The organism is Falsiroseomonas selenitidurans, assembly GCF_012103215.1.
Classification (GTDB): domain Bacteria; phylum Pseudomonadota; class Alphaproteobacteria; order Acetobacterales; family Acetobacteraceae; genus Falsiroseomonas; species Falsiroseomonas selenitidurans.
Map to the genome: position 1 here is coordinate 1 of NZ_JAAVNE010000017.1, position 55,551 is coordinate 55,551.

The 55,551-nt window shown below is 67.3% G+C and carries 53 protein-coding genes, 1 tRNA gene and 1 pseudogene (1 of these 55 only partly in view); 31 read left to right on the top strand and 24 right to left on the bottom strand.

Annotated elements, in window-relative coordinates; all coding sequences use genetic code 11:
* The 3 genes and pseudogenes from HEQ75_RS12000 to HEQ75_RS12010 form a co-directional block, all read right to left on the bottom strand.
* Positions 1 to 368, bottom strand: a pseudogene (locus HEQ75_RS12000) (hypothetical protein); the annotation flags it as partial.
* Between the two features lie 201 nt (positions 369 to 569).
* Positions 570 to 1,187, bottom strand: coding sequence for a nicotinate-nucleotide adenylyltransferase (locus tag HEQ75_RS12005; RefSeq protein WP_209318512.1), 618 nt, complete (start codon positions 1,185 to 1,187; stop codon positions 570 to 572).
* 256 nt (positions 1,188 to 1,443) lie between these two features.
* Positions 1,444 to 2,772 (bottom strand): glutamate-5-semialdehyde dehydrogenase, encoded by a 1,329-nt coding sequence (locus tag HEQ75_RS12010; protein WP_168030764.1) that lies wholly within the window; start codon positions 2,770 to 2,772, stop codon positions 1,444 to 1,446.
* A gap of 241 nt (positions 2,773 to 3,013) precedes the next feature.
* Here HEQ75_RS12010 and HEQ75_RS12015 point away from each other — a divergent pair, with 241 nt between their 5' ends.
* Both HEQ75_RS12015 and HEQ75_RS12020 read left to right on the top strand, forming a co-directional pair.
* The gene (locus HEQ75_RS12015) at positions 3,014 to 3,373 is read left to right on the top strand and encodes a hypothetical protein (protein ID WP_168030766.1); all 360 of its coding nucleotides are present in this window, start codon (positions 3,014 to 3,016) and stop codon (positions 3,371 to 3,373) included.
* Positions 3,374 to 3,458: 85 nt separating this feature from the next.
* On the top strand, positions 3,459 to 3,815 hold the full coding sequence (locus tag HEQ75_RS12020; protein WP_168030768.1) for a hypothetical protein: 357 nt from the start codon (positions 3,459 to 3,461) through the stop codon (positions 3,813 to 3,815).
* Between the two features lie 37 nt (positions 3,816 to 3,852).
* Here HEQ75_RS12020 and HEQ75_RS12025 read toward each other — a convergent pair whose 3' ends face one another.
* From HEQ75_RS12025 to rplU, 6 genes are all read right to left on the bottom strand, one after another.
* A complete protein-coding gene (locus HEQ75_RS12025; RefSeq protein WP_168030770.1) occupies positions 3,853 to 5,358 on the bottom strand; it encodes an ABC transporter substrate-binding protein in 1,506 nt (501 codons plus the stop codon).
* Positions 5,359 to 5,414: 56 nt separating this feature from the next.
* Positions 5,415 to 6,134 carry a hypothetical protein gene (locus HEQ75_RS12030; protein WP_168030772.1) on the bottom strand — a complete coding sequence of 240 codons (720 nt, stop codon included), beginning with the start codon at positions 6,132 to 6,134 and terminating at the stop codon, positions 5,415 to 5,417.
* Between the two features lie 51 nt (positions 6,135 to 6,185).
* On the bottom strand, positions 6,186 to 7,313 hold the full coding sequence (proB, locus tag HEQ75_RS12035) for a glutamate 5-kinase (protein ID WP_168030774.1): 1,128 nt from the start codon (positions 7,311 to 7,313) through the stop codon (positions 6,186 to 6,188).
* A gap of 8 nt (positions 7,314 to 7,321) precedes the next feature.
* Complete coding sequence (gene obgE, locus HEQ75_RS12040; RefSeq protein ID WP_168030776.1) at positions 7,322 to 8,347, bottom strand: GTPase ObgE; 1,026 nt, start codon at positions 8,345 to 8,347, stop codon at positions 7,322 to 7,324.
* Between the two features lie 92 nt (positions 8,348 to 8,439).
* Positions 8,440 to 8,709, bottom strand: a complete 270-nt coding sequence (gene rpmA / locus HEQ75_RS12045) for a 50S ribosomal protein L27 (RefSeq protein ID WP_168030778.1) — start codon at positions 8,707 to 8,709, stop codon at positions 8,440 to 8,442.
* 30 nt (positions 8,710 to 8,739) lie between these two features.
* On the bottom strand, positions 8,740 to 9,057 hold the full coding sequence (gene rplU, locus HEQ75_RS12050; RefSeq protein WP_168030780.1) for a 50S ribosomal protein L21: 318 nt from the start codon (positions 9,055 to 9,057) through the stop codon (positions 8,740 to 8,742).
* A gap of 234 nt (positions 9,058 to 9,291) precedes the next feature.
* On the opposite strand from rplU, the gene HEQ75_RS12055 reads away from it, so the two are divergent.
* Positions 9,292 to 9,381: transfer RNA gene (locus tag HEQ75_RS12055), tRNA-Ser, on the top strand.
* A gap of 743 nt (positions 9,382 to 10,124) precedes the next feature.
* Here HEQ75_RS12055 and drmC read toward each other — a convergent pair.
* From drmC to HEQ75_RS12120, 13 genes are all read right to left on the bottom strand, one after another.
* Entirely contained in the window at positions 10,125 to 10,886 is a 762-nt protein-coding gene (gene drmC / locus HEQ75_RS12060) for a DISARM system phospholipase D-like protein DrmC (protein ID WP_168030782.1), read from the bottom strand.
* Positions 10,886 to 12,727 carry a DUF1998 domain-containing protein gene (gene drmB / locus HEQ75_RS12065; protein WP_168030784.1) on the bottom strand — a complete coding sequence of 614 codons (1,842 nt, stop codon included), beginning with the start codon at positions 12,725 to 12,727 and terminating at the stop codon, positions 10,886 to 10,888. The genes drmC and drmB overlap by 1 nt, the downstream gene beginning before the upstream one ends.
* The gene (gene drmA / locus HEQ75_RS12070; protein ID WP_168030786.1) at positions 12,727 to 16,719 is read right to left on the bottom strand and encodes a DISARM system helicase DrmA; all 3,993 of its coding nucleotides are present in this window, start codon (positions 16,717 to 16,719) and stop codon (positions 12,727 to 12,729) included. Before drmA ends, drmB begins: the two co-directional genes overlap by 1 nt.
* A 2-nt stretch (positions 16,720 to 16,721) precedes the next feature.
* Entirely contained in the window at positions 16,722 to 16,940 is a 219-nt protein-coding gene (locus HEQ75_RS12075) for a hypothetical protein (protein WP_168030788.1), read from the bottom strand.
* A 6-nt stretch (positions 16,941 to 16,946) separates the two neighbouring features.
* Positions 16,947 to 20,639: an Eco57I restriction-modification methylase domain-containing protein gene (locus tag HEQ75_RS12080; RefSeq protein WP_168030790.1), complete on the bottom strand. Its 3,693-nt coding sequence runs from the start codon at positions 20,637 to 20,639 to the stop codon at positions 16,947 to 16,949.
* Entirely contained in the window at positions 20,636 to 21,349 is a 714-nt protein-coding gene (locus tag HEQ75_RS12085; protein WP_168030792.1) for a hypothetical protein, read from the bottom strand. The genes HEQ75_RS12080 and HEQ75_RS12085 overlap by 4 nt, the downstream gene beginning before the upstream one ends.
* Positions 21,346 to 24,459: a DISARM system SNF2-like helicase DrmD gene (gene drmD, locus HEQ75_RS12090; protein WP_235961538.1), complete on the bottom strand. Its 3,114-nt coding sequence runs from the start codon at positions 24,457 to 24,459 to the stop codon at positions 21,346 to 21,348. Before drmD ends, HEQ75_RS12085 begins: the two co-directional genes overlap by 4 nt.
* Positions 24,450 to 24,890 carry a very short patch repair endonuclease gene (locus tag HEQ75_RS12095; protein ID WP_168030794.1) on the bottom strand — a complete coding sequence of 147 codons (441 nt, stop codon included), beginning with the start codon at positions 24,888 to 24,890 and terminating at the stop codon, positions 24,450 to 24,452. The genes drmD and HEQ75_RS12095 overlap by 10 nt, the downstream gene beginning before the upstream one ends.
* Positions 24,862 to 25,959, bottom strand: coding sequence for a DNA cytosine methyltransferase (locus HEQ75_RS12100; protein ID WP_168030796.1), 1,098 nt, complete (start codon positions 25,957 to 25,959; stop codon positions 24,862 to 24,864). The genes HEQ75_RS12095 and HEQ75_RS12100 overlap by 29 nt, the downstream gene beginning before the upstream one ends.
* 36 nt (positions 25,960 to 25,995) lie before the next feature.
* Entirely contained in the window at positions 25,996 to 26,190 is a 195-nt protein-coding gene (locus HEQ75_RS12105; protein WP_168030797.1) for a type II toxin-antitoxin system Phd/YefM family antitoxin, read from the bottom strand.
* A gap of 108 nt (positions 26,191 to 26,298) precedes the next feature.
* Complete coding sequence (locus tag HEQ75_RS12110) at positions 26,299 to 26,688, bottom strand: hypothetical protein (RefSeq protein ID WP_168030799.1); 390 nt, start codon at positions 26,686 to 26,688, stop codon at positions 26,299 to 26,301.
* Positions 26,685 to 28,037 carry a recombinase family protein gene (locus HEQ75_RS12115; RefSeq protein WP_168030801.1) on the bottom strand — a complete coding sequence of 451 codons (1,353 nt, stop codon included), beginning with the start codon at positions 28,035 to 28,037 and terminating at the stop codon, positions 26,685 to 26,687. The genes HEQ75_RS12110 and HEQ75_RS12115 overlap by 4 nt, the downstream gene beginning before the upstream one ends.
* Entirely contained in the window at positions 28,034 to 28,540 is a 507-nt protein-coding gene (locus tag HEQ75_RS12120; RefSeq protein WP_168030803.1) for a DUF2924 domain-containing protein, read from the bottom strand. Before HEQ75_RS12120 ends, HEQ75_RS12115 begins: the two co-directional genes overlap by 4 nt.
* A gap of 320 nt (positions 28,541 to 28,860) precedes the next feature.
* Here HEQ75_RS12120 and HEQ75_RS12125 point away from each other — a divergent pair, with 320 nt between their 5' ends.
* From HEQ75_RS12125 to HEQ75_RS12190, 14 genes are all read left to right on the top strand, one after another.
* Positions 28,861 to 30,105, top strand: coding sequence for a hypothetical protein (locus HEQ75_RS12125; RefSeq protein ID WP_168030805.1), 1,245 nt, complete (start codon positions 28,861 to 28,863; stop codon positions 30,103 to 30,105).
* On the top strand, positions 30,065 to 31,042 hold the full coding sequence (locus tag HEQ75_RS12130) for a hypothetical protein (protein ID WP_168030807.1): 978 nt from the start codon (positions 30,065 to 30,067) through the stop codon (positions 31,040 to 31,042). The genes HEQ75_RS12125 and HEQ75_RS12130 overlap by 41 nt, the downstream gene beginning before the upstream one ends.
* A 108-nt stretch (positions 31,043 to 31,150) precedes the next feature.
* Positions 31,151 to 31,723, top strand: a complete 573-nt coding sequence (locus tag HEQ75_RS12135; protein ID WP_168030809.1) for a sigma factor — start codon at positions 31,151 to 31,153, stop codon at positions 31,721 to 31,723.
* 33 nt (positions 31,724 to 31,756) lie between these two features.
* Positions 31,757 to 32,113, top strand: coding sequence for a hypothetical protein (locus tag HEQ75_RS12140; protein WP_168030811.1), 357 nt, complete (start codon positions 31,757 to 31,759; stop codon positions 32,111 to 32,113).
* A gap of 68 nt (positions 32,114 to 32,181) precedes the next feature.
* Entirely contained in the window at positions 32,182 to 32,478 is a 297-nt protein-coding gene (locus HEQ75_RS12145) for a hypothetical protein (RefSeq protein ID WP_168030813.1), read from the top strand.
* Positions 32,475 to 33,377, top strand: a complete 903-nt coding sequence (locus HEQ75_RS12150) for an ATP-binding protein (protein WP_168030815.1) — start codon at positions 32,475 to 32,477, stop codon at positions 33,375 to 33,377. Before HEQ75_RS12145 ends, HEQ75_RS12150 begins: the two co-directional genes overlap by 4 nt.
* 16 nt (positions 33,378 to 33,393) lie before the next feature.
* A complete protein-coding gene (locus tag HEQ75_RS12155) occupies positions 33,394 to 34,038 on the top strand; it encodes a hypothetical protein (protein WP_168030817.1) in 645 nt (214 codons plus the stop codon).
* A 17-nt stretch (positions 34,039 to 34,055) separates the two neighbouring features.
* Positions 34,056 to 35,732, top strand: coding sequence for a DEAD/DEAH box helicase (locus HEQ75_RS12160; protein ID WP_168030819.1), 1,677 nt, complete (start codon positions 34,056 to 34,058; stop codon positions 35,730 to 35,732).
* A 165-nt stretch (positions 35,733 to 35,897) separates the two neighbouring features.
* Positions 35,898 to 36,107, top strand: coding sequence for a DUF6511 domain-containing protein (locus tag HEQ75_RS28240; protein WP_168030821.1), 210 nt, complete (start codon positions 35,898 to 35,900; stop codon positions 36,105 to 36,107).
* Positions 36,107 to 36,874, top strand: coding sequence for a hypothetical protein (locus tag HEQ75_RS12170; protein WP_168030823.1), 768 nt, complete (start codon positions 36,107 to 36,109; stop codon positions 36,872 to 36,874). The genes HEQ75_RS28240 and HEQ75_RS12170 overlap by 1 nt, the downstream gene beginning before the upstream one ends.
* Entirely contained in the window at positions 36,871 to 39,222 is a 2,352-nt protein-coding gene (locus tag HEQ75_RS12175) for an AAA family ATPase (protein ID WP_168030825.1), read from the top strand. Before HEQ75_RS12170 ends, HEQ75_RS12175 begins: the two co-directional genes overlap by 4 nt.
* A gap of 421 nt (positions 39,223 to 39,643) precedes the next feature.
* The gene (locus tag HEQ75_RS12180; protein WP_168030827.1) at positions 39,644 to 40,192 is read left to right on the top strand and encodes a crossover junction endodeoxyribonuclease RuvC; all 549 of its coding nucleotides are present in this window, start codon (positions 39,644 to 39,646) and stop codon (positions 40,190 to 40,192) included.
* Entirely contained in the window at positions 40,189 to 40,419 is a 231-nt protein-coding gene (locus HEQ75_RS12185) for a hypothetical protein (RefSeq protein WP_168030829.1), read from the top strand. Before HEQ75_RS12180 ends, HEQ75_RS12185 begins: the two co-directional genes overlap by 4 nt.
* On the top strand, positions 40,409 to 40,963 hold the full coding sequence (locus tag HEQ75_RS12190) for a DUF6456 domain-containing protein (protein ID WP_168030831.1): 555 nt from the start codon (positions 40,409 to 40,411) through the stop codon (positions 40,961 to 40,963). Before HEQ75_RS12185 ends, HEQ75_RS12190 begins: the two co-directional genes overlap by 11 nt.
* 3 nt (positions 40,964 to 40,966) lie before the next feature.
* On the opposite strand, the gene HEQ75_RS12195 is transcribed toward HEQ75_RS12190, so the two are convergent.
* Together HEQ75_RS12195 and HEQ75_RS12200 are read right to left on the bottom strand one after the other, a co-directional pair.
* Positions 40,967 to 41,470: a GNAT family N-acetyltransferase gene (locus HEQ75_RS12195; protein ID WP_328733724.1), complete on the bottom strand. Its 504-nt coding sequence runs from the start codon at positions 41,468 to 41,470 to the stop codon at positions 40,967 to 40,969.
* Complete coding sequence (locus HEQ75_RS12200) at positions 41,467 to 41,790, bottom strand: type II toxin-antitoxin system TacA family antitoxin (RefSeq protein WP_131549664.1); 324 nt, start codon at positions 41,788 to 41,790, stop codon at positions 41,467 to 41,469. Before HEQ75_RS12200 ends, HEQ75_RS12195 begins: the two co-directional genes overlap by 4 nt.
* A 424-nt stretch (positions 41,791 to 42,214) precedes the next feature.
* On the opposite strand from HEQ75_RS12200, the gene HEQ75_RS12205 reads away from it, so the two are divergent.
* From HEQ75_RS12205 to HEQ75_RS27845, 14 genes are all read left to right on the top strand, one after another.
* The gene (locus HEQ75_RS12205; protein WP_328733728.1) at positions 42,215 to 43,642 is read left to right on the top strand and encodes a site-specific DNA-methyltransferase; all 1,428 of its coding nucleotides are present in this window, start codon (positions 42,215 to 42,217) and stop codon (positions 43,640 to 43,642) included.
* Positions 43,632 to 44,900 (top strand): site-specific DNA-methyltransferase, encoded by a 1,269-nt coding sequence (locus HEQ75_RS12210; protein ID WP_168030837.1) that lies wholly within the window; start codon positions 43,632 to 43,634, stop codon positions 44,898 to 44,900. The genes HEQ75_RS12205 and HEQ75_RS12210 overlap by 11 nt, the downstream gene beginning before the upstream one ends.
* A 100-nt stretch (positions 44,901 to 45,000) precedes the next feature.
* Entirely contained in the window at positions 45,001 to 45,237 is a 237-nt protein-coding gene (locus HEQ75_RS12215; protein WP_168030950.1) for a hypothetical protein, read from the top strand.
* Between the two features lie 95 nt (positions 45,238 to 45,332).
* Complete coding sequence (locus HEQ75_RS28245) at positions 45,333 to 46,190, top strand: DUF3489 domain-containing protein (protein ID WP_235961542.1); 858 nt, start codon at positions 45,333 to 45,335, stop codon at positions 46,188 to 46,190.
* A 145-nt stretch (positions 46,191 to 46,335) separates the two neighbouring features.
* A complete protein-coding gene (locus tag HEQ75_RS12225) occupies positions 46,336 to 46,536 on the top strand; it encodes a hypothetical protein (protein WP_168030839.1) in 201 nt (66 codons plus the stop codon).
* A complete protein-coding gene (locus tag HEQ75_RS12230) occupies positions 46,536 to 46,817 on the top strand; it encodes a hypothetical protein (RefSeq protein WP_168030841.1) in 282 nt (93 codons plus the stop codon). The genes HEQ75_RS12225 and HEQ75_RS12230 overlap by 1 nt, the downstream gene beginning before the upstream one ends.
* A 78-nt stretch (positions 46,818 to 46,895) precedes the next feature.
* Complete coding sequence (locus HEQ75_RS12235) at positions 46,896 to 47,411, top strand: MerR family transcriptional regulator (RefSeq protein WP_168030843.1); 516 nt, start codon at positions 46,896 to 46,898, stop codon at positions 47,409 to 47,411.
* A gap of 79 nt (positions 47,412 to 47,490) precedes the next feature.
* Positions 47,491 to 49,341, top strand: a complete 1,851-nt coding sequence (locus HEQ75_RS12240) for a phage terminase large subunit family protein (protein ID WP_328733735.1) — start codon at positions 47,491 to 47,493, stop codon at positions 49,339 to 49,341.
* Positions 49,342 to 49,354: 13 nt separating this feature from the next.
* Positions 49,355 to 49,591, top strand: coding sequence for a phage head-tail joining protein (locus HEQ75_RS12245; RefSeq protein WP_168030847.1), 237 nt, complete (start codon positions 49,355 to 49,357; stop codon positions 49,589 to 49,591).
* On the top strand, positions 49,591 to 51,084 hold the full coding sequence (locus HEQ75_RS12250; protein WP_168030849.1) for a phage portal protein: 1,494 nt from the start codon (positions 49,591 to 49,593) through the stop codon (positions 51,082 to 51,084). Before HEQ75_RS12245 ends, HEQ75_RS12250 begins: the two co-directional genes overlap by 1 nt.
* Complete coding sequence (locus HEQ75_RS12255; RefSeq protein ID WP_168030851.1) at positions 51,081 to 52,574, top strand: ubiquitin-activating E1 FCCH domain-containing protein; 1,494 nt, start codon at positions 51,081 to 51,083, stop codon at positions 52,572 to 52,574. Before HEQ75_RS12250 ends, HEQ75_RS12255 begins: the two co-directional genes overlap by 4 nt.
* 24 nt (positions 52,575 to 52,598) lie before the next feature.
* Positions 52,599 to 54,713, top strand: a complete 2,115-nt coding sequence (locus HEQ75_RS12260; RefSeq protein ID WP_168030853.1) for a prohead protease/major capsid protein fusion protein — start codon at positions 52,599 to 52,601, stop codon at positions 54,711 to 54,713.
* 91 nt (positions 54,714 to 54,804) lie between these two features.
* A complete protein-coding gene (locus tag HEQ75_RS12265; protein WP_168030855.1) occupies positions 54,805 to 55,152 on the top strand; it encodes a DUF2190 family protein in 348 nt (115 codons plus the stop codon).
* On the top strand, positions 55,149 to 55,551 hold the 5' portion of the coding sequence (locus tag HEQ75_RS27845) for a structural protein (protein WP_209318514.1). 236 nt of this gene lie beyond the right edge of the window; 403 of the gene's 639 nt are visible here — the first part of the coding sequence; it begins with the start codon at positions 55,149 to 55,151; its stop codon lies off the right edge, out of view. The genes HEQ75_RS12265 and HEQ75_RS27845 overlap by 4 nt, the downstream gene beginning before the upstream one ends.

A 55,551-nucleotide genomic window follows, 5' to 3' on the forward strand; every position in this document is an offset into this window, starting at 1 on the left:
GCGGTGCTGCGCGTCGCGGCCTTGGTCGCGGGCTTGGCGGTGCTGCGCGTCGCGGCCTTGGTCGCGGGCTTGGCGGTGCTGCGCGTCGCGGCCTTGGTCGCCGGCTTGGCGGCGCTGCGCGTCGCGGCCTTGGTCGCGGGCTTGGCGGTGCTGCGCGTCGCGGCCTTGGTCGCCGGCTTGGCGGTGCTGCGCGTCGCGGCCTTGGTCGCCGGCTTGGCGGTGCTGCGCGTCGCGGCCTTGGCGGCGGGCTTTGCCGTGCTGCGCGTCGTTGCCTTGGCGGCGGGCTTGGTGGCGCTGCGCGTCACGGCCTTGGCAGCGGGCTTCGCCGCGGCCTTCGCCGGCTTGGTGACGGCGCGCGGCGTTGCCACGGCGCGGGCCTTGGTGGTTGCGGGGGCCGGACGGGCGGGCCGGCGGGCGGTCGTCACGGATTCCCGGCTGCGGGAGTCCGGGGTCTTTGGCGTGCGGGCGATTTCCGCCTCCTCTCCACGAATGCGTCGGGGGTCGCTGTAGCACAACGCGGCGCCGGATCGACCGTTCGCGATGCCGCAGGCCGTCCGCGCGCCGCTTTTTCAGCGCGCCGCCTGCTGCGCCGCCCGGATCGCGGTGGCGGAGGCCGCGTGTTCCGCCGCCGGGACGAAGCTCCACGGCGCATGCGTCCCCGCCCATCGCGGCGCCGGCCCCGCCAGCAGCGCTCCCGCCCGCCGCCGGTGCCGCGCCAGCCGATGCGCCGCCTGGCTGGCCAGGGCGCGATGCGTCCAGCCTGGCCGCGGCAGCACGGCCAGCGGGGTGCGCGCCGCAATCTCCGCCCAGCCCTGCCAGCGGGGCAATTGCACCAGGTTGTCGGCGCCGATGACGAAGACGAAGCGCGCCCGCGGAAAGCGCCGGCGCAGCAGGCGCAGCGTCGCCACCGTGTAGCGCGTGCCGAGCGCCGCCTCGATTTCCGTCGCCCGCACCCGCCGCCCATCGGCGATCCGCTGCGCCGAGGCCAGGCGCTGCGCGAAGCTGCCCATGCCCTGCGCCGGCTTCAGCGGGTTGCCGGGCGAGACCATCAGCCACACCTCGTGCAGCCGAAGCGCCCGCCGCACCGCGCGCGCCACATGCAGATGCCCGGCATGGGCCGGGTTGAAGCTGCCGCCAAGCAGGCCGATGCGCCGGCGACGGCGGTCGCCCCAGGGATTGATGCTCAAGGATCGATGCTCAACGGAGGCGCGCCGTCATCGCCACCGGCTGCGCCGCCAGGCCGATACCGATGGCGGTGTCGTCCTGCCCGATGCGCGCCGGCACCGCCGGCCCTGGCCGCGCGGCACTTCCCCCGCGCCATCCGGGAGGAGCGCCGCCACGGCGGCAGGCCTGGCGGCGAAGGCGGCTGCGAATCCGGCGGTCTTCATGGCGCCAATCCTCCGGCCCCGATTGAAGCCGCCCGCCCCCGTCGCGCGCAAGACGTCAGGGCCGGACCTGGCCCTGGCCGATCACCTGGTAGCGCCAGGTGCAGAGCTGTTCCGGCCCGACCGGGCCGCGCGCATGCAGCCGCCCGGTGGCAATGCCGATCTCCGCGCCGAAGCCGAATTCGCCGCCGTCGCAGAACTGGGTGGAGGCGTTCCACATGCCGACCGCGGAGCCGAGGCTGTCCAGGAAGTGCTGCGCCACCGCGGCGTCTTCCGTGATGACCGCCTCCGTATGCTCGCTGCCATAGCGGGCGATGTGGTCCAGCGCCTCCTGCACGCCTTCCACCACGCGGATGGAGAGCATGGCATCCAGCCATTCGGTCTGGAAATCCGCCTCCGTCGCCGGGGTCAGCTCCGGCAGGATCGCCCGGGCGCGTTCATCGGCGCGGAAGTCGCAGCCGAGTGCGCGCAGATCGTCGACCAGCGCGGGCAGCAGCTCCGCCGCGATGGCGGAATCGATCAGCAGCGTCTCGGTGGCGCCGCAGACGCCGGTGCGGCGCATCTTGGCGTTGGCCAGCACGCTGCGCGCCATGGCCGGGTCGGCGGCGGCATGGATGTAGGTGTGGCAGAGGCCCTCCGCATGGGCCAGCACCGGCACGCGCGCTTCCTGCTGCACCCGCGTCACCAGCCCCTTGCCGCCACGCGGGATGATCAGGTCGATCAGCCCCGCCGCCCCCAGCATGGCGGCGACGAAGCCGCGATCGGCATCGGGGGCCACCTGCACGGCCGCGTCCGGCAGCGCCGCGGCGCGCAGGCCGGCCACCATGCAGCCATGGATCGCCGCCGCGCTGCGCAGCGATTCGCGGCCGCCGCGCAGGATCACCGCGCTGCCCGCCTTCAGGCAGAGCGCCGCGGCATCGGCGCCGACATTCGGCCGGCTTTCATAGATCATGCCGATGACCCCCAGCGGCTGCGCCACGCGGCGGATCAGCAGGCCGTTCGGCCGTGACCATTCCGCCAGCACGCGGCCGACCGGATCGGGCAGCGCCGCCACCTCCTCCACCCCGCGTGCCATCGCTTCCACCCGCGCGGGCGTCAGCGCCAGGCGGTCGCGGAAGGCGGCGGAAAGATGCGGTGCATCCGCCAGGTCCAGCGCATTGGCGGCCAGCACCACCTCCGCCCGCTGGCGCAGCGCGGCGGCGGCGGCCAGCAGCGCCGCGTCGCGCTGCGCCCGCGGGGCCATGGCCAGGCTGCGCGCCGCGCGGCGCGCCGCCGCCGCCGCCGCGGCCAGCGCCTCGGCCGGGGAGGCCGGCGGCGGGAGGGCATTCACAGCCGCGGTCTGTCGGGTGGCATCGGCATCGATGGGGGCACGGGCAGCGGCGGTCATGGCGGCATCTCCTGGCCGCCAGAGGTAGCGCGCGCCCGGCGGGGAGGGAAGCGGCGCCACCCTGCCGCCACCGCGGCGGGTTCAATCGACCTCACGCCCCCGTGTCATCGCCGCCGATGATGGCGGCGATACGGCTGCCGGATTGGCTGGGCACGAAGGCGGGCACTATCTGGGGCGTAACGTCGAAGCCACCCGCAGCGAAGCGCCTGGCAGAGACAGAGACGTGTTAAGGAATACCGAAATGACCCGCAACAATCGAATCGTCCCCGCTTTGGCCGCCGCCGCCCTGCTGAGCTTCGCGGTGCCGGCCCTGGCCGACGGCTATTCTTACCCGCGCGTGGTCGGGACTGGCGAAAATGCCTCGATCGACTACGGCGATGCCCCGCTGCAGAATGTGGTGGGCGGTGGTGCCGTCTCCTACACGGTTTCCGCCAGGGGCACCTGGAGCATCCGCCACCTGGAGGATCGCTTCGCCCAGCCGGCGCGCCCCGGCCAGGTACCGGTGACCATCGGCTCCGGCGAGAGCACCACCACCGTCTGGGTGCCCTCGGGCACCGACACCACGACCGTGGCCCTGTTCAACGGCTTCAACGGCGGCTGAGCGGAAGGCGGCAGCACGCCGCCCACCCCCGGCCTGCCTTTCCCGGCCGCCCGAGGCGGCCGTTCAGAGAATGAGGATGAATGAGATGACCCGCTTCAATCGCTTTGCCACCGCCCTGTTCGCCGCCGGCGCCCTGGGCTTCGCCGTGCCGGCCCTGGCCGAGGACGGCTTCCCCCGCGTGGTCGGCAGCGGCGAGAATGCCTCCGTCGAATACGGCGCGGCGCCGCAGCAGAACATCGTCGGTGGCGGCCGCGTCACCGTCCGCGAGGATGCCGATGGCTCGGTGCAGCTGCGCCATGCCGATGACCGCTACGCCCAGCCGGGCCGCCAGGGCGTCCAGGCGGTGACGGTCGGCAGCGGCGAGAACACCCGCACCGTCTGGGTGCCCGCCGGCACGGATGCCGCGACGGCGCAGCGCCTCGCCAACGGCTTCCAGGGCTGAACCGGGGCGGGCGATCCGCAGGGGTCGCCCGCTTCGCCTATCTCGGCAGCCGCAGCCCGGCGAAGCGGATGATGCCGTCCGGGTTGGGCACGAAGCCTTCCACGCCGCGGCGCATCGCCCAGAACCAGCGGTAGTGGTACAGCATCAGGTAGGGGCGGTCCGCCATCCACAGTTCCGCCGCCTGGCGGTACAGCGGTTGGCGTGCCGCCGTTTCCGTCACCGCGCGGGCCTGCGCGAACAGCGCATCGACCTGCGGGTTCGAATACTTCCCCCGGTTGAGGAAGCCGTTGGAGGCGACCCAGGGGGCGATGTTGCCATCCGGATCCGGCCGGCCGGACCAGATGTTCAGCGACATCTCGAAATCGCCGCGCTGCGTCGCCGCCACCAGGGCCGCCGCCTCCATCGTCTCGATGCTGATGTCGAAGCCGGCCTCCGCCGCCATCGCCTGGATGATCTGCGCCACCTGCGCCTCCACCGGCTGGTTCGGCACCTTCAAGGTGAAGGCGACCCGCTCATGCCCGGCTTCGCGCAGCAGGGCGCGGGCGCGGGCCACGTCGCGCGGCAGCGGCGCCAGGTCGGCGAAGTGGTAGGCGGTGCCGGGCGGCTCCGGCTGGTTGTTGGCGGTGAAGCGGCCCTCCAGCGCCACCTGGTTGATGATGGCGCGGTCGATGCTGCGCTCGAAGGCTTCCCGCACCCGGGCGTCGCTGCCCAGCGGGCGCTGCGCCAGCGGGCCGTGGCCGAGGTTCAGCGCCAGCGTCTGGTAGGCGATGGAGGCACCGGCCACCAGCGTCAGCCGCGCATCGCGCTCCGCCGCCGGCACGTCCACCGGGGCCACCCGCTCGATCAGGTCGAGCTGCCCGGCGCGCAGGTTCAGCAGGCGAATGTTGTTGTCCGGGATGGGCAGGAACACCAAGCGGTCCGCGTGGATGTTCGCGGCGTTCCAATGGCCGGCGAACTTCTCCATCTCGATGCGGTCCTGCGCCACGCGCCGGGTCAGGCGGAAGGGGCCGGAGCACACCGGATCCTGCCCGATCGCGGCGCCGCGCGGCAGCACGGCCGGCGCCAGCATCATCCCGGCGCGATCCGCCAGCACGGAGAGCAGCGGCGCGTAGGGCTGCGACAGCACCAGGCGCACGGTGCGCGCATCCGGCGTCTCCACCACGCTGACCTGGGCGAGTTCGGTGCGCCGGCGGCTCTCGCGGGCGGTGCGGTAGCGGTCCAGGTTCGCCTTCACCGCCGCCGCATCCACCGGCGAGCCGTCGTGGAAGTGCGCGCCCTCGCGCAGTGTCAGCGTCAGGGCACGGCCATCCGGCGCCCATTGCCAGGCGGTGGCCAATTCCGGCTGGAACTGCAGGTCCGGCCCGACATCGACGAGCTTGTCGCAGAGCGCGGCGAACACCACGCGCTCCACGAAGCTGCTGGATTGTGCCGGGTCCAGCACATTGGGATCGGCGCCGATGCCGATCCGCAGCGTGGTCTGGCCGAGCGCCGGCGCGGCCAGCAGCGGCAGCAGCAGGGCGGCGAGGCGAAGCGGGTGCGACATGGCGCGGATCCTCGGGCAGGGGCGCCCGGAAGTCTGCGCGATCGCGCCGGGCGGGCCTACCCGGAAAACGCTGGCCGGCCCCGCTGGCGGTAGTGCTGAACGGTCTCGGCCTGGATCAGCAGCTGCTGCATCATCTGCTCCCGCCCCATGCCAAGGCCGGCGAGCACGCCATGCGTCTCGAAGCCTTCGGTCACATGCGCGAAATTCGCCATCTGGTACGGGCCCGAGAGCCCGCCACCGAAGCGGTTGGCGGTGAGGCTGAGCGCCTTGGCGAGCTGCAGATAGGTGAAGCGTCGCACCGCGCGAAAGGGATTGCCGCTGCCGATCATGGCGCCTTCCATGAGCCCGCCGAAGCTCTGGTTCACCTCCGCCTGGACCAGCAGCAGGCGCACCAGCGTGCCGTAGGGAAGCCGGTTGTCATCCTCCGTGCCCAGGGCCTGCACCCGGCCCCTGCTGAACAGATGGTCCACCTGCCAGCCGGGCGGCACCCGGCCAGGGCGGAAGCCGAAATGCTGCTCGACGAAGCGCAGGAAGGGGGCGGTGTAGCCGCGCTGCCGCGCCGGCAGCCAGAGTTCGGCATGACCCTGCCGCTGCACCACCAGTGCGGTGTCGTTGCCCTGGCCCGACAGCGTGCGCACCACGCCCTGGCGCTGCGCGGCCAGGCTTTCCAGCGCGTCGCGGCTGATGGCGGCGCAGATGCACCAGCCAGAGTCGACGAAGGCATGCACCACGGCGCGGTTCTGCGCCGCAAGATAGGTGGATAGCGCCTGGGACATCCGCCTTGCTCCCGCAGCCGGCCGCGATCATGCGGTCGTGGGCACGGCCGCTCAACCGCCCAGCAGCACCAGGTCGTCCCGGTGGATGATCTCGTCCCGGCCGCGCCAGCCGAGGATGCCCTCCAGCGCCTCGCTGCGATGACCGGCGATGCGGGCGGCGTCCGTCGCGTCATAGGCCACCAGGCCGCGCGCCAGCTCGTGCCCCGCCTCGTCGCGCACCGAAACCGGGTCGCCGCGGCCGAAGCGGCCTTCCACGGCGCGCACCCCGGCCGGCAGCAGGGAGGAGCCGCGGCCGAGCGCCCGCGCCGCGCCCGCATCCACCACCAGCACGCCGAGCGGCGCCAGGCTGCCGGCGATCCAGCGCTTGCGGGCGGATCGGCCCTCGCCTTCGGGCAGGAACCAGGTGCTGCGCGCGCCGTCCTGCATCGCCTGCAAGGGCCGGTCCCGTGCCCCGAGCGCGATGGCCATGGCGCAGCCGGCGCCGGTGGCGATGCGCGCCGCGATCAGCTTGGTGCGCATGCCGCCGGAGGAATAGCCGGGCGGCGGTTCGCCGCCCATGGCCATGATCTCCTCCGTCAGATGCGCCACCACCGGGATATGGGCGGCCGACGGGTCGCGCTTCGGGTCGGCGGTGTAGAGGCCGTCGATGTCCGACAGCAGCACCAGCGCATCCGCCTCCACCATCTCCGCCACCCGGGCGGCCAGGCGGTCATTGTCGCCGAAACGGATTTCTGCTGTGGCCACCGTGTCGTTCTCGTTGATCACCGGGATGCAGCCGAGGCCGAGCAGGGTGTTCAGCGTGGCGCGGGCATTCAGGTAGCGGCGGCGATCCTCGCTGTCCTCCAGCGTCAGCAGCAGCTGCGCGGCGTTGAGCTGCACGGCGGACAGCGCCTGCGCCCAGGCGCCGGCCAGGCGGATCTGGCCGACGGCGGCGGCCGCCTGCTTCTCCTCCAGCCGCAGGGTCTTCTTCCGGGTCAGGCCCAGCGCGTGGCGGGCCAGCGCGATGGCGCCGGACGACACCAGGATCACTTCCGCCCCCCGGGCGCGCAGCGCCGCCACATCCTGCGCCACGCCCGCCAGCCAGGCGCCGCGCGGCGTGGCGGTGGCCGGGTCCACGACGAGGGCGGAGCCGATCTTCACGACGATGCGCCGCGCGGTGGCGAGGGAGGGGGCGAGCATGCCGGCGTTCAGCCCGCGCGGTCCGCCAGGATCTGCGCGTAAAGCGCATACAGCACCTGCTTCACCCCGGCCCCGGTGGCGCCCGAGACCAGCAGCGCCGGCCTGCCCGCCGCGCGCGACAGCGCCTTGAGGCGGGAGGCGGTGGCCTGCGGCGTCATGGCGTCAGACTTGTTCAGCGCCACCACCTCCGGCTTGTCGGCCAGGCCGCCGCCATAGCCCGCCAGTTCCTCGCGAATGGTGTGATAGGCTGCGGCGGGGTCGGCGGCGGTGCCGTCCACCAGGTGCAGCAGCACCGCGCAGCGCTCCACATGCCCGAGGAAGCGGGTGCCGAGGCCGGCGCCTTCATGCGCGCCCTCGATCAGGCCGGGGATGTCGGCGAGGACGAATTCCAGCGAGCCGTCGCGGGACGGCGTGCCATCCGGGTTCAGCCGCACGACGCCGAGCTGCGGGTGCAGGGTGGTGAAGGGGTAGTCCGCCACCTTAGGCCGGGCGGCGGAGACGGCGGCCAGGAAGGTGGACTTGCCGGCATTCGGCAGGCCGAGCAGACCGGCATCGGCGATCAGCTTCAGGCGCAGCCAGATCGACCGTTCCTCGCCCGGCCAGCCCTTGTCGGCGCGGCGCGGGGCGCGGTTGGTGGCGGATTTGAAGGTGGCGTTGCCATGGCCGCCATCGCCGCCGCGGGCGATGACCACGCGCTGCCCGACCTCGGTCAGGTCCGCCAGCAGCGTCTCCTTGTCCTCGTCCAGGATCTGGGTGCCGACCGGCACCTTCATGATGACGTCGTCCGAGCCCGCCCCCGTGCGGTCCTGCCCAGCACCGTTGCCGCCCTTGCGGGAGCGGAAATGCTGCGCGTAACGGTAGTCGATCAGGGTGTTCAGCCCGTCCACCGCCTCGATCACCACGTCCCCGCCCTTGCCGCCATTACCGCCATCGGGGCCGCCGAACTCGATATACTTCTCCCGCCGGAAGGCGACGACGCCATCGCCGCCGTCACCCGCCTTCACATGGACCTTGGCTTCGTCGAGGAATTTCATGGCATTGAGGTCCGAGGTGGGGTCCGAGGGCCTGGAAACGCGAACGGGGGCCTTGGGGCCCCCGTCACACCACGCGCCAGGGGGCCTGTGGCCTACTCGGCAGCGACCGGCATCGGCGCGATGGAGACCTGCACGCGGCCTTCGGCCTTGCGCTCGAACTTCACATGGCCGTCGACGATGGCGTGAAGCGAATGGGTGCGCCCGACGATGACGTTGTTGCCGGCGCGCACCTTGGTGCCGCGCTGGGTGACGATGATGTTGCCGGCCTGGACGAACTGGCCGTCAGACCGCTTCACGCCGAGCCGCTTGCCAGCCGAGTCGCGCCCGTTGCGCGACGAACCGCCGGCCTTTTTGTGTGCCATGGTGGGGGTTCCTTATCTGTCGCCAGGGGTTCAGGCGGCCGCGATGCCGGAGATGCGGAGAACCGTCTGCATCTGGCGATGGCCATTCTTGCGCCGGCTGTTCTTGCGGCGGCGCTTCTTGAAGATCAGCACCTTGTCGCCGCGCGTCTGCGCTTCGACCACGGCGGTGACGGTGGCGCCCGGCACGGTCGGCGCGCCGAGCGTCAGCCCGGCTTCGCCACCGACGGCCAGGACATCGTGGAAGGTGATGGTGGCGCCGGGCTCGGCCTCGAGCTTCTCGACGGTCAGCACGGCGTCCTGGGTGACGCGGTACTGCTTGCCGCCGGTGCGGATCACTGCATAGGTCATGGTGCGCGCTCGGGCTTTCGGAGGTCCGGTGCTGCTGGGCGGGTTCGCCCGGACTGTTCAGGGTTGTCACCCCAGGGCTGTTGCCCCCGAGGCGCTGCCAGCCTTGCCCGGGCGGATGCCGCCTGGGTGACCGGAGGGCGCAGCGTATAGCGGGCGGGTTGGCGCAGAGTCAACGGTTGGCTGCAGGGAGGTTGCGCCGCGTCGGCTGTCTGTCTATACGGCGGCACCGCCCGCGGAGAGGTGGCGGAGTGGTCGATCGCGTCGGTCTCGAAAACCGAAGTAGGTGCAAGCCTACCGTGGGTTCGAATCCCACCCTCTCCGCCAGTTCCCATACGAGCCGCACTCTCCGCCTGACCGAGCGCCGCGCTGAGTGGCAGGTTTCCTGGGGTTTTTGGCGCAAACCTGTTGACTGGCCCGGCGCGGAGACGGCCGGAAATCGCTCTCCGGAGGCCAATTCTCTCCGGACCTCCTGACTTGGGCGGTTTAGTACGGAACTCAAAAACCTCGGTAGAAGGCCGGTTTCAGCGCGGTCGGCGCTTGCTCTGGTTCGAACCCCACTTGCCCGAGATCGGTACTTCGAGAGCGAACCGATGTACGGTAAAACAAAAAAGGTAAAGATGCTCGGCGGTTGTCAGCTTCCACCCCGCGGGCCGCCACCCTGAAGTAGGGCCAGGTAATGCTTGCCAGCACCCTCCTTCAGCGCGTGTGTATCGGACACCCGGGCACGAAGCCCAGGCCAGGAGTCGAAGAGTTCAAAAGATGCGACAGACCAGAGACACAGAACGGCGATGGATCGTTTTGGGAGAAGATGGCCGATACGTTACTTTAGGACGCGCAACGGACCCGACCGCCGAAGAAATTCAAGCGTCAGAGGAGGGTCTCCGAGCGCAGGGCTTGGCTGGTTGGGTCGCCGTAATGGAAGGCAACCCCTACGTCGGTCGTATGCCTGCCTTGCTCCAGGTTCGAGCCTTGGGCTCTCCCACCAGGGAATTTTCGGACGCTTCGAGAATGCTGCTGGCGAACCTCAAAGCGCAGCGAGAAAAGTACTAGTAGATCCCGCAGCGTTCCTAAACCAACTTCACGATGCGTGTATCGATGAGCGCGTGCAAATGAGATCGGAGTTTGCTTGGAACATGTCCGCCTTCAATGAGCACGCCGGCTTCCATGTTTTTCTCCAAGGCATGGCCAGTCAGATTCGCGCTCGTCAAAAATGCGGCCCGGCCGTCCGAAACCGCGACCTTCGCGTGGACACGGCCGTTCACGAAGGGAACTTGTCGATCGACCCATGCGTATAGGAGGGCAGAAGGCGCGCAACCTCTCATAGTGGCAATCGGGTCGACCGACAAACTGCCTCCTTCGTTCAGCGAAGATTCCAAGAGTATGCGGATCTCGACACCTCGCTGCGTCGCGGCGTTGAGTTCGTCGACGACTGACGAAACATCATAGACGACAAAGCTGACTAGGAAGAGGTTGTCTTTCGCGCCTCGAATGAGGTCAAGGAGCACTTGCTCGGTGCGCCGTGTTGCGGCGTAGGGGGTCGTCGGGCCTGTCCATACGAGTTCGACCGTGGCTTCGCGCAACGTCCTCTGCCTAGCATGCGCGGCCCCGCGCAAAATGCCCGCCAGAACGTCGCCGGATATGGCCGTCCGCTCCCACTGTTCCAATAGATGATTGAGCGCTGCCCGGGCCGTCGGTGTGGCGACGAACCTGTCCAGGTTGCGCTCTCGTTCGGTCGCCCTCAAGCAACGGACACCATTTGCAAGCGCTTCGATCCTGTGAGGGGACAACAGGGCCACAAGATCGATGGCAGCCTCCAAGAGCTCTTCCATCAGGCTGGTGCAAAGAAGGCTGCATTAGAATTTTCGAGCGTGGGTACGACCAGGGAACGATCCAGGTGGCGATTTCCCCGCTCGCACGAGGTTTCGGAAACGAATGAACAGGCGTGACACGCTGCGCCATGCAGTGACTGGTCCTTGCTCGGATCATGTTCTGCACAAAGTGGATCGGAGGCACAGATGTGGGCGCGGTCCAGCGACTGACGTAGGAGTCGACCGAGGTTTTCGGGCTTACCGAGCTCTACGAGGCCCCCCAGCGTTCCATCGGAGTCTGCAGCGGCCGTGTAGATAAGAAATCCAGCTTGATCGCGACCGTCATCCACACCTGCATAAATCCGCTCCCGGATACTCGCGGCATTATAGCCGCACTCCAACGCCAGTTCCCGGATCAACATGTGTGCGAGGGTGTGTAGCATGACGTAGCGGACGCCCGGATAGCCTTCGTTCGGGTCGAGGTTTCGCTTGTGACGCCATCCACGGTGGCCTTGTCTGAGTCGAGCATCGACCGCTTTCACCGGATCCTTGTCCGCCCACGCCTTTAAAGCATCGGAATTGAAGCGGATGAAAATGCCTTCTCCGTGCACCTGGGTGGCTGGCACCCAATTCGGCGCGGCATGTCCGAGTGGAGCCCGTGGTGCCGCGTCGTCTCCAGTGCCCTCGTCGGGGGACTCAACTCTTGTGAACCCGAGTAGGGCATTCACTTCTCGGAGACGTTCCAACAATAGGACGCGCGTGATCACTGGACCGAAATCTGCTGGTACACTCACTTTTTTGCTCATGAAGTGAGGATAGTCGGTGGGTGGGTTATTGGCAGTGAGAACGTCCCACTCCGGCGCCTTCAGATCACTCTGATCGACGGTTGGTCCGCCGTGGCGATGCACTTCTATTGCGTCCCAGACCTGCTCATCTGTGAAGTGCTCAATGCCGGGGAGCTGAGCGGTCTTTTTGAGCGTCTTGATGACGAAGGCGAGTTCGGTTGCAGATCCCACGTCTTCAAAGAAGGTCCAGCCATCCGCGATCAGTTGCGCTAAGGGGCTACCTGTTTGCGGAATTGCAAGAACGGAAAGCGTCACCGGAAACCAGCTGTTGGTCGCGCCTAAAAGGATTGCGCGAGGTTCCTCGGCGCAGTCGTCTGCGAAGCGGTTCATATGTGGATGCCGGCCGCGACAACCGGGCAGATTGTCCCGACCAGCCTGACCGAAAGCCTGCGCCATGTTCTTGGATGCGCCACAGCCGTCACATTTGACCCAAAGGTTCTCAGTTTGAAGAGACGCGCCGCTCTCGAAAAACCTGAGCGTCGCTCGGCATGAGCTCGGCCCGCCATGAACAAACCAGTGCCAGGCAAAATCATCCAAATGGCCGGCACGGCAAGCCATGAGGAAGCGAGCCGGTACAGCATCGGCATCCCTGGCCCTTTGATTATTGTTTGACCCTCGACAACCTTCATGAACGAAGCGCGTCGACTCCGGACGGTACCGGTTCTCCTTTAGTTTGAACAATCCGGCATCATAGGGCGACAGCAAGCCGCATTTCACGCAGCGAAGCCATCTCGGGAAGGGCTTCACAGGTACTCCGACCAGCGCGGCAGGAGAAAAGGGATCTACGACGTCTCGCTCGCCGATCGGCGGCATTCGCAACGAATCGACTTGGGGCCCAAGAACGCTTCGAACATTGGCGAGCAACCGCGCTTCCTGGATCGGCTGGCATCTATCTTTCTCCCAGCGATCGATCCCCATTGTGACCACCGACATGTTCGGAAGGTCGATCAAAGCTCCGGGGCCGTATGTCCAGAGCAGTTGGCTCGGTCGGACTTCGCCTACGGGTGTCCTGCTCATCACCGATTGTCCTCAGGCTTGGTCACTCGCGGTCGCCAGGCCGGGTCTATGGTCGAGCGGTCGTCCTCCATTACGAGGCGCACACCTGGCTCTACCTCGCGCATCGACATCGGGACGGTCCAGTCAGTCCAAGGTTTGAGGCCTGGTGCTGAGAGGAGCGGATAGGCAGTGGGACCCGCGCCACGCTTCTGATAAACGAGCGTGCGTCCGCCGACGCCCGCTTCGCTGGCCCACTCATCGGCACGACTTTTCATCTCGGCTTCGGTCAAATCCTTCTTGCCCGAGTCCTCTGTGACTTCCCAGGTTCGGGCGGTGATACTTCCAATCGTTTCCAGCATCGCATGGAGGCTCGGGCTGTTCATGGCACCGGCACCGTCGTTCGCCGCAAACGAATCATAGGTGTGGCGCATGATGGAGAGCATCGCACCCGTAAGCCCTCGGTCCAGCGCTCGAGGTGAGAACGGCGTGACGGATTGGGCTTCGACATGCTGGTAAAAGGTCGCGTGGTAGTGCGCGAATGTCTCGTAGTGCGACAGGTCGCGCGGCCGCGCCCAGGTCAACACAGTCGCCACTAGTCCAGGCGGCGTGCGGCCCACGCGGCTGGTCGCCTGGATGTATTCGGCAGTTCCCTTTGGCTGACCATTGACGACCATCACGCCGAGGCGATTCACGTCGACACCGACCGAAAGCATATTGGTCGCGAGGACCGCATCAATCGGTCGAGCCTCGCCCGCCTTCCTATTGGTCACCCATTTGCCTTGGACCGAGTCGAAAACCCCCTCGAAGGGAACCTCTAGCTGATCAAGATATCGCGGAATGTCCTGACTGGAGACACGCGACGTCAATTCGCTGACTTCCTCGACACGGCGCTGGGCGAGCCCAGGCCGGTCCACCAAGCTCATATTGACGCGGAAAGAACGCGTCTGGACGTCGTCTTCCGCCAACCGCTTCATGCCACCGAGTTCTCGGAGCGAGTTGAAATAGCCGACGAGCGTCATGTAGGGATCCGCTACCGGGCCGAACCGATCGAACAGGGCCTGTGCGGCGGTGAGGAATGCGGTGTATGTCCTGATCAGAACTGCTGGACGCGAGCTACCAGGCGAACAGATGCCCATGTAGCGCCGCCCGGGCTTCTCGCTGATCGGACGTTGAACGGAAAAGAAGTTATCTTCGACGTCCAGTCCGGTCGGAGGAAACACAGAGATCCTCCGCATGAAGACGTTTCGCACTTGATCATCGGCACGCCGCACGGTTGCTGTTGATGCGACGACCTTCGGGCGAACTTTAGTGCCGCCGAGGGTCCAGCTGCTCAGCTCATCGACGGCTGTCTCATACAGGCCCACCATCGTACCCAGTGGACCGCTGATGAGGTGGAACTCGTCCTGGATGATCAGGTCTGGTGGTCGAATGACGCGGACCGACTTTACACTGGCGGCCGGATACGCCCCCCGCGCTCGGTGTCCGGTGCCACAGTCGTGGCTCGGCCAGAGCAAACCATGGCGTGCGCACTCCTGCTCGACGCGGCCGAAAAGGTTCCGAACCTCGGGACGCCATGCCATCATCGCGAACTTGTCGACGGTCGCGATCATCATCGTCGGCGGGCGGTGATAGATTTCCTCGTCGACGACTTTCACGGGAAGCCCCGGGTGAGGCTGCCCAGTGGATTTCGCCTTCGCGAAATCGCAGCTGCCCAGCTTGTCGCCGCAGTGGATCAGCGTTCGGCCTGCGATCCTGTCCACCTCGATGTCGCGACCACCGGAGATCTCCGAACCGCACCAAGGGCAGCTGGTCAGCTGTGCAGGCGATGCAATGCCCGCCTTGTTGCGGTCGTTGTTTCGAATGGCCTCGATGGCCTGATGAGACGATTCGGTCGTGCCCGGTGTCACGCGATTGCCGACCCAGAGACCGAGGGTAAAAGGTTCCTTGCCCCAGATATTGTCGTCTGCACGACGAATGACCTCCATCGCGCAGAGCAGCGTCGTCGCCCTTTGAAACTGCTGCAGAGTCAGCAGTCGCAGAGTGTAGCGCATGATGACGGCGAGACCGCGTGATGCGTCGAGGCCGCCCAAATCGTTCTTCAGTCGGCGCATGGCCATGGCGAAGGCCGCCACACCGAGATAGGCCTCGGTCTTGCCACCACCCGTCGGGAACCAAAGGAGATCGGCGAAAGCCTCGACCGGCTTCGTCCGGTCCGGGTGTGTCGGATCGGCGAGCGACGGGATCGATAGCAGCAGGAACGCCAGCTGGAACGGGCGCCAGGATCGGTTCTTTGGCACGTCCAACGTGCTCACATCGACAGGCTCGTTCCGTCTGCGCTTCAGAGCGTAGATACTTCGGACACGCTGCATCGCCATGGACCGGTTGGCGAAGCGGAATGCCTCCAGCGCTTTCGGATCGGCGGAGAGAGTATCCATGCCTTCTCGGAGACGGCGCAGGATCTCCTCGCAGCGCTGGATGACGTCTGCCCCCGGAGCGTCGAAGCCGGTGATCTCCGACCCTAGCCGGGTTTTCTGCTCGCCTATCCAAACAGCGTAATCGTCGACGAGGCACGAGAGGGCGTCGCGGAGCGCGTCCGGTGCCATCTCCGCCAGCCGCGTCATGTCGAGCCAGCTTTCGTCGACCATCCGCCGCATGCCTGGGCGGTCCCTGAGGTCGAGGCCCGGCGTCTCAGTAACGGCGACCTCGTAGCGCGGGATGATCTCTGTTCTGACGAGATGGGCCTTCGTCGGGTTCTCGGGCGTCGTATCGGCGTGAACGGACACCCCGTGTCCGACCGCAAACTCCAGCCGGTTGCGATAGATGAGCGCGAGACGGTCGCGTTCAGGGTCGTCGACGACCACTTCGTTGGAGGGGCGACGCCGAAAGACCGACTTGTCCCCGTGATCTTCGGGGGCCTCGACGGTGATCTCCGGCTGGAACAGCCAGGCGCGGTCCTTGTTGTCTTCGGGTTCCAACTGCCCGTTGACGAGGAACAAAGTGACCAGGCGCTCCCCCTTGTTGTTCGTCCGAACCGTGCCCTGCAGGCGGACGTCCGGTTGATCGGGATCGGGAGTGGACGGCTTGATCGGCCCGTCGACGAGCGGAACCGTGACAACGCCGCCACACGGGATGCGCTGCCAGACCCTGACCTTCACCTCCTCTTGGTGACCGGTTTGGCGATTTTTCCGGGTCTTGACGACGTCATGGTCATCATTGGGGACTCGCTCGTACCGTCCCCACCGTGAATCGACGGCCAGCTTCGCAACATCGGGCGCCACGCAGAAGGTGAGGCCCATGCTGGAGGGAACCAGCGACTGGTTGTTCGTCGTGTCGATCTCGTCGAGCGCGTCATCTTCGGGCTCCACCCGGCCCGATGCACTGGCGAACTCGGCGCCTGGCTCGTGGAGCGGGGCCGTCCGTTCGTCCTCCAGGTCGCCAGCCTCCTCGGCTGCCGAGGCCGGTTCGACCCGTGCCGCCTGGTCGTCATCCGGCCGGCGCGGCGCCAACTTTCCGACCAAATAGCGGTCGCGGACGCTCATGTCTTTGATCAGCTCATGGGGTCCACCGGCGGGACCGAGCAGATCGTCACGCACGGCGAGTTCGAGGAGATCGCGAGTGTAAATGACATCGTTGATCAGGGGCACTGCTGCGGGGTCTGAAACGCCGAGCAGCGGCAGGATGCGGAGGAACTCGTCCCATGGCAGCCGCGCAGCAGGGCCGGTCGGCGTGGTCAACCCGAGGACTGTCAGCGCCACGGACGGATCCACGGCGTGCCAATGGTCGAAATGGATCGTGGCGCCGTCTAGGTCCGAGCGGATGCGAAGGATACGGCCCACCTCGGAGACGTTGCCGCTATCGTCCAGAACGACGACCCAATGGCCAACTTCGATTGCGGTGTGAGCAGTCGCGCTGATGTCGATGCGCACGGAATAGCGGAGCCCGCTGGACGTCCTATTGACGATCCAGGCGCTGGTGGATGGCTCCGTGGTCGTGGTCGTGGTCAGCTCAGCCATGGTCAATCACTCTCCACACGTCGGTGACGCACGGCGCGGCGTTCATTGTGACGTTCGAAGAAGCGGTGCGCCAGAAGATCGTTGATCGATGCATTCCAGTGGCCACCGGGGTTACTGACATAGGCGAGGATGTCGGACTTGCTCAGCCCTGAACGTCGCGTACAGAGTTGACTGAAGGCTTTTGCCGTTTCGGACGAGAGATTTTCAGTGTATCCAATCATTTACTGTTATCCTTCGTCTTCTATTTCGGTCTTCCCGTCGTCTTGCTCATTAATTTCACCAAAATTACGCGCAAACGCCGATCTCACACTCGCAGTATCTACAGAGTAGGCTCGGCAGATCGCTCCTTCGATATCTTCCACTGAGTCAGTGGTGAAGGCCTCTAGATCAAATTCTTTAGGTATTGGAAACGCAGAAATCTGCGGAGGGCCAAATCTTAGGTATCCCCCGGATAGCGCAAGCCCACTGTAAAGCCCAAAATATATGAGCGCCCCAATTTTTGAGTTGAGAATGGCAGTAATAGTGCTTAAATTAATGCTCTCTGTGGGATCATAAATTATGACTGTCGATTTTCCCGAAAGATACTCACCCATCGCATCATGGGCTGCAACCGGGCGTTTTGCCATTCCAGAAATAATAATCTTTTGTTTTATTGCCTGAGCGCGGCGCCCATCAGGAATTTTGCTAAGATTGGCAATTGGTTTTGTATAACGACTTTTCAAATACTGAACGGGTGAACCATCCCAAGTAGTGCGAAACGGTCGGATATTCCCACTGACAACGAACTTACAATATCCAGCCGGTATTTCCTCCGCATCCAACTCCTTTATCGCTGGTATCATTTCGTACGCTTCTGATACGGTCGCGGCGCCTGAAACCGTAGCGAGCGTTCCAAGCGGCGTCGTCTCGCCTAGTGCAGCCTCAACAATTTCAGCGAAGTCGGTAAGAATAAACGCCCAGAGATATGAAGGTGCATTTACGAAAGCAGATTGTGTCACCGGCCGGCGCGGGCACTTTTGCATTACCTCAATCGAGGAATCAGCAGCAGTCTTCGATAGTCTTAGAACTAAAATTATTGGATAAACACTGGCCGAGAACACCTTAACTGAAGAATAATCAGAAATAGATTGTATTTCAGCATCCCTAACAAATATTCCTCTAAGAGTTTCTGCGTACTCAGCACTAAGGATTTTATTTGGAACAATAAATCCAACTATCCCTTCTTTTGAGCAAATCCGGATAGCTTGTTCAAAAAATAAAATGTAAAGATCGTAGCTTCCCTTCGCAGACTCAAAATGGACCGTAAGAAATTTCTTCAAGTTTCCTGTACCATCTACATCAGATTGTACTACGGCATTGACATATGGAGGATTACCTATAATCGCATCGAAGCCTTTCCTTCCTTCGACAAACACCTCCGGATATTCTAATTGCCAATGAAAGAACTGCTCTGTTCTTTTTTCTGTTATCTTGTCGCTGTTGGAAAAGGCCTCGTCCGCATCTGAAGCCAGAACCTGCAGTTCGGTTCGTAGCTCGCGTGCTTTTTTTGAAAAATCAATGGAAATTCGGAGGAGTCTGTCAGCAATTTCAAACGGCGCTTGGAGTGCTCCTTTCGACTCACTGTCGAGTGCCGACATCGCGTCCACGTCACCGATGTCGCGAATGGGGATTGAGCGGAGGCGCATTCGAAGTTCGATGGCCTTTTCTACGGCGGCTTGAATTCTTCGCCCGAACAGCCTGAGCTGCTTCGAGCCTTTAGGGGTCATGTTGAGTTCAGTGAGTTGCCGAATGTCGTGGATCCCGAGCAGGCTGTCGCCGCTGCGCAGATTGTGGTCGAGGAAGCCGAAGGGCCGCCCCTTCGACATGGTGGTCAGCCAGAGTGAGAGCTTGGCCAGCTCCACGGCAAGCGGGTTCTTATCCACACCATAAAGGCAGCGTTCCGCCACAAGACGACGGGCGACGATGGCACGCTCCTCTGCGTCCTGCGACAGGGGATCGGAGCCGTCGGCGATGGCGCCTTCGACGATGCGCCCTTCGCTATCGATCCTCTTTCCGCCGGCCTCGGTCACCGACCAAGCTTCGACCAGACGATCCGAGAGCCACCGGCACGCCTGCACGAGGAACGCTCCGGACCCCATGGCGGGGTCGCAGACCTTCAGATCGAGCAATTTCTCCGCGCTCTTCAGCTCCCAATCCTTTGGCGCCTTGCCCTCGGCCGGGCCACGGTAGGCAACCGGCGTCAGCGTCTCCTCGACGATTTTCTCCGTCAAGCTCTTTGGCGTGTAGTGCGTGCCGCTCTCCCGTCGATCGGCGCCGAGCACAACGACTAATGCACCTTTGTGGTGCACGAGCGGATAGCCCCAAGGGTCGGTCCGCAGGAGGGACGCGTAGGGCAAGACGCGGTCGCGCAGATCAATGTCGCCGCGACAGACGGTGAGCAGCCGCGCGGCGAGACGATCGTCGGCCGCCCGATCAAGGGCGTTGCGGATGGCGGACCCCGAGCGTTCGCTCCGCTCCTTCAACAACTCGGCCACTCTTGCCGGGCTAACCAGGCGCGCCGACTCAATCTCGCCGAACGTCACGCGCGGGCTCTCGGCCTTTGCTCCGCTGTCGAGTTCCAGCGTGACGTCGTCCACGCGCTTCACCGTGCGTTCGAGGAGACCTTCATAGACGTGCCCAATCTGCTCCACGTCGAGCGCGCGGTAGGAGAGCGTGCGGCCTTCGAAGGTCTGGATGGCTTCCAGCAGAAGAAGAACGGTGCGGTCGTCGATCGGCAGCGGTTCGGCCGGATCGCTCCGCCAGCTCGTGCCCTTCTTTCGTCCTTCAAGGAAGGGGTAGCGATCGGGGTCGAACAGCGAACCACCGAGAGCCGGCAGGCGCAGCGTCGGGTGATCGATGCCGCCATACACGCCACGAAACAGGGCGAGCAGCCGCGACCAGGCGGATCGGCGACGCTCAAGGATCTCTTCGGAATCCGCGCGCAGCTGCATCCGCAGGCTGGAGATGGCGTAGAAGGAGTCGTAGCGGGGGTCGCCGAGCAGCAGCAGGGCGCGTTCCTCGGCAGACAGCAGGAAGACGAGCCGCATCATGACCGTAAGTCCGGCCTCGTAAAGTTCTCGCGGATCGACGTCACGCAAGAGCTCACGATTGCGATCCTGATCGGCGCGGTCGAGAGCCTGAACGAGCACTTCGACGGCGCGCCGAACCTGTTCGCCGAGCGCCTCGGTCACGTCGTCCTGGTGCTTCAGAGACCGCTCATAGAGCCCCGGCAGCTTGCCCTCGTCGGGTCCGAAAAATCGACGGACACCCAGAAGGCTGACGAAGGCGCGCAGCGTTTCCGGTTCCTGGCCCCAGAGGCGCGCATACCAGCTCGCGAAGCCTGCCACGGCGCCAACGGGCGCGTGGACGAGCATCCAGCGCTCGCCATTGGTGACGATGCCAGTGGGGCACCCCGTCGCCCGGAGGAGTGCGACCATCCGGTCGGCCGGAGTGATCGCGAGGCCATCGAAGCGGCGCGTCGCATCGAGATCGGTGTCGGGGTCGTAGACGTGGATGAAGAGGAGCGGTTCGTCGGCGTTCGTCGGATTCACGATGGCCAGATCGGGCGCGACCGTGACTCCGTGCTCGGGCATCGAGACGGCCAGGCGCTCGGGCAGTGCCGCGCCCTTGCGCAACACCGTCTCATCCGCCTCCAGTGCGGTGAGCAGGACATCGTCGATCCACGCCGCGTGGAGCGCAGGAAGGTCGAGGTCGTCCATGTCCACGGCATCGCGCCATTCCTCATACGTTCGACGCAGCCGCTGAGGCCGTCCGGACGGCAGAGCTTCAAGGCCTTGGGGGAAGACGTCCCTCAGCACGGGCACCGCCAGGAACGGCCCCGAGACCTCAATGAGGTTCAGCCATTCGTGCTGCGCGGTCATGGAGTCGGCACCGGGTTGGAAGAGCCTACGGACGGTCGATCGGGCCTCCTCAAGGGGGCATACTTCCCGCTCTCGACCCAATTTCGCCAGGCATGGGGAGCGTTTCCTGACATCCGGTTTCCTGCGCAGATGTCCGCAATCCAATCTCGGCTCACCAGGTCGATATTGAGGATACTAAAGATGGCCCGGTAGTTCTGAAATCTCGTTCCGTCTTTCGTCTTCCACACAGCAACGAGATCATCCATTTCCGAGAAGCCTGGGTGCCCAGGCACGCAGATTCCGTGGAACTTAGCTGACCTTCTGCTCGCTGCGGTAGCGATGCGAGAGAACAAGAAAAAGGGCGGTATGTTATGAATTCGATTTTCTGGTGCGTGCAGGTCGGCATAGACTTCTTTGAACAAGAGATTTCCTCCGGGTCCCGTCTCGTGGAGCTCGCGACCGGGTATCTTGTTATCTCCGAAGTAGGCTAGCTTTCCCGTCTCGGAATCAAGCTCATCTGGCCAATCACGGTCCATTAACGTCGTGTAGAGCACCACGAACTTGCGCGCACCAGCGCGCCCCGACATTCGGATGCCGCCCTGATTTCCTACTCCTGGAAGGACCTTCGAGATCGGTTCTCCGGCGAGAGCCCCGCCCAATCCACCCTCGTAGACCTTCCCGACCACAAGGTCCGTCTGCGAAAGCTGCTCGAAACTCGCTGTCTCCATCATCGTCTTGCTCCCATCGACGTGGGCACCAGCAAGACTACGGCAACAGGGAAGGTGTGCTCCCTGGCATTGGAGTGCCGTTCCTCGATCGCGCGCAGTTCCTGCTCGCGCTCCGTCGGGATCCGGGCCAAGCGTGCTTCGAGGGCCGCTCGGTCGCGCTTGAGCTGAGTGCGTTCGTCCTCAGAGAAAAGAGTGAGCTGAACGGGTTCCTGTTCTGCGGTGATCTCGGCCTTCAGTGCTCGTTCGAGATCGTCCAGTACCTGGCGAATGTCCTCGGCCTCCTTGCGCTTACGGGTCTCGATCGTGTTCGCGAGGAAACGTAGCCGATCCTTGGAGCGTGCCTCGACGGCTGCCAGAACGGAATCACGCTGTTTGTCGAAGCGCGCTCTTAAGGCGTCGAAAGTCGCATCCGACAGGGCCGCGGGCTGCGACTCCTCCAGCCAGCGGCGGACCTCCGTGACCCGTTCCTCCCGCCGGAATCCGGCATCGCGCAGATAGCCGCCCGCCTCCGTGAGCTCCTCGTGCAGACGGTGATGGTTCCCACCGGTCACGACGAGCCGCGACATCACCACCACCACCGGCCACTCGATCCGTCCATCCGGGAGCGAGCGTACGGTCACCCGGTGAAGCTTCTTCACGTCGTCACGGGCCCAGATCTCCGCGCGCAGGAGCCGGAGACTCATCTGGACCAGCCGGTGGTTCAGGTGGACGAGGACGACGTCATCACGGCCCTTGGCGACCTCGTGGTCAAAAGTAATCGGGCGGACCTTCTGCGTGTAGGGGTGTTCGAGACCCTCGAGGCATCGGGACCAGGAACCGGAGAGCGGCGGCATTCGGAAGACCGCGCCAACTGGTGCACCGGCAAGAGAAACGGGCTCCAAGTCGGGTTTGTCCGCTAGACGCAACGCCGTCCGTACGGCCCGCTCAATATGGTCGGGTACGAGGCTCTGTTCGCGCCGGGTCTCGTTCAGCCGCTCATGGAGCTTGGCCACACGTTCGCGTAGGTCGCGCTCCGCCTTCACGAAGCGGCGAGATTTCTCCATCCGGGCTTCGGCTTGTCTAGTGTCGAGATCGCGACGGCGACCCTCGAGCAGGTCGGGCATTTGAGGCGCGATGACGGGGTTCACGCTCCCCATGTCGGCGCGCATCGCATCCAATTTGCGAAGCGCACGAAGGATATCGTCACCGAGGCCTCGTTCAGCATCCACCGGATGCCAGATGACGACCTCGCTCGCGCGTTGACCATGACGGTCGATACGCCCGTTCCGCTGCTCCATCACGTTCGGGTTGTACGGAATTTCGAGGTGGATCATCAGATGGCAGTGGTTCTGGAGATCAATGCCCTCGGAGGCGGCATCGGTCGCCAGCAGTATCCTCACCGGGGATTCCGAGGGGTTGGCCTGGAACGCGGCTTTCACGCCCTCGCGCTCTTTCGGGTCCATTCCACCATAGATGAGCGCCAACCGTTCGCCCCCGAAGCCGTGGGATACGAGGATCTCCTGCATCCATTGCTGAGTGGCGCGATACTCCGTGAACAGGATCACACGCTCATTCGTCCACCTGGCACCGTCCTTCAGGTGGCTGGCCAGCCAACCCAGCACGGCAGTGGCCTTGGCATCGGTCCGACGAGCCGCCTGTTGGGCCCAGGACCGCAATCGGTCAAGCATCCAGCGTTCTTCGTCGGTCGGTCGCCGGACATGCTTACCAGCTTCCTCAATCGCTTCAGCCTCGGCGGCGTCCCGCTGGGCATCGTCTGCGTAGTCTTCATCGGTCTTCGCGATAGCCCGCCGAAGGATGCGGTCATCGAATTTCTTCCGGCTGCGATCGCTAGCGGCGCGACCATCGATCGTCGCGATATGCCGCTCCAGTGTCGCTGCGAACGCTGCAGGTGACGATGATAGGCGCTTGCGCAGCAACTGGTGCACGAAGTGATCGACGGCGGGCCCTCCATCAGCACCGCCTTCGCGGCTCTTGATATATGCCTCCAGCTGCCGCCGGGCATCCCTCTCGTCTTCGCTATACTCCAGCGGCAGCGCCTCAAGTCGCCGCTCGGGGTAAATGCGCTTGCCGTTTACATCGACCAGATCGCTCTTCAGCCGACGGACCATCACTCGGGCGAGCTGGGGGTCACTCGGGAGGACGTTTCTCGCAAAACGCTGATCATCGAGGAGTTCGAGGAGCGCGGTGAAGGATTCGGTGTAGCCATCGTGCGGCGTGGCGGTGAGAAACAACTTGTGCTGGAAGTGTGGCGCGGCCAGACGAACCAGCCGCGTCCTGAGGCTTTCGACGGCATAGCGACCGACGGTCGGGGCAACGTTGTGAGCCTCGTCGATGATCAGCAGGTCGAACTTCCTGGGGTGGCTGACGTGCGGGGGTAGTGTGTCCCGCAGAAGGCGCAGGCCTTCACCCTGTTTGGCCCAGTCCATCGACGTTATGAGACGGGGAAAAGACGTCCACGGATTGGCTTGGAGGCCTCGCTCACGGCGCAGACGCTTGACGTATTCCGTATCGACGATCCGGAACTCGAGCCCGAACTTCTCTTGCATCTCAACGCGCCACTTCTCCTGCAAAGAGGCGGGGCAAAGCACGAGAACGGTGCGGGCACGGTGCCGAAGCAGCATCTCTTGAACGACAAGTCCGGCCTCAATGGTTTTCCCGAGGCCGACGTCGTCGGCGATCAGCAGACTGGTGCGCGCCATGTCGATCGCGCGCACGAGCGGATCCAACTGGTAGTCCTCAATGCTGACGCCGCTGCGGAATGGTGCCTGAAGATAGCCGCGATCCGCGTTCGTCGCAGCGCCCCAAACCACCGCATCAAGGAAGGCTTGAAGTGTCGAGGGGTCGTCTAGTCCGGTCATGCGCGGCAGTCCGGCTCGCTCGATTACATGGGCCCCGGGCTCGAGCTCCCAGAGAACTTCGATCTCTTCGCCCAGCGCGTCCTCGTCAATTGAAGCCAGACGGACCAGATGCCGCTTAGGGAGTCCGGGCGCAACCGAACCGCCTTCGACTTCGGAGACAATCCACTGGCGGCGGCGAGCCTCGACCAACTGGCCCGGCTCTGGGGCAGTGGCGTGAGCGACATTGGCCACCATTTCATTCGCAGTCATCGACATAGGTTGGCCCCATTCTTCTTGCGCGCGTCGACGAGTTCGGCGATGCGGATAGCGGCTTCGGTGGCGTCTTCGTGTTCCCAGACCCGGACCGTCTTCCAACCAAGGGCGTTCAGCCGCTGATCGGTATCGGCATCCCTGGATCGATTGGTTTGGATTTTTTCCCGCCAGAAGTCGGCATTGCTCTTCGGCCAAGAAGCATGCTGGGGGCAACCGTGCCAAAAACAACCGTCAACGAAGACGGCTATTTTTGCCCTGGGAAAGACAATATCGACGACGCGTCTGGGCTTCGTCAGAAGCGGAACGTGGAGACGGTAGCGCAAGCCCTTGGCATGCAGAACTCTGCGGAGGTCGGTTTCCGCTCGCGTGCCCTTCTGTCGAACGCTCGCCATTCGACGACTGGCGTCATGTGACGAGGGACTTACGCGCGCCATCCGCGTCGGCTCCCTTCCTATTTCTTTTCATCTTCTCGGCTTCAATCCCGAGATGGGCTGCGATGCTCTGGCCGATCACCTCGCCGAGCGTCACCGGCACCGCGTTCCCGATCATTCGGCCCAACGCCTTGAAATGAACGGAGGCTCCGTCCGGGATGAAAGAATAGGACTTAGGGAAGCCTTGGAGAATTGCCCCTTCTCGCAGGGAAATGGCGCGATCCTGTTCGGGATGTCCGAACCGACCGTTCCCGAAGCCGTAATACTGGGTCGTCAAGGTCGGCGCGGGTTCGTCCCAGACCATCCGTCCATACACACCCGGATACGTATGGCCCGTCTCACGCCGATGGCAGTCCGCAACGAGCTGCTTTGGCCAGTCACGCCAGGTACCGCCCGGTCGAGATGCACGAATTCTTTCAAGGTTCAGGTCGGAGAGTTTGGACGCGGCATGCAGCGGATCCTTCGGATGGGCCCCGCCCTGAGCGATCGGCGCGAGCTTGGCAATGGCCGCGCGAACGGTCGTTGGGCGACCATGCGTCGGAGCGACCAGTTCTATGGGGCCGAGGCGGGAGGCGAGCAGCACCATTCGTCGCCGATTTTGCGGCAGCCCGTACAGTGAGCAATCCACCACGCCGCGGTGAATGTGGTATCCCATTTCCTGCAGCGTCTCGATGAAGTCGTCGAATACCGCGTGCTTGGCCACCGACGGAACATTCTCCATCGTGACCAGATCAGGACGCGTCGATTTGATCAGGCGGCCGAACTGATAGAGCAAGCCCCAACGGGGGCTTCCGACGACGTCATAACGCTGGGCGTAGGTCGAGAACGGCTGACATGGGGCGCAACCAGCGAGCACCCGGATTTCAGCTTTACCGAACAACTCGTTGAGGCGTTTGGGAGCTAGGCGCCCCACGTCTTCGTTGATGAAGCGCGCTGCGTTGTTGGCTTCAAAGGGGTGGCGGCAGGCTTCATCGACGTCAATACCCGCGACGACCGTGACGCCCTCCGAGAGCAGGCCATGCGTGAGCCCTCCCGCCCCGCAAAAAAGATCTACACATGCTATACTAGCCATTTTTTCTGCATACTCTAGGGTCGCACACAGAACAAATCACGGCCTTGCACGCGGCGCGGTTTTACTGATTTCGATCGAGAAGTCTGGTCCTTTTATTCTTTCAGACTCCTCGACTGCCATAATCACGGCCACAGGCCGATCGTACTTCGTGATGGCAACTGGCGCCGCGCGCGCCAAATCTATGAGCTCACCAAGCTTGTTCTTTGCATCGGCGGACGTGAATGTGCGCATGGGCAATCCGATTCGGCTGCCCTAAGGTTTGGCTAAATTGGACAGAGTTGCAATGCCGAAGACCCTGCTCTTCAGCGCGTGGCGCCACTTCTCCGAATTTCGACGTGCTTACCGATCGATCGCGTGTCGTTGCTGACTCTGCCATTCCACCGGGAACGGCTCCATCAGTGCCGGTAGGGTCATCCGGCCCGGCTGCCGCCCGTCCAGGATCGCCTCGACGATGTCGGGGGACAGCAGCGTCAGCCGCAGCAAACGCGAGACGTAGGATGAGTTGATCTTCTCGGCAGCCGCCAGCTCGTCGATCGTGCTGTAGCGGCCCGTCTCCATCATCCGCCGCCATCGGAACGCTCGGGCCAGCGCCTTCACCAGCGTGGTGTCGGCAGCCGAAGCGCCGCGGTTCGTGGTGCCGACCGGCGCGATCATCAGCTTCCGCCCGCCCCGCTGCTTCCGGACCGCCAGCGGCACCCGCACGGTCAGCATCTGCGCCGCGCCGGTCATGCCGCCGCCCTCGGCGCTTCGGCCGTCGGCATCGCGAGATCTCGCGCCAGGCTCGCCAGCCCCTCCAGCTTCAGCCGCACGTCGGCGCCGCCAATCCCTATGTCCACGCGGTCGACCAGGAGGCGGATGATGCGCGCCTGCTCGGCGGGGAACAGCTCCTCCCACAGCGGGTCCAGCCGCTCAAGGGCCAGGCGCGCCTCGTCCTCGGTCATGTCGGGCGCCGAGGCCCGTGCCGCGCGCCAGGCGCCCAACACCACCTCCGGCTGACGCAGCAGCCCCCGGACCTGGGCGATGACCGCGCCCTCGATCTCGGCGGCGGAAATGCGAGCGATGGCGGGCCCGTCCGCGGCGCTGCCTTTCAGCACCGACTGGCTGACATAGTAGCGGTACTGCTGGCCACGGCGCCCTCGCGCATGGGTGGGCGACATGGCGCGACCATCGCTGCCGAAGATCAGCCCGCGCAACAGGGACGGCGTCTGGCAGCGCGTGCGGTTGGCGCGGGTCCGCGGGTTGATCGTCAAAAGAGCATGCGCCGCGTCCCACATCGCCCGCGGCACGATGGCGGCATGCTCGCCGCGGTGCGACTTGCCCTTGTGCATCGCCTCCCCGAGATAGGTGCGGTTGCTCAGGACGCGATAGACGTCGCTCTTGGTGAACGCGCGGCCGCGCTTCGTGGTGGCGCCCTCGGCGCGCAGCGCCTGCACCAGCTTCGTGCCTGATTCCGTCTCGACGAAGCCTTCGAAGATCCGCCGCACCAGCGCGGCCTCGGTGTCGTTCACCAGCAGCTTGCGATCTCGCGCGTCGTAACCGAGCGGCACGAAGCCGCCCATCCAGATCCCGCGCGCCCGTGACGCTGCGACTTTGTCGCGGATGCGTTCGCCAATGACCTCGCGTTCGAACTGGGCAAAGCTGAGCAGGATGTTCAACGTCAGCCGCCCCATGCTGGTCGTCGTATTGAACGACTGCGTCACCGAGACGAAGGTCACGCTGTTCGCGTCGAACACCTCCACCAGCTTGGCGAAGTCCATCAGCGCGCGCGACAGCCGGTCGATTTTGTAGACCACCACCACATCGATCAGCCCGCGCTCAATGTCCGCCAGGAGCCGCCGCAGCGCCGGCCGTTCCAGCGTTCCGCCGGACACGCCGCCATCATCATAGAGGTCCGGCACCAGCACCCAGCCCTCCGACCGCTGGCTGGTGATGTAGGCCTCACACGCCTCGCGCTGCGCATCGAGCGAGTTGAACTCCATGTCGAGCCCTTCTTCGCTCGACTTGCGCGTGTACACGGCGGCGCGGATCTTCCTGACCGTGGCCGGCATGACGGCCTCGGCGGCGGGCTTGCGCTTCATGCGGTGCCCCTCCGGTTCTTCAGGCCAAAGAACAGCCAGCCATTCCAGCGCGTGCCGGTGATGGCGCGGGCGATGGAGGACAGCGACTGGTAGGGGCGGCCCTGATACTCGTACCCGTCGTGCAGCACGGTCACGCTGTGCTCGACGCCCTGGTACTCGCGGATGAGGCGCGTGCCGGTGATCGGCTTATCGTCGCCGCGGATGCGCCGCAGGACCGGGTTGCCGCCGTCCAGCTGCTCGCCCAGAGCCTCGAGGCGCTGGATGGTCTCGGGCTTCAGGCCGCCATAGGCCAGCTCCTGGATCCGGTATGCCAGGCGGCTCTCCAGGAAGCGCCGGTTGTAGGGCGGCGGCTCGGCCGCGAAGAGCTCACGCCATTGCTGCTTCAAGTCGGGCGTAGCGGTAGTCTTCAACGCTGCCAGCCGGCCGAGCACGTCGGCTGGCGGGATGGCGGGGATGGTCGGCGCCGGCGGGGCGCCGGGTTTGGATTTGGTGGCGCGTGTCATGCGGGTCTCCGGTTGGTCCGGTTCGCATCCAGGCGCTGGGGGCCCGGGAAGCGTAGGCCACGCTCTCCCCGGTCAGCAGCCTCGCGCGCAGCTTCCTCGGCAGCGCGGCTGCGCAGCCGCAGCAGGCCGGCGGCCAGGATACTGCAGACCTCGCGGAGGTGCGGCGGGAGGTGGGGTTTGGCCGCAGGACGGAGGGGTTCAATTGCCACCCCCACCATTTACCCAGGCACGCTGGAATCCGTCTCACGGAGTGCAGATTCGATTCGACAGACGCACGCGAGGGTTGATAGAACGAAAAATGAACATCATCGGGCGAGAGCATGGCCAGGGACCTCAAGAAGTTTGTCAATCCGAAGTTCTTGAAGACCGTCAATCTCGGCCTTTTCCGGCGGCTATTTGAGCGGCAGCCTGCGGCATCGCGCGGCTTCGACCTGGCTGCCTTCGATGGTGACGAAGCGGAAGTCCGGGATCGGCTGAAGGTCTTCTTCGAAGGTACCGAGGATGAGTTGCCGCGCGGCATCGTGGCAGACCTCCACCACATCGCTGAGCTCGGCACTGAGAACGGCATGCACTTGCTTCAGGAGCGTGCCACCGCCCGCGACATCAACATCGCCGCGCCGCTCGATCCGGATGGCAACCCAATCCCGCTCGATCCGAAGCACTTCGCCCTTCTTGCGTTTCTGGACCACCGCCCCGTCTTCGATGCCGCATCGGACATGCTGGCCCGCCAGGCCCGATCCTCCCTGGCCGAGTATGTCGGTCTTGATGAAGGGATCGAGCCGCGCCTCGATGACGACTCACGGGCGGCCTTCGAGGCCGCGGCCGCCGAGATGTTCCAGCGCGACCACCGCGGCGCCTTCTGCCGCGTGGGGTGGTACGAAGATGGCGACCAGACAGTCCTGGTCGTCACCCACGGGGCGCCTGTGGCCGTCGTACCGGTGATCAATGGAGACCAAGAGGACGTCATCAGCTATCGCAGCGTCGAATATGCCGTGCTTGCCTACAATGTGGGCACTGGGCGCATGGGTGTCGGCGGCGTCCGGAAGGCGCTGCGCGCGGAGTTGGCTGAGTTCTTCGCTGTGCATATGCTCAGGCGCCCAGGCTTCTTTGCCGGCGAGGACTGCCAGGACCTCTACACGCTGGATCGCATCGAGAACGTGGGGTTCGGCTTCCGGGTGAACCACGCCTTCGATGCAGGCATCCAGCAGGTGGACATCGTCGAAGTGCAGATCGACCGCATCGGCACAGACCCCCGCAGCGGCGAGGTGGCGGTCGAAGCGCAGAACGTGACCCGGGACTTTCGTGGCAATGCGCTGACCCGGCTCAATGAATTCGGCGATCGGATCTCGTTCAGCACGGGCCGCTACCGGATCGGGCACATCATCATCCGCATCCACTTCGGAGATGGCCGTAGCCGTGCGTCTCGTGTGACCGTCAAAATCAAGCCGCCCTCCCTCGCCGTGTTCAAGCGGCAGCGCTTCGAGGCGCGGGTCATGGAGCTTCTTCGCCGGAATGGATTCTGCCGTGAACGACAGCCTGCCGAAGCTGCTGCTGCGGCGGAGTGAGGGAGGGCACGGCGCCGTTCTTTGGGGGCGTGAGGCACAGCCGCATTTTGGCAGGGCGTTCGACCGCCTGCTGGCCGAAGGCCTGCTGACGGAACGCGCGCCGGCGACAACCTGGCCGCCTTGCTCGACCTGCGAAGGCCGCTGTGAAGGGCGGGATATCGTGATCATCGGCGATCTGCTGGTCGCCGAATGCCCCGAGGATCACCGCAGCAACACTACCCTGGCGCCAAACCTGATCCGCAGCTTCGAGATCGACGCGGCCGTACTGTGCCGCCTGATTGCTGCTGCGTCTGGCCTCTCCGGTGATCTGGCGACGGTAACGGATGGCGTCTGGGATCTCGGACGCCTGCCGAGTGGGCGATCGGTGATGCTGGCGCTCGATCCGATGGCCGCGGCCGACCCGCGGCTCGTGACCCTGATCCGCACCAGGGTGGAGCCAAATCAAACGACGCTCCTCCTGCCGGGCGCCGTCCCAGAATTGCAGCGTCAGCATCTCGCCGAGGCCGGGCTGCGCATCATGATGACGATGGAGGCGCTCGGCGATGCAGGATTCGCGCTGGATCCAGCCGCGCTCGCGCCGAGCATGCCGGGGAAGGTGCGCCTCAATATAGGCCGCGCCGGACGAACGGTGGCTCTGGATCGCCGACCACGGCAATTGGGTGACCAACCGCTCCGGCTGCTGGTGAAACTGGCGGAGGCGGCGCAACGCCATGGCGGGTTCGTCGAAACCCATGAACTCGACCGCGCAATCTACGGAGACCAGATTCGCCCCGCCGCGCGGGAGCCGCGGGACATCATTCGCCTTTTGAAGGATGGGCTGGCCGCGGGCCTGGAAGGTGCCGAAGCCAAAGCCGCACGCGACCTCATCGAGGGCAAACGACAGCCCAGCCGCTATCGCCTGGCGCTGATGCCCGAGGAAATCGACATCCGCCCCTGAATTCGGCGGCGCTCGACCATCCCACGTTAGACCCACGCTGCTCCCACCAAGCGCGCCTCGCCCATCGGCATCGTCCGCCCATCGCCACTCGATGGACAGGACCAAACGATGCCCTTCACTCCCACCCGCGCCGACACCCATGCCCTGCAGCGCCACGCCGACCGCGTCGCCCTTCGGATCATCCGCACCTGCCGCATTCCCCGCCATGAGCAGGAAGATCTCCGCCAGGACCTGCTGACGGATCTCTTCGCCCGATTGAAGGGCTTCGATCCGGCCCGCGGCGAGCTTGGCGCCTTCGCCGCCGCCTGCTTTGACCACCGCGCCATCCGCCTCACCGAGCGCATCCTGCGCGGCCGCGCCACCATGGCCCCGATCTCGCTCGACGACCCGCAGCCCGGCGGCGAGGGCCTGACCATCGGTGACAGCATCGCCGAGGCGGATGGCTATGCCGCCTGGCTGGGCCAGCCGACCGACGCCTTCGCGGCGGTGGAGCGCCGCATCGACCTCGATCGCGCGCTGGGCACGCTGCCGGCCGAGACCCTCCCCCTCTGCGCCGAACTGACCGAGCGCTCCCCGCACGAGCTTGCCAAGGCCAGCCCGACGTCGCGCGCCACCCTGTACCGCCACCTGCGCGAGCTGCGGCTCCGCCTGCTCGTCGCCGGCATCCCGGCGGCGGCGTGAGACGGATTCGCGGGAGGCTGGGTAATATTCACCATGGACAGCACGATCACTGGCTTCCGCACCGCGGAGCCACCCCTCACCGAGACGATGTTCTGCAGCTGGTTCGGCGCCGCCGTACCCGGCGATCGCATCGTCTATCACCGTGGCTTCCTGGCGGTCGACACCTCGCCGCTCACCTCGATCGTGCCGGACGCCGAGCGTCGCGCTCTTCTGCGCGTCGCCGAACGCGCCCTGCAGCTGGCCGAGGACGGGCTGGTTCATCTCGTCCAGCGCCGTATGGGCGAAAGCGACTTCACCTACCTCGCCATCGCCCGCCCGCGCGCCCGAAGCCGCGCCGGTACGCTGGCCTCGCTCCTGGCGACGGCCAAGCCGAAGAGCGTCGCCGCGTGATGACGATGCTCCCCCACGCGGGCTGCGCGCCCAGCACCTTTCCCATCCCGCACAACCAGGAGAACGGCATGACGCCGCGGACCCCGCTCGACCATCTGCGTGAGAAGCTTTGGCTGAAGATGCTGCCCGACAGCATCGAGGTGCCGACTGGCCCGGTCGGCAGCCCAGTCATCACCAAGCCGATCGCGCAGGCGACGGTGGACGACGTGGCCTTCGCCGCCGAGGCGCTGTTCCGCCAGTCGGTCGCCCTGCACCGCAAGGCCGACGCGCTGCGGCAGATCCACGACCTGGCGCGCCGCGCCGGCGCCGTCGGCACGGTCAATGCGACGGCCGCCGCCGCCCGCATCGTGGACAGCGCGGAATGAGCGCCCCCTTCGCGCAGGCGCCGGGGCGCGGCTTCCGGATCATCACCGCCGACGAGCGCCAGGCCGAGCCCCGCGGCGTCAAGGCCTGCATCTTCGGGGGCAGCGGCCAGGGCAAGACCAGCCTGCTCTGGACCCTGCTGGCCAGCACCACGCTCTTCATGGACCTGGAGGCGGGCGACCTCGCGGTCGAGGGGTGGGGCGGCGACACGATCCGCCCGCGCACCTGGCAGGAATGCCGTGACTTCGCTGCCTTCATCGGCGGGCCGAACCCGGCGCTGCGCGACGACCAGCCCTATTCCCCGGCGCATTACGCCGCCGTCTGCGAGCAGTTCGGCGACCCCGCGCTGCTCACCCGCTACGAGACTGTGTTCATCGACAGCATCACCGTCGCCGGCCGGCTCTGCTTCCAGTGGTGCCGCGGCCAGCCAGAGGCCTTCGCCGAGAAAACCGGCAAGCCCGACATCCGCGGCGCCTACGGGCTGCACGGACGCGAGATGATCGCTTGGCTGACGCATCTGCAGCACACGCGCGGCAAGAACATCATCTTCGTCGGGATCCTCGACGAGAAGCTCGACGACTTCAATCGCAAGGTCTTCGTGCCGCAGATCGATGGCAGCAAGACCGGTCTCGAGCTGCCCGGCATCGTCGATGAGGTGCTCACGCTGGCGGCGATCAAGGATGAAGCCGGCGCGCTCCGCCGCTCGCTGATCTGCCAGACGCTGAATCCCTGGGGCTATCCCGCGAAGGACCGCAGCGGCCGGCTCGACCTGGTCGAAGAGCCGCATCTCGGCCGGCTGTTCGAGAAGATCCGCGGCCCTGCGCGCCCCGCCGCCGAACGTCTCGCACTGCCACCGCCGCCGCTCGCGCTGGCCGCCCCATCCGACACCCCGAACACCTGATCCGAGGAGATCCCGCATGGCTTCCTGGAACGACTACAACGACGCTTCGCAGAACCCGAACCTGATCCCCAAGGGCACCGTCGCCAAGGTGCGCCTGACGATCCGCCCCGGCGGCTTTGACGATCCGAGCCAAGGCTGGACGGGCGGCTACGCCACGCGCGGCAGCACCGGCGCCGTCTATCTGAACGGCGAGTTCATCGTGCTGGAGGGGCCCTACGCCAAGCGGAAGATCTTCACGCTGATCGGGCTCTACAGCCCGAAGGGTCCGGACTGGGGGAACATGGGCCGCAGCTTCGTGCGCGGCATGCTGAACTCGGCCCGCGGCATCTCCGACAAGGACGCCTCACCGCAGGCCCAGGCCGCGCGCCGCATCGGCGGCTTCGCGGACCTCGAGGGGCTGGAGTTCCTCGCCAAGATCGACACCGGCACCGACGCCCACGGCGAGCCGAAGAACGAAATCCGCATGGCGGTGACGCCCGACCACCGGGCCTATGCCGCCGCCATGGGACCGCACGCGGCTGCCCCCGGGCCCGCCTACGCGCCGTCGGCGCAGACCTATGCCCCGCCGCCCGCCGCCCCGACCCAGGGCGCCTTCCCTGCCGCCGTGCCGCACACCCCGCCGGCGGCTGGTGCCGACAATCGCCCCGCCTGGGCACGCTGAGGGAGGACCGCACCAGGATGATGCTCCGCCCCCGCCAGAAGCTCTTCGTCGAGCGCAGCCTTCGTGCGCTCGGCGAGCACGGCAACACCCTCGGCGTCGCCCCGACCGGCGCCGGCAAGACCATCATGCTGTCGGCGGCGGTGGGCAAGCATATCGGCAGCAGCGCAGCCAAGGCCGCGGTCCTCGCCCATCGGGATGAGCTGACCGCACAGAACCTGTCGAAGTTCCGTCGTGTGAATCCCGGCATCACCACCTCGGTCGTGGACGCCAGCCAAAAATCCTGGGGCGGCCAGGTCACCTTCGCGATGGTGCCCACGCTGACGCGCCAAGCGAACCTGGAGGCGATGCCGGCTCTGGATCTGCTGGTCATCGACGAGGCGCATCACGCTGTCGCGGACAGCTATCGCCGCATCATTGATCAGGCGCGGCAGCGCAATCCCGATTGCCGCATCTACGGCGTCACGGCGACGCCGAACCGCGGCGACAAGGTCGGGCTGCGCCAGGTCTTCTCGAACGTCGCGGATCAGATCCGGCTCGGCGAGCTGATTGCCTCCGGCCACCTGGTGCCGCCCCGCACCTTCATCATCGATGTCGGCGTGCAGGATGAGCTTCGCGCGGTCCGGCGCAGCGGCGACGACTTCGACATGGGCGAGGTCGCCCGGGTCATGGATACGGTGCCCGTCACCGACGCGGTGGTGAAGCACTGGCAGGAGAAGGCTAGCGGCCGCCAGACCGTGGCCTTCTGCTCCACCATCGCCCACGCCGAGCATGTCGCCGCCGCCTTCAACGCGGCCGGCGTCCCCACCGTCATGGTGACCGGCGACATGCCGGAGGGGGAGCGGCGCTCGGTCCTGGCCGCCTATGCTCGGGGCGAGGCGCGCATCGTCGTGAATGTTGCGGTGCTGACGGAGGGCTGGGACCACCCGCCCACCTCCTGCGTCGTGCTGCTGCGGCCGAGCTCCTTCAAATGCACCATGATCCAGATGGTCGGCCGCGGACTGCGCACCGTCGATCCGGTCGAGCATCCCGGCATCGTCAAGCGCGACTGCATCGTGCTCGACTTCGGCACTTCCTCGCAGATTCACGGCTGCCTGGAGCAGGACGTCGATCTTGACAGCCAGCCCGGCGAAGGTGAGCCGCCCACCAAGACCTGCCCCTCCTGCGAGGCCGAAGTGCCGATCGCAGTGATGGAGTGCCCCATCTGCGGCCACGCCTTCGAGCCCCGCGGGCGCGAGACGGCGCCGCTCGCCGACTTCATCATGACGGAGATCGATCTCCTCCGGCGCTCCGCCTTCCAGTGGTGCGACCTGTTCGGCGACGACGCCGCGCTGCTGGCCAATGGGTTCAACGGCTGGGCGGGCATCTTCTTCCTGAACGGTGCCTGGCACGCGGTCGGCGGCGCCAAGGAGGAGCGGCCCCGCCTGCTGTCCATCGGGGAGCGGCTGGTGGCGCTCGCCGCGGCGGACGATTGGCTGAACGCCTACGAGACCGACGAGAGCGCCCACAAGAGCCGGCGCTGGCTGCGCGAGCCGCCGACCGAGCGCCAACTGGTCCACCTGCCGCCGGCAGTCCGGGCCGATCTCGGCATGACCCGGTACCAGGCCTCGGCGCTGCTGACCTTCAAGTTCAATCGCCAGGCCATCCAGCACCTCGTGCGCAGCGCCCAACCCGCGGCGCTGGGGCAGGCCGCATGATCGATGGCCCGCTCCCCGGAACCGCCTTGCGCCGTCTGCTCCCGCGCGGCGCGTGGCTTTGGATGGTTCGACCCGGCGCCGCGGAAGAAGCCGCGGCCCTCGGTCTCCTTTTGCTGCATCGCCTGCCAGCGCTTTTGGTCGCGCTTGGCGGGGAGGTCGCCCGCCATGGTTGACCTCACCGAGCAGGAGAAAGCCGCCATGCGCGCCGCCATGCGTCGCGTTGCGGAGACCATGGCCGAGATCGGCTGGGGCACCCGCTTCCAGGACCTGAGCGAGGCGCAGGTGCTGACGCTGATCGAGGTCGCCATCGGCGGCTTCCAGGAGGCGATGCAGGCGATCGCCCGGCAGGACGCGGCGGCGGAGGTGCCGTTCTGATGCTCGACTTCAACAGCCGCAGCCAGACCTCCGCGCATGTGAATGCCGCCATCGACGCGGCGCTGGTTGCCGCTAATCAGGCAGCGCCGCCGCGCAGCTACCTGGGTGGGTCGCGCCTCGGCCATGCCTGCGAGCGCGCGCTGCAGTTCGAGTTCGTGAAGGCCCCAAAGGATGACGGCGCCGACTTCGACGGACGGCTGCTGCGTATCTTCGGGATCGGCCACGCGCTGGAGGACGTGGCCGTTGCCTGGCTGCGGGCCGCCGGCTTCGATCTCTACACCCGCCGTGGCGGTGGCGAGCATGGCGAGCAGTTCGGCTTCTCGGTCGCCGGTGGTCGCATCCGTGGCCATGTGGACGGCGTCTTCGCCGGCGGCCCGACCATCCCTGGCATGGCGTTCCCGGCGCTGTGGGAATGCAAGACCATGAACGCCAAGGCCTGGCGCGAGACGTCGAGCAAGGGCGTCGCGGCAGCCAAGCCGATCTACGCGGCGCAGATCGCGGTCTACCAGGCCTACATGGACGCCAGCGTTCCTGGCGTGGCGGACAACCCGGCGCTCTTCACCGCCATCAACAAGGACACCGCGGAGCTGCACCACGAGCTGGTGCCGTTCAACGCCGAGCTGGCGCAGCGCATGTCGGATCGGGCCGTGCGCATCCTGGCCGCGACGGATGCTGGCGAACTACTCCCCCGCGTTGCCGCCCAGGCCGACCATTTCGAGTGCCGCTTCTGCCCCTGGGCCAAGCGCTGCTGGGCGCAGCCTGCATGACCGCATGGGGCGACTTCAACGATGCCGTGCCGCTGCCGGACGATAGCGCGGGCGAGATTCCCAGCGGTGGGCAGATCGCCGTCGATCGACTTCCCAGCGATGGGGAAACGACGCTGCCTGCTTGCGGCTACCTCGCGCCGGACATCGAGCAGATCGCCGCCTTCCTCGACGTGGTCTTCGGCTATTGCGATGGGCTGATCCCGGTCCGCGGCTTCGTCGACCAGGGCCAGGGCCTCGACACCAAGCCGCACAATATCTGGGTGCCGGCCGACCGGCACGCCGCCGCATCGCTCAGCGCCTATGCGACCTGGGCCGCGCGCGAAGGCAGCGCCGTCTATGTCATCCCCGGCACCGTCGCCGAGCAGGGCCAGGCCCGCGCCGAGCATGTGCTGCAGATGCAGACGGTGGTGGTGGACCTCGACGCTGGCGACATCGCCACCAAGCTGGCGCACCTCGTCCACCACCTCGGCACGCCGACCCTGCTGGTCGAGAGCGGCGGCCGCACCCCCGCGGGTGCCGCCAAGCTGCACGCCTGGTGGCGGCTCACCGAGCCGGCCGAGGGCGACGACCTGGCGCGGGTCTGCGTGCTGCGCGGGGAGATCGCGGAGAAGGTTGGCGGCGACCTTCACTTCCGCTCCGCGCACCAGCCGATCCGGGTGCCTGGCACGGTCCACCAGAAGCATGGCGTGCAGCGGCGCGTCACGATCCGGGAGCACCACCCCAGGGTCGAGGTGGAGCTCCCCGACTTCGCCGCGGCGGTGGCGGCCATGCCGACCATGCCGGGTCTCACGGCGCCCTCCGCCGCCCCTGGCGCCAATCGGCCAGGGCTCGATGCCGTCCTCACCACGCCAGTGCGCGAGGGCAGCCAGGACGCCTGGACCCGCTTCCAGGGCGCCAGCGCGGCCATCGGTCACTTCGTCCGCATGGTCCACGAGGGCCGCATCACCGGCGACGAGGGCTGGGAGGCGATCTGCCAATACAACGCCGCCTGCCTCCGCCCGGCGTGGCCGCTGGACCGCCTCAAGGTCGAGGCGGACAGCATCTGGGCGCTGCATGTCGACCGCAACGGGCCGCCCCTGCTGCGCGCCACAGCACCACCGCCGAGCACCATCCCGGCGCACACCCTCGGCGTGCTGCTCGACGACACCTCCCCGATGCCCGACGACCTGATCGGGCCGCGCCTGCTGACCCCGGGTGGGATGCTGGTCCTCGGCGGGGCGCCGAAGGTTGGCAAATCCGACTTCCTGATCAGCCTCCTGGTGCATGCCGCCGCCGGCGCTCCGTTCCTGCGCTTCACGGCGCCGCGCCCGCTGCGGGTGTTCTATCTCCAGGCCGAGATCCAGTACCACTACCTGCGGGAACGCCTGCAGCAGCTCCGGCTCGACGCCGCCATCGTGGCCCGCGCCCGTGGCACTCTCGTCGTCACCCCCAAGCTGCGCATGCTGCTCGACGACCAGGGTGTGCCCCTCGTCGCTGCCGCCATCCGTGCCGCATTCCCCGAGGCGCCGCCCGACATCATCTGCATCGACCCCATCCGCAACGTCTTCGATGGCGGGCCCGCGGGCGAAGGGGAGAACGACAACGGCGCGATGATGTTCTTCCTGCAGGGCCGGGTGGAAGCTCTGCGCGACCAGGTCGCCCCCGAGGCCGGCATCATCCTCGCCCACCACACGAAGAAGCTCAGTAAGCAGCAGGTGAAGGACGATCCCTTCCTGTCGCTCTCCGGCGCCAGCGCACTGCGCGGCTACTACACCTCGGGCGCCATCCTGTTCCGCCCAGACGAGGAGCAGACCGAGCGCGAGCTGCATGTCGAGCTCCGCAACGGCCCCGGCCTCGAGCCGATGCTGATCGACAAACGTGGTGGCGCCTGGGTCGAGCTCGACCGGACGGGCGAGCGCCTGGTCCGGAAAGACATCGGCCGCAAGCTCGATGCCGAGCGCACGCGCCGCCACGACGTGATCCTTCGCCTGATCGCCGAGGAGGCGGAGGAAGGTCGGCTCTGCACCGCCAACGCCTTCGCGTCGAAGTTCGAGAACAAGCGCGGGCTCGGCGGCAAGGACAACATCCGCGAGAGGATCGGTGTCCTGGCCATGAAGGGCTACATCAAGTACCGGCGCGAAGCGCGCGACCTCGGGCAGCCCTACACCAAATCGAAGAACGGCTACCTCGTCGTCCAGGACATGCTCCTCGGCACCGGCGAGGAGGCCATCGACCCCGAGACCGGCGAGATCATCCCGGCCACCGTACGGGTGCTCCCGAGCCACTTCCAGTGCCCCCGGAGCGAGGCGCTGCTCGAGGTCGAGAACCCCGAGGTGTGGGTGCTGCACGACCCCGAGGAGCCCGCCTGATGGCCCTCTCGATGCGACTCCGTACTGACCTAAACTGCTCCCGAAACTGCGCAGTTTCGGTCCGAATCTGCTCCCCTACCGAAACTGCGAATCTGTTTTTCGTCAATCAAATCAACGCCTTCTGGCCGAAAGCAGTTTCGCGTAACGAATCTGTCCGAAACTGCTCCGAATCTGCTTTTTCTGATTTGAAATCAGCGACTTATAGCAGATTGGCAGATTCGGTTTTTCGCCTCCCCCCTACGGGGGGTGTGCGTGCGCGCCTCAACGGCGCGCGCACACCACACCTGGGGCGACCGGGTTGGGCGCGTGGGCCACCCCCCCTCCCAGGGTCATCCACCCCAAGCCGGGCAGCGACGGCGAGCTCCGCCAAGAACCACGCCGTCGCCGCCCTCACCAGGATCATCCCCTCTCGGAGACCACCATGGCACCCGCGACTCTCACCATGCCCGCCGCCCATGCAAGCGGCCCGCCCATCGCCCTCCCGCCCGCGATCAGCCTGGCGCACCACGCCGTGCTTGCCCTGGATCTCGGCACCACCACCGGATGGGCCCTGCGGTCGCGCAACGGCGGCATCACCTCCGGCACCATGACCTTCAAGCCGACCCGCTTCGAGGGTGGCGGGATGCGATTCCTGCGCTTCCGCGGATGGCTGGCCGAGGTCACCGCTCTGTCCGGCGGCGTGGCGCGGATCGTGTTCGAGGAAGTCCGCGCCCATGCCGGCACCGATGCGGCGCACATCTACGGCGGCTTCCTCGGCACGCTAACCGCCTGGTGCGAGGAACACGAGGTCCCCTACGAGGGCGTCCCGGTCGGCACGGTCAAGCGCTACGCCACCGGCAAGGGCAACGCCGACAAGGCGAAGATGGTCGCCGCCATCCGAGCCCGCGGCTTCGCGCCCGCCGATGACAACGAGGCGGACGCCATCGCCCTCCTGCTCTGGGCGACCGACCCCACCGGAGCTCGCGCATGAGCATGCACGGCGCACCGCTGCCGCCCCGCTCCTGCCTCGACCGGGGCACGCGCAGCCCGACGAACGACACCGAGGTCAACGCAATGCGGGCTGCCGCCTGGCATCGCCATGGCGTTGCTGCCCTGCCTGTCGCCGACATCACCGACGACTGGCTGCGTCAGGCCATCATCAACGAGGCCAACCGGCGCTGGGGGCGTCGCAATGGGGAGAGCCACCATGGCCGTTAAGCGAAAGCCCAAGGCGGCGAAGGCGAAGCAGGATGATCTGGCCAAGCCCTCGAAGTGGCGACTGCAACACGGCGGCTTCTCCGAGCCGGTCCGCGACGCGGATCCGGACACGGGCTCACCCGTCGCCCATCGTCGTGCCGTCGACACGCTTGGGCTGATGCTCGCCAATGGCAGCATCACGCCGCAGATGCACGAGGCCGGGGCGATGTTCCGGGTGACCTTCCGCCTCGCGGCGCTGGACGGCATGCGAACGACGCAGCTGCTGCGCATCCAGGGTGGCGGAGGCGATTTGCTGAGCGAACGCCAGGCTGCTGCGCGGCGTCGTTTGGCCGCGGCCCTGGACCTTTTCGGTGGCGCGGACAGCGCGGGCGGAAGCTGCCTGTGGCACGTGCTCGGCCTCGAGTGCTCTCTGCGGGAATGGGCGATGCGGCAAGGGTGGTCGGGCCGTCCGGTCCATCACGTCCAGGCGCAGGGCATCCTGCTCACGGCGCTCGGCGTCCTGGCGGCCCATTATGGCCTGCAACCGCGCGAGCGTGCCGCGTGAGCCTCAGCCCAGGGCGGCCTTCAGGTCCGCCATTGTGGCCATCAGCGTCATCGGGTCGATCGGTGACGGCGTGAAGCCACACGCCTGGTAAAAGCGCTGGGCGTCGGCGTTCAGGGCCTGCACCAACACGCCGCGCACCGCCAGGACTTCGCTGGCCTGCAGTACGCGCAAGACCGCATCCCGCAGAAGGGCCCGCCCAATGCCCTGGCCGTGCAGGCTACGGTCCACAGCCAGTCGGCCCAGCATCGCCATGGGGATCGGGTCGGGCATGTTGCGCTTCACACGCCCTGGAGCAGCAGTCACGGCCACAGCGCCTGCCGCCAGGCAGTAGAACCCCACCACGAAGCCGGCGCGGCATACCACGAAGGTCCGAGACGCGCCGGCCGCCTGATTCGCGCGCGAACGCCGCCGTAGCCAGTCGTCGAGCGTGGCTTCGCCGCTATCGAACAACGCCAGGTCGTGCGTGTCGTCGAGCGGCGCCGGGGCGCTGAGCCGTTCGGCACTCACTCCCACGGAGGCGCGGTTTCCAGCAGCTTGCGAAGCCGGCCGTTCGGGTTGGGCGGCGCGTCGAGCAGCGCCTGGAACTTGGCGTACGCAGCCGGCTGGGTGCGGAACAGCGTGCGGTCGAGAATGGCGTCGGTCGCAGCGCGGCGCGCAGCCTCCAGCATGAACTCGGAGCGCGACTTACCCGAGAGCACGGCGGCCTGGTCGATCAGGGCACGCTCCTCGGGCCGGACGCGGATGTTGATCGCGCCGACGGTGATGGCGGGCTGGGCCTTCGCCGGGCGGCGGGTCGGGGTGGTGGTGCGCTTGGCGGGTGTGGGCATGGTGGCCTCCGGGGCTGGTTCTACGACTCTGTATGGACATTGTCCACCACACAGTCGTGGCGCTGCTGAAACCCGATTGCGGCACCGGAACCAGAAGGGATAGTGTTTCGACAGTCGTTGAATTGCGACCGCAGCCGAGTGGCTCCCGAGCCACTGACCCGCTGTTCAGCCACAGTGGCTCGCGAGCCGATGGTTCCTTCCTGGCCCCGCTGTATGCGGGGGGCGGAAGCGCGCAACATCGCTAGCGTCAGGCCATAAAACAGGGTTGCAGTTTGCACCCCTTTCCTTGTGCGATCAGACAGATAGCCCGCAAACCATACCGTGCCAGGTTTGCACCCGCGGGCCGCATGGTTTGCACCCACTCCCAGATCCGGATGGTCCGATGACGCTCCCCTGGATGGCGGCGAAGATCCTGCTGCGCCCGGTGGCGGAGCTGCGCCCGCATGCCGGCAACGCCCGCGTGCACAGCGCCGAGCAGCTGGAGCAGATCAAGGCCAGCATGCTGGCCTTCGGCTTCACCAACCCGCTGCTGGTGGATGAGGACGGCGTGCTGATCGCGGGCCATGGTCGGCTCGAGGCGGCGTCCGCACTTGGCATGGCCAAGCTGCCGGTGATCGTGCTGCGGCACCTATCCGCGGCGCAGAAAGAGGCGCTGCGGCTCGCTGATAATCGCATCGCGGAGAACGCGACCTGGGACCAGGCGCTGCTGCGCGACGCGCTGGCCGCGGTGCAGGCGGCGGCGGAGATCGACCTCGGCGCGCTCGGCTTTTCGGCGGATGAGCTCGCGGACATCCTCGCGGCGGCTGGAGATGCCGTGTCCGAAGGCGACGCGCCCGAGGCCCTGTCCGCGGATTCCGCCCAGGGGGGCGGCGCGACTGGGGCGGCGGTGACGGAGGAAGGGCCGGCGGAGGATCCCGCCGACGCCGATCCGGAGCCGCCGCGCCAGGCCGTCACCCGCCCCGGCGACCTGTGGCTACTGGGCGAGCACCGCCTGCTCTGCGGCGACAGCACCGACGCCGCCACCGTGGCCCGCGTGATGGGACCAGAGCGCGCCGCGCTGCTGTTCACGTCGCCGCCCTACGGCAACCAACGCGACTACACCACCGGTGGCGGCACCGATTGGGATGCCCTGATGCAGGGCGTATTCCAGCATCTCGACGCGGTCATGCGGCCCGATGGTCAGGTGCTGGTGAACCTCGGCCTGATACACCGCGACAATGAATGGCAGCCCTATTGGGCGGCATGGCTCGACTGGATGCGCTCACGCGGCTGGCGGCGGTTCGGGCTCTACACCTGGGACCAGGGGCCTGGCCTGCCCGGCGACTGGAACGGCCGGCTCGCACCGGCCTTCGAGTTCGTCTTCCACTTCAATCGCCAGTCCCGGCAGGCCAACAAGATCGTCCCCTGCAAATGGGCCGGTACGCCGAACAAGGGCAGCGGGCTGCGTGCCGCCGACGGCACCATCTCCGAGTACCAGCACGCCGGCCTGCCGGTGCAGGACTTCCGGATCCCCGACAACGTGCTGCGCCTGACCCGCCACAAGGGCCGCGGCATCGAGACCGAGCACCCCGCGGTGTTTCCGGTGGTGCTGCCCGAGTTCCTGATGCGGACCTACACCGACGAGGGCGAGGTCGTGTTCGAGCCCTTCGGCGGCTCCGGCACCACCATCCTGGCGGGCCAGCGGACCGGACGGGCTGTGCGCGCGATCGAGCTGGCTCCGGCCTATGTCGACCTGGCGATTGCTCGCTGGCGGATGCTGCATCCGGACCTGTCGGTGACGCTGGCCGACGATGGGCGCGACTATGATGCCGTGGCCGCGGCGCGAATGGAGGTCACCGCGAATGCAGCTTGATCTCGTGGTGAGCAGCGTGCCGGTGGCAGCGCTGGTCCCCTACGCCGAGAACGCGCGCACCCACTCGCCGTCGCAGGTGGCGCAGATCGCCGCCTCCATCGCCGAGTTCGGCTTCGTGAATCCGGTGCTGGTGGACGCCGAGGGCGTGCTGATCGCCGGCCACGGCCGCGTCATGGCCGCGAAGCAGCTGGGCCTCGCCTCGGTGCCGGTGCTGCGGCTCGGCCATCTCTCTCCTGCGCAGGCGCGTGCACTCCGCCTGGCCGACAACCAGATTGCGCTGAACTCCGGCTGGGACGAGGCGCTGCTGGCCGCCGAGATCGCCCGCATCCGCGACGAGGCAGTCGTCGACCTCGACGTGCTCGGCTTCTCCGGCATGGAACTGGACCGGCTGCTCGCCGCTGCCGATGCCGGTCTCGGCGATGATGCCGATGACGCCCCGCCACCGCCCGTGGTGCCGGTCACCAGGACCGGCGACCTCTGGCGATGCGGCGAGCATCGCCTTCTCTGCGGCGACGCGACGAAGCTGGTCGACGTCCAGCGCGCCCTCGGCGCCGGCCACCTCGCGGACATGGGCTTCGTCGATCCGCCCTATAACGTGGCCTACGAGGGCGGCACGGCCGCCAAGATGACCATCGCCAATGACGCGCTCGGCGGCAGCTTTCCCGAGTTCCTGCGGCCGGCGCTGGCCAATCTGCTCTCGGTCACCAAGGGCGCCTGTTACGTCTGCATGTCCTCGTCCGAGTGGCCGACGTTGCATCGCGTCTGGCAGGAGGCGGGCGGCAAATGGTCCAGCACCATCATCTGGGCGAAGAACACCTTTGCCCTCGGCCGCGCCGACTACCACCAGCAGTTCGAGGCCATGCTCTACGGCTGGAAGGCTGGCGCGCAGCACTACTGGTGCGGTGCGCGCGACCAGGGAAACGTCTGGCACTTCGACAAGCCGGCCAGGAACGACCTCCATCCGACCATGAAGCCGGTGGCGCTGGTCGAGCGCGCCATCCGCAACAGCAGCAAGCCGCGCGATACCGTGCTGGACTGCTTCGGTGGCTCCGGCACCACCATGATCGCGGCCGAACGCACCGGGCGGCGGGCCGTGCTGCTGGAGATCGACCCGGCGTATGCCGATGTCATCGTACGGCGCTGGCAGGAGACCACCGGCGAGGCCGCCGTGCTGGAGGGTGATGATCGCATCTTTGCCGATGTCGCCGCGGCGCGCGGCATTGTCGATCATGATGTGATCCAGACCGCCGAAACATAGCAATCTCACGACGCTGCATCTTGCTTGGCTCGTGCGCTCCACAGCGCGAATGGTCCGTCACACGCAGAGCACCCCGCCCTGCACCACGACGGAGACCAGCATGACCGACCGCGAAGCCCGCGCCGCCCGCAACCAGGAACACAGCCTGGCCGCCTTCCTGGCGAAGAAGGCCGAATTCGATGCCCTTCTCGCGGAACTCCAGCAGGCCAGCGCAGACCATTTCGGCGCGGATCCCGACACGGTGCTTTGGGGCGAGGCGGCCTGGCTTTCGGACGCCACGGCGAAGCTGAAGGACATCGCGGACCAGCATTTCCGCCGCGGCGAATACGCCGCCTGACGCGGACCACTTCCGCACCGCCCCGACCGGCAGCGCCGGCGGGGCTCCCGGCAGTAGGGGCCGATGACCGGCACCCGGAACCGGAGACCACCATGATGACCAAGCTTTCCGACAGCCAGCGCGTGATTCTCAGCGCCGCCGCGCAGCACGAGATGGGGCTCGCCCGCGCGCCGAAGACCCTGCCGGCCGCCGCCCGCAACGCGGTCTTCCGCAGCCTGATCAAGAACAACCTGCTCACCGAGATCAACGCCCCGCGCGAGCATGTCGGGCTGGGCTGGCGCCAGGACGAGGACGGCACCTGGATCGTGGCGCGCATCACCGACGAGGGGCTCCGCGCCATCGGCATCGACCCGAACGAGGGCGACGCGGGGACCGGCGAGCCCGACTGCTCCGGCATCGAGGGCAGCGTGCCCGACACGGCGCCGACGGTGGCGCCCGGCACCACGCCGGGGGAAAGCCCCGCGCCCGCCGCCGAGCCCGCCCAGGCCGCGCCCCTGACGGAGGAGATCGCCATGCTCGACCAGGCCCTCGCGGCACGCGCCGCCACGCCCCGCGCCAGCCTGCGCGACATCGCCGCGGCGATCCTCGCCGCCTGGGATGACGAGGCGAACCGGGAGGGCGACATGATCGGCGCCCTGGACGCGCCGATGGAAGCCCTGCGCACCCTGCTCGCCGGCAAGCCCGCCCACACGCCGCGGGATCCGCGCGCGCCGCGCAAGCCGCGCGAGGGCACCAAGCAGGAGCAGGTGCTGGCGATGCTCCGGCGGCCTGAGGGCGCGACGGTCGCGCAGATCGCCGAGGCGACGGGCTGGGCGCAGCACACGGTGCGCGGGTTCTTCGCGGGGCTGAAGAAAAAGGGCCACGCGGTCGAGGTGAAGTCGCGCGAGCGGATGGTCGGCCCGAACAAGACGGGGGCGAAGGGCTCCTTCACCATCTACGCCCTGGCGGAGTGAAGCATCTCAGCCACTGCATCGAACATCATCGGAAGCGCCGGGGATCATCCAGATTCCCGGCGCCTTATCGAGTTGGCTGCGCTCCGACACAGCGCGAATCGTCCGTCACGCGCAGGGCATCCCGCCCCGCCAGACGGAGACGACGATGAGCACCACCATCCTCCCGCACCAGACTACCGAAGGCCCGCAGGACCGCGCCGCCTGGCAGCAGCTTCTCGCCACCGCGCCGCGCAGCACCGACAGCGTGGGCCGCGCGACGATCCAGGTCTGCACCGCCAGCGACGGGCGCGGGATCTTCGCCACGGTGGACTACGCCACCTGGCAGACCGAGAAGGAGGAGGGCTGATGCCCTCCGAGCGACGCTGGATCATCCTGGCGCAGGACGGCCGCCACGTGACGATGGGCCGCGCCGCACCGCCGAGTGAGGCGGAGATCGAAGCCGCCGCCGCTGCTCTCGCCGCACAGGGCCTCGCCGGCTGGCTCGCCACGTTGGACGGGAACTACTGGTCACGCCGCCGCGCGGCCCTGACGCCGGTGCAGATGCTCGGCGACGGCGCCACGCTGGACTGGTCCGCCGCCATCACCGCCTTTGAAGCCGCCCGCCAGCGCGCCCTTCGTCCCCTCTGAGAAGGCCGGCATCGCCATCACGCGCGGCGGCTTGCGGGCCCCCATCGCGGCTCCGCGATGGGAGGCAGAGTCGCCGCCATGCCGGAAATGACCGCCTCCACGCGCGAGGCCGCCCGTCGCCTCGGCGTCAGCGACACCGCCATCCACAAGGCCGAACGGGCCGGCCGGATTGCCCGCGAGCCGGACGGCCGGTGGGATATCGATAAGACCCGCCGCCGCCTGACCGAGACCGCCGATCCCGCCCGCTCGCCCCTGGCCAGCAGCGCGGGCGCCGAGGCCACGCCCTTCGCGCGTCTGAAGGTCGCGCAGCTCGCGCTCAAGGTGGAGGCGCAGCGCCTTTCGCTCGACGAGACCAAGCGCCGGCTGGTCGATGTCACCGAGGCCAATGCCGCGCTCGACGAGATCGGCAGCACGATGCGCGACGCGCTGCTGAACTGGCCCGCCCGCGTCTCCGGCCTGATCGCCGCCGAGATCAGCGTCGACCCGCATTTGCTGCAGACCATCCTGCAGAGCCACATCAACGACCTGCTGACGGAGGCGGCCGATCGCTTCGATCCCGCAGGCCTCGGAGGGGACCGGTCTCCGCAGCCGTGAGCATGTGCGCCGCCGTGTCGGCGCCATGCTCCGCCCGCCGCCGCAACTCACCGTCTCGGAATGGGCAGAGCGGCATCGCATGCTCGGCAGCCGCGCCTCCGCCGAACCCGGCCCCTGGCGCACGAGCCGCACACCGTATCTGAAGGACGTGATGGACGCGCTGTCCGCAGTGCATCCAGCCAGGCGCGTCGTGTTCATGAAGGGTGCGCAGGTCGGGGCGACGGAGAGCGGCAACAACTGGCTCGGCTACATCATGCACCACGTGCCGGCACCAGCACTGGCGGTGCAGCCGACCGTGGAACTGGCCAAGCGGTTTTCCAGGCAGCGCATCGACCCGCTGCTAGAGGAAACGCCGGCGCTGCGGGAGCGCGTGGCACCAGCCCGTGCGCGCGACAGCGGCAACACCATGCTGTCGAAGGAATTCCCCGGCGGCATCCTCGTGCTGACGGGCGCGAACAGCGCGGTCGGGCTTCGCTCCATGACGGCGCGGTTCCTGTTCCTCGATGAGGTGGATGCCTATCCCGGCGATGTCGCCGGCGAGGGCGATCCCATTGCTCTGGCCGAGGCCCGCGCCCGCACCTTCGGCTGGCGGCGCAAGGCCTTCCTCGTCAGCACGCCGACGATCGCGGGCCGCAGCAGGATCGAGCGAGAGTATCTTGCCTCCGACCAGCGGCGGTTCTTCGTGCCGTGCACCGAATGCGGTGAGATGCAGTGGCTGCGCTTCGAGCGGCTGATTTGGGAGAAGGGCGCGCCGGAGACGGCGCGGTACCACTGCACCGCCTGCGACCACCCGATGCACGAGCACGACAAGACCGCCATGCTCAGTGGCGGGGAATGGCGCGCGACGGCCGAGGGCCAGGATCCGCACACCATCGGCTTCCACATCTCGGCGCTCTACTCACCGGTGGGCTGGCTCTCCTGGGAGCAGATCGCCAGGGATTGGGAGGCCGCCCAGGGCAAGCCTGAGGACATCAAGACCTTCAAGAACACGGTCCTCGGCGAGACCTGGCAGGAACAGGGCGAGGCGCCGGATTGGGAGCGACTGGTCGAGCGCCGCGAGGACTTCGCCATGGGCGTCGTGCCGCCCGGTGCACTGGTTCTCACCGCCGGCGTGGACGTGCAGGACGACCGCCTGGAATGCGACGTCTGGGGCTGGGCGGAGGGCTTCTCCTCCTGGCTCGTCGATCACGTGGTGATCTCGGGCAGCCCGCGGGACCGCGAGCCCTGGGACGAACTGGCGAAGCTGCTGGCGCGCGACTGGCCCCGCCAGGGCGGTGGCGCGATGCGCATCGCCCGGCTCTGCGTCGACACCGGCGGCCGCGACACCGCCGCCGTCTATGGCCACCTGCGGCGGCTGCGGGATCCGCGCATCGCGCCGACCAAAGGCATCGAGGGCTGGAACCGCGCCCAACCGGTGCAGGGCCCCACCCCGGTGGATGCGCTGGTCAACGGCCAGAAGCTCCGCCGCGGCCTGAAACTCTGGACCGTCTCGGTCTCGACCTGGAAGGCCGATCTCTATCGCAGGCTCTGGCTCGGCCGCGGCGACGCGGAGGAGCTTCCACCCGGTTGGGTTCATCTGCCGCGCGCGATAGAGGTCGAATGGGTCAAGCAACTGGTCGCCGAGCAGCTGCGCACCACGAAGGATCGCCGCGGCTTCGCCCGGCAGGAATGGGCCAAGCTGCGCGAGCGGAACGAGGCGCTGGACTGCGCCGTGCTGGCGCGGGCCGCGCTCTGGCTGCTCGGTGCGGATCGGTATGGCGACCGCTTCTGGCAGCAGCTGCGGGACCAGATCGCCGATGCACCGCTGCTGCCGAGCGAAGTTCCCGCCGCTGGGAATGTCGCTCCTCAGTCGCCACCACCTGCGCCAGCCGCATCCCACACCCAGCGCGCGCGTGGTTGGCTGGCGCCGCGCAGGGGCTGGCTTCGTTGACAGGAGGACGTTCATGGATCCGACCGTCCTCGCCTGGGCGCTGGCACAGCCCGCTGGCACCCGCGCCGCCGTGCTGGCCGCCGCCTTCACCGGCGGCACCACACGCGTGACTTTCGACGGCCGCACGGTGGAGTACCGCTCACTGGATGAGCTCGGCCAGGCGCTGTCGGTGCTGCACGCCGCGGAGAACAGCGCCGCCCGCCGGCCCAACGTGACCTTCGCCAGCTTCTCGCGCGAGGGCAGCAGGTGATGGGGCGCCTTCGTGACGCCTGGCACGCGCTGCGCGGCTATGCCGCGGCGCAGGACAGCCGCGCCTTGAGCTGGGCGGCATCGGGCGGCAGCGCCACGGCCGAGGTCCGCGCCGCCGCGCCCACCGTCGCACGCCGCGCCCGCGATGCCGTCCGCAACGACCCGTATGCCGCCCGCATCGTCGATCTCTGGACCGGCAACGCGGTGGGTGCCGGCATCACCACCCGCTGGCCCGACAAACCGCACGCCGAGGCCTGGCGCCGCTGGTCCGACAGCACTGCCTGCGATGCCGAGGGGCGGCTCGACCTCTATGGCCTCCAGGCTCTGGTCATGCGTGCGGTGGTGGAGAGCGGGGAATGCTTCGTCCGCCTGCTGCCGGCGGACGTCACGCCGGCCAACCCGATCGGCCTGCGCCTGCAGGTGCTGGAAAGCGACCACCTCGACACGGCGCGGCAGGGCGTCATTGAGGGTGTCCCCACGCTGCAGGGCATCGGCCTCGGCGAGGCCGGGGAGCCGGTGGGCTACTGGCTGTACCGCGTGCATCCCGGCGCGTCCTGGGTTCTGCCGGGTGGTGCGACCTGGTTGAGCAGCCAGCGTGTTCCAGCCCGCGACGTTCTGCACGTCTACCGCAAGCGTCGGCCCGGCCAGCTGCGCGATGTCTCCTGGCTCGCCCCTGTCCTGACCCGCCTGCGCGACCTCGGCGATTACGAGGCCGCCCTGCTCATGAAGGCCAAGATCGAGGCCTGCCTGGCCGCAGTGGTGTCCGAGGATGGCGACGATGCCATAACCGGCCCGGCCTCGGGCCTGCTGCGCGATGCCCAGGGCCGCACGGTGGAGAGCTTCGAGCCGGGCATGATCCTGTATCGCCGCGGCATGGGATCCGTGGAGGTGGTGAATCCCTCCGGCGGCGGGTCACACGCGGCTTTCGCACGCCGTGCGCTGGAGGCGTCCGCGGTCGGCACCGGCCTGACCTACGACCAGGTCGCCGGTGACCTCACGCAGGCCAACTACTCCAGCCTGCGCGCCGGCAAGATCGAGTTCCGCCGGCTCTGCGAGCAGGTGCAGTACGGCATGCTGATCCCCATGCTGGTGCGGCCGATCGCGGACCGCTTCCATGCGCAGGGCGCGCTGCTTGGCCTGTGGGGGGCGGAGGTGCCGGACGGCCTATCGCACGTCCCGCCGGCGCACGAGATGATCGACCCGCTGAAGGACACCACCGCGCTGATCGCGCAGGTGCGGGCTGGCTTTGTGCCGCAGCCCGAGGCGGTCGGCGCCTTCGGCTATGACTTCCGCCAGGTGGTGGAGATGATCCGCGAGGCCAATGCCCTGCTCGATGAGGCTGGCCTCTCACTCGACAGCGATCCGCGCCGCGTCGCGAAGTCCGGCGCCGCGCAGGACGCGGCCCAGCTCGCCGCCATCGAAATCGCCGCCACCGGCGCTGCTTCGCCGCGTGCGGATGCGGGCGCTGCCCCCAATCCAGGAGCATCCCAATGATCGCAGGGGCCTACGACTGGACCGACGACATGCTCAAGATCAAGAGCATGCAGAAGAAGTTCCGTGACAGCTTCAACGGCACCGAGATCAATCCGGCCCGCTGGGAGATCGCGGCGACCGGCGGCGGCATCACGCACACCGTGGCGGATGGCGCGGTTTCCATCTCGACCGGCACGACGCTCGACGATGAGCTGACTCTCACCAGCCGCACCACCTTCACCATCCCGCTCCGGGTCATGGTGGCGGTGAATATGAGCCAGCGCATCGTCGGCCAATCCGTCTGGCTCGAGCTGGTAAGCATCGATCCCACCACGGCGCAGCCAGACGGGCGCAGCGCCGCGGCCTGGCGGCTCGACGGCGCCAGCGCCACGCTCGCGAACTACGAAGTCCAGAGCGAGGGTGCGCCGCGCCTCGGCAGCACGTCCGGCAGCACCATTCCCACCACTGCGCCCGCGGGCTGGTCGGTGTTGGAGCTCGAGCCGACCAACGACGAATGCTACTTCCACGGGCGGCTGCTCGACACCACCGCGGCGCGGTCGAACTCCTATGTCCGCCACCAGCAGATCCCGGAGCCGAATGCGCTGTATCGCTTTCGGATCCGCGTGCGGAACCGGCAGTTCATCAGTGGTGTGTCGGCGGTGGCGAACAATGGCTCGGGCGCGGTGCGCATCACGCGCGCGGCGCATGGCTTTGCCACGAATGACACGGTGACGGTGGCGGACGTGTCGGGCGTGCCCGGGGCGAATGGGACCTTCACCATCACGGTGATCGACGCGAACAGCTTTGACTTGGTCGGTTCGACCTTCACCGGCGCCTATCTCAACACCGGCTGGGCGTCGGTCAGTCGCAACCTGGCGCCAGTCTCGAACACGGACATCAAGGTCCAGTTTGTCACCATCGCTGACTATGCCGAGCTGACGACGGAGATCACCGCCGGCCGCGGCCAGTCCGTCGCGGGCCAGGGGCTGGGTGTGAACGTGCTCAGCACCATCCCGCCGAGCGTCACGCCGGTGGGCGGCCAGGCGCGCAACACGAGCGGTGCGCTGCCGGTGCTGGCGGCCACCGGCTACTCGGCCAACCCGGTCGCGGTGACCACGGCGCGCGGTGTCGATCTGCTGGCGACGCTGATCGGCGCGCTGGTGACCAAGCCCTACGCGATCCCGGAGGCGGACTGGCAGTATGCCGCCGCCGCGGGCGGGATCATCAACACCACCGACGTGGTGCTTCGGGCGGCCGCGGCGGCCGGCATCCGGAACTACGTCACCTCGATCGATATCCGCAATGCCCACGCGACGGTCGCCACGGAGGTGGTCATCAAGGATGGCGCCACCGTGATCTGGCGGCAGCTGCTGCCAGCCGCGATGGCCTCTCCGGTGGAGATCACCTTTCCCACGCCCCTGCGCGGCACCGCGGCCACGGCGGTGAATGTCGCCTGCATCACCACCGGCGCGCAGGTCTACGTCAACGCGCAGGGCTTCGCCGCGCCGTAGCGACGCTGCCCAGGAGAACGCCTCATGACCGAGCCGATCGAACTGGGCGGGGACCTCCCCGCGCCGGAGCAGGAACCTGCGCCCGATCGACTGCCCACCGATGGGCAGTCGATCACCGCCTGTCGGGCGCTGGCTGCGCCCGTCACCGTCAATCGCGCGGCGCGCACCGTCGAGGTGGTGTGGTCCACCGGCGCACGGGCCCGCAACTTCGTGCCGCCCTATGGGCCGATCCTCGAAGAGCTCGACATGGCGCCCTCAGCGGTGCGCATGGATGCGCTCCGGTCTGGCCGCGCCCCGGTTCTCGACACCCATCGCCGCGCCGGCACGCGCGATGTTCTGGGTCGCGTCACCGCCGCTCGCCTCGAGGCCGGCCGCGGCTACGCCACGCTGCAATTCAGCGGCGCCGACGACGTGGAGCCGGTCTGGCAGCGCGTCGCTGACGGCACGCTGCAGTCTGTCAGCGTCGGCTACCGCGTGCACCGCTACGAGCCCCGGCCCGACGCCGCCACCGGCCAGACCATCCACCGCGCCGTGGATTGGGAGCCCTATGAAATCTCGATCGTGCCCGTCCCGGTGGATGGCCTGGCCGTGATCCGTGGCGAGGGGGACCAGGGCACCCCCGCCACCGCCATCGAACCCGCCCTGACCATCCCCGAGGACACACCCATGCCCGAGACGACGCCGGCTTCGCCGGATCCCGCGCCGGCGCCGCCCGCGCCGCCCACCATCCCGCACCAGGAGGTCCCCGTGACCACGACGCCCGCCAGCACCCCGCCCACCGTGCCGCCCGAGCCGACCCGCGCCATGCCGCCGGCCCCCGACATCGAGGTTATCCGCGCCGAGGCCGAGCGCGCCGCGGTCGAGCGCATCGCCGGCTATGAGCCGGTCCTCGCCGCCGCCCGTGGCCTGGTGACCGCCGACATGCTCGACACCATGCGCGAGGCCGCCATCCGCGACCGCGTCTCGCCCGAGGTGCTGCGCGGCCGGCTGTGGGAGGCCTTCACCAGCGGCGCCGCGCGCCCCTCCCTGCCGGCGCGACCGGACACCGGGCCCTCCAACGAGGATCCGTCGCAGCTCCTCGATGCCATGGCCGAGGCGCTCGCTGCCCGCACCATGCCCGGTTACCAGGCGACGGCCACAGGTCGGCACACTGAGTTTCTGGGCTGGCGGCCCTCCGACATGATCGGTGAACTGCTCCGCATCCGCGGGGAGCGCAACGTTCCGCGCAACCCGACCATCCTCGCCGAGCGCGCCTTCCACACCACCAGCGACTTCCCCGCGCTGCTCTCGGCCGCGGCCAACAAGATGCTGCTGGCGGCCTACGCGCCGGCGGCACCCACCTACCGGACCCTGTTCCTGCGGCGCGATTTCCGGGACTTCAAGCCGCATCGCCACCTGCGGGTCGGTGACTTCCCGACGCTGCTGCCACTGTCGGAGAACGGCGAGGTGCAGGCTGGCACCATGTCCGAGAGCCAGGAGCTCGTGTTCCTGCAGACCTTCGCGCGGCGCATCCGCGTGACGCGGCAGATGCTGGTCAACGACGATCTCGGCGCCTTCACCGACTTCGCCAGCATGATCGGCCGGCGCGTCGCGGACTTCGAGAACGCCACGGCCTATGCGCTCGTGAACAGCGCCGGCGGCGACGGTCCCACGCTCATCACCGGCGCGGCCGCGGTGTTCGGCACGGCGGCCGCGCGGGCCAACAAGGCGGGGGCCGGCACCGCGCTGGATCTTCCGAACCTGGCGCTGGGCCGTGCCGCGGTGATGCGCCAGAAGACCCTCGACGGCCTGCCCATCGCGGTCGGCGCGCAGATGCGGCTGCTGGTCGGGCCGAACCAGGAGCTTGCCGCGCGGCAGCTCACTGTCTCGGTGCAGGCGACGCAGACCAGCAACGCCAACGTCTATGCCGGCTTCGTGCAGCCGCTGGTCGAGCCGCTCATCCCGGCAAACCGCTGGTACCTGTTCTCCGACCCGATGGCGGCACCCGTCTACGTCTACGGCTACCTCAACGGCGCCGAGGGCCCGCAGGTCACCACCGGCAATGTCCAGGGCGTCGACGGTGTGGAGGTCAGCGTGATCTTCGACTTCGGTGTCGGCGCCATCGACTGGCGCGGCGCCTGGTTCAATCCGGGCACCTGATCACCTCCGCCACCCAACAGTCCATCCATCGTCAATCCACGCAGAGGGCGCCCCACCGGGCGCCTTCTGCGTTTCTGGAGACCTCATCCCCATGCGCAACTATGTGCAGCCGGGCGACAGCCTGGCGCTCGCCGTCCCCTATGCGGGCGGCGTCACCTCCGGCCAGGGCGTGCTGGTCGGCGCGCTCTTCGGCGTGGCCGCCGTCGATGGCGTGCAGAACGCCGTCATCGAATGCCAGACCAAGGGTGTGTTCGACATCACCAAGGAGCCGGCGCTGGCAATCACCGCCGGCGCTCGGCTTTTCTGGGACAACACCAACCGGCGCCTCACCACCACGGCCACCGGCAACTTCCAGGTGGGTCTCGCCACGGTGGCGGCGCTCGCCGCGGACACCACCGTCCGCGCCGTGCTGCTGCGTGTTCCGGCGGCCGGCGCATGAGCATCGATCCGAAGGCCACGCGGGGCTATCGCAACCGCAACCCGGGGAACATCGAGCACGTCCCGGCCAACAAGTGGCAGGGGCTGGCCGAGCCACCCTCGGATGGGCGCTTCTGCCGCTTCACCAGCCATGAATTCGGCATCCGCGCGCTGGCGGCCCTGCTGGTCACCTACCAGGACCGGCACAAGCTGCGCACGCCGCGGGCGATCATCGAGCGCTGGGCGCCGAAGGTGGAGAACGACACCGCCGCGTACATCGCGGTGGTGGCGCGGCGCATCGGCGTTGGGCCGGATGAGGCGATCGACCTGCATCGGCACGATCACCTGCGCCCCCTGGTTGAGGCGATCATCCACCACGAGTGCGCCGGGCTGACCTATCCGGCTGGCGTCATCAATCGCG

Excerpts from the sequence above, each read along its gene's own strand:
- HEQ75_RS12260 (WP_168030853.1), top strand. The coding sequence starts at position 52,599 with ATGACCGAGCCGATCGAACTGGGCGGGGACCTCCCCGCGCCGGAGCAG.
- HEQ75_RS12180 (WP_168030827.1), top strand. The coding sequence starts at position 39,644 with ATGGCACCCGCGACTCTCACCATGCCCGCCGCCCATGCAAGCGGCCCG.
- drmA (WP_168030786.1), bottom strand. The coding sequence starts at position 16,719 with ATGGCTGAGCTGACCACGACCACGACCACGGAGCCATCCACCAGCGCC.
- HEQ75_RS12030 (WP_168030772.1), bottom strand. The coding sequence starts at position 6,134 with ATGTCCCAGGCGCTATCCACCTATCTTGCGGCGCAGAACCGCGCCGTG.
- HEQ75_RS12150 (WP_168030815.1), top strand. The coding sequence starts at position 32,475 with ATGAGCGCCCCCTTCGCGCAGGCGCCGGGGCGCGGCTTCCGGATCATC.
- HEQ75_RS12155 (WP_168030817.1), top strand. The coding sequence starts at position 33,394 with ATGGCTTCCTGGAACGACTACAACGACGCTTCGCAGAACCCGAACCTG.
- HEQ75_RS12230 (WP_168030841.1), top strand. The coding sequence starts at position 46,536 with ATGCCCTCCGAGCGACGCTGGATCATCCTGGCGCAGGACGGCCGCCAC.
- HEQ75_RS12265 (WP_168030855.1), top strand. The coding sequence starts at position 54,805 with ATGCGCAACTATGTGCAGCCGGGCGACAGCCTGGCGCTCGCCGTCCCC.
- HEQ75_RS12190 (WP_168030831.1), top strand. The coding sequence starts at position 40,409 with ATGGCCGTTAAGCGAAAGCCCAAGGCGGCGAAGGCGAAGCAGGATGAT.
- HEQ75_RS12110 (WP_168030799.1), bottom strand. The coding sequence starts at position 26,688 with ATGACCGGCGCGGCGCAGATGCTGACCGTGCGGGTGCCGCTGGCGGTC.
- HEQ75_RS12145 (WP_168030813.1), top strand. The coding sequence starts at position 32,182 with ATGACGCCGCGGACCCCGCTCGACCATCTGCGTGAGAAGCTTTGGCTG.
- HEQ75_RS12120 (WP_168030803.1), bottom strand. The coding sequence starts at position 28,540 with ATGACACGCGCCACCAAATCCAAACCCGGCGCCCCGCCGGCGCCGACC.
- HEQ75_RS12125 (WP_168030805.1), top strand. The coding sequence starts at position 28,861 with ATGGCCAGGGACCTCAAGAAGTTTGTCAATCCGAAGTTCTTGAAGACC.
- obgE (WP_168030776.1), bottom strand. The coding sequence starts at position 8,347 with ATGAAATTCCTCGACGAAGCCAAGGTCCATGTGAAGGCGGGTGACGGC.
- HEQ75_RS12185 (WP_168030829.1), top strand. The coding sequence starts at position 40,189 with ATGAGCATGCACGGCGCACCGCTGCCGCCCCGCTCCTGCCTCGACCGG.
- HEQ75_RS12100 (WP_168030796.1), bottom strand. The coding sequence starts at position 25,959 with ATGGCTAGTATAGCATGTGTAGATCTTTTTTGCGGGGCGGGAGGGCTC.
- HEQ75_RS12240 (WP_328733735.1), top strand. The coding sequence starts at position 47,491 with ATGCTCGGCAGCCGCGCCTCCGCCGAACCCGGCCCCTGGCGCACGAGC.
- HEQ75_RS12235 (WP_168030843.1), top strand. The coding sequence starts at position 46,896 with ATGCCGGAAATGACCGCCTCCACGCGCGAGGCCGCCCGTCGCCTCGGC.
- drmB (WP_168030784.1), bottom strand. The coding sequence starts at position 12,727 with ATGAGCAGGACACCCGTAGGCGAAGTCCGACCGAGCCAACTGCTCTGG.
- HEQ75_RS12200 (WP_131549664.1), bottom strand. The coding sequence starts at position 41,790 with ATGCCCACACCCGCCAAGCGCACCACCACCCCGACCCGCCGCCCGGCG.
- HEQ75_RS12160 (WP_168030819.1), top strand. The coding sequence starts at position 34,056 with ATGATGCTCCGCCCCCGCCAGAAGCTCTTCGTCGAGCGCAGCCTTCGT.
- HEQ75_RS12225 (WP_168030839.1), top strand. The coding sequence starts at position 46,336 with ATGAGCACCACCATCCTCCCGCACCAGACTACCGAAGGCCCGCAGGAC.
- HEQ75_RS28245 (WP_235961542.1), top strand. The coding sequence starts at position 45,333 with ATGACCAAGCTTTCCGACAGCCAGCGCGTGATTCTCAGCGCCGCCGCG.
- rplU (WP_168030780.1), bottom strand. The coding sequence starts at position 9,057 with ATGACCTATGCAGTGATCCGCACCGGCGGCAAGCAGTACCGCGTCACC.
- HEQ75_RS12020 (WP_168030768.1), top strand. The coding sequence starts at position 3,459 with ATGACCCGCTTCAATCGCTTTGCCACCGCCCTGTTCGCCGCCGGCGCC.
- HEQ75_RS12250 (WP_168030849.1), top strand. The coding sequence starts at position 49,591 with ATGGGGCGCCTTCGTGACGCCTGGCACGCGCTGCGCGGCTATGCCGCG.
- HEQ75_RS12085 (WP_168030792.1), bottom strand. The coding sequence starts at position 21,349 with ATGATGGAGACAGCGAGTTTCGAGCAGCTTTCGCAGACGGACCTTGTG.
- proB (WP_168030774.1), bottom strand. The coding sequence starts at position 7,313 with ATGCTCGCCCCCTCCCTCGCCACCGCGCGGCGCATCGTCGTGAAGATC.
- HEQ75_RS12080 (WP_168030790.1), bottom strand. The coding sequence starts at position 20,639 with ATGACCGCGCAGCACGAATGGCTGAACCTCATTGAGGTCTCGGGGCCG.
- HEQ75_RS12175 (WP_168030825.1), top strand. The coding sequence starts at position 36,871 with ATGACCGCATGGGGCGACTTCAACGATGCCGTGCCGCTGCCGGACGAT.
- drmC (WP_168030782.1), bottom strand. The coding sequence starts at position 10,886 with ATGGAAGAGCTCTTGGAGGCTGCCATCGATCTTGTGGCCCTGTTGTCC.
- HEQ75_RS12170 (WP_168030823.1), top strand. The coding sequence starts at position 36,107 with ATGCTCGACTTCAACAGCCGCAGCCAGACCTCCGCGCATGTGAATGCC.
- HEQ75_RS12025 (WP_168030770.1), bottom strand. The coding sequence starts at position 5,358 with ATGTCGCACCCGCTTCGCCTCGCCGCCCTGCTGCTGCCGCTGCTGGCC.
- HEQ75_RS28240 (WP_168030821.1), top strand. The coding sequence starts at position 35,898 with ATGGTTGACCTCACCGAGCAGGAGAAAGCCGCCATGCGCGCCGCCATG.
- HEQ75_RS12140 (WP_168030811.1), top strand. The coding sequence starts at position 31,757 with ATGGACAGCACGATCACTGGCTTCCGCACCGCGGAGCCACCCCTCACC.
- HEQ75_RS12095 (WP_168030794.1), bottom strand. The coding sequence starts at position 24,890 with ATGGCGCGCGTAAGTCCCTCGTCACATGACGCCAGTCGTCGAATGGCG.
- HEQ75_RS12010 (WP_168030764.1), bottom strand. The coding sequence starts at position 2,772 with ATGACCGCCGCTGCCCGTGCCCCCATCGATGCCGATGCCACCCGACAG.
- HEQ75_RS12255 (WP_168030851.1), top strand. The coding sequence starts at position 51,081 with ATGATCGCAGGGGCCTACGACTGGACCGACGACATGCTCAAGATCAAG.
- drmD (WP_235961538.1), bottom strand. The coding sequence starts at position 24,459 with ATGTCGATGACTGCGAATGAAATGGTGGCCAATGTCGCTCACGCCACT.
- HEQ75_RS12215 (WP_168030950.1), top strand. The coding sequence starts at position 45,001 with ATGACCGACCGCGAAGCCCGCGCCGCCCGCAACCAGGAACACAGCCTG.
- HEQ75_RS12135 (WP_168030809.1), top strand. The coding sequence starts at position 31,151 with ATGCCCTTCACTCCCACCCGCGCCGACACCCATGCCCTGCAGCGCCAC.
- HEQ75_RS12105 (WP_168030797.1), bottom strand. The coding sequence starts at position 26,190 with ATGCGCACATTCACGTCCGCCGATGCAAAGAACAAGCTTGGTGAGCTC.
- HEQ75_RS12015 (WP_168030766.1), top strand. The coding sequence starts at position 3,014 with ATGACCCGCAACAATCGAATCGTCCCCGCTTTGGCCGCCGCCGCCCTG.
- HEQ75_RS12210 (WP_168030837.1), top strand. The coding sequence starts at position 43,632 with ATGCAGCTTGATCTCGTGGTGAGCAGCGTGCCGGTGGCAGCGCTGGTC.
- HEQ75_RS12075 (WP_168030788.1), bottom strand. The coding sequence starts at position 16,940 with ATGATTGGATACACTGAAAATCTCTCGTCCGAAACGGCAAAAGCCTTC.
- HEQ75_RS12115 (WP_168030801.1), bottom strand. The coding sequence starts at position 28,037 with ATGAAGCGCAAGCCCGCCGCCGAGGCCGTCATGCCGGCCACGGTCAGG.
- HEQ75_RS12245 (WP_168030847.1), top strand. The coding sequence starts at position 49,355 with ATGGATCCGACCGTCCTCGCCTGGGCGCTGGCACAGCCCGCTGGCACC.
- rpmA (WP_168030778.1), bottom strand. The coding sequence starts at position 8,709 with ATGGCACACAAAAAGGCCGGCGGTTCGTCGCGCAACGGGCGCGACTCG.